This is a genomic window from Cupriavidus sp. GW821-FHT02F09 (genome assembly GCF_059421605.1).
On the sequence record NZ_JBWKVH010000011.1, the window covers coordinates 133,628 to 189,440 of the forward strand.

The following is a 55,813-nucleotide window of genomic DNA, read 5'->3' on the forward strand; positions in this document are numbered from 1 at the left end:
TGGATGTGCGGACCACGTTCGATACCGGTTTTCCGCTGCCGGTGCAGGTCAACCCGGCGAGCTGACCGGGCCGCAGGTGGCGCCGAGCGCGCCGCGGCATGTTGTGGCTTGGCGTCTTGCGTGAACCTGACCGGCGCGGCGCCTCAATGCAACGGCACCACCAGCTCGCTCTCCAGCAAACTGACAACCCGGTTACGCCCGCTCCGCTTGGCCTGATACAACGCCTCATCGGCGCGCGCATAGGCCTGCTCGAAACTCGTCCCAGGGGGACTCCAGCTCACGCCGAAGCTAGCCGTCACCTGCAGCCCAGCCTTGACCGGAAACACATGCTGCTCGATCTGCAGCCGCATGCGCTCCGCCAGTTCGACAGCCGTGTCCAGCGAGCGCGCTGGCAGCAGCGCAGCGAACTCCTCGCCGCCCACCCGGCCGATGACGCCCGCGCCTTGCACCGACCGCTCCAGGCAGTCGACGACGCCGCAGATCACGGTATCGCCGACAGGGTGGCCCATCGAGTCGTTGACCCGCTTGAAGTGATCGATGTCGAGCACGATCAATGACAGGCTGTCCCTCGCCAGCACCGCACCGGCCCGCTCGATGATGGCGCCACGGTTCAGCGCGCCGGTGAGCGTGTCGCGCGTGGCGCGGAATTCCAGCTCGCGGGCCAGGTCCTGCAGGCGATGGTTGAGCCGGTTCATTTCCAGCTCTTCGCGGTCGCTGCGCCGTATCAGGCGCCGGGTTTCGCGCATCAGCCGTTCGTAGTAGCCGATCAGCTCGCCCAGCGTGTCGCGGTATGCCTGGGCACCGGCATCGGGATTGCCGAATACCGCCCTGGCGCCCGCCAGGACGCCGTTTTCCGACTCGAAGAGATCTGGCTCGGACATGCGCTGCTCAGCTCGCCGTGGTGGCGTGGTCGAGGAAATCGATGGCGGGGAAGTCGGCGTGCAGGTCCTGGCCGAATTCCAGGATCGTGTCGTCGTCCACGTCGTGATACCAGTGCACGATGACCCGGTTGCCCTTGTCGGCTGCGTCGTTCATGGCGTCGAACATGCTGAACAGCACCTTGGTGCTGGAGCTGTTGAAGTACGTCAGCGCCACATGCACGGTGACTTCGGTGTCCTCGCAGGCCGCCAGGTATTTGCGCAGGCGCAGGATCACGTCGCCGTAGAATACCGCGGCGTTTTCCGGATAGGACTCGCCTTTGAGGGAGAGCGTGTGCTGCTTGAAATCAAAGCTCACCTCGGGCGAGGTCGGTGTGGCGGCAATGAACAGGTTTTCCATCAGTTTCCCTTTCGATCCCGTTCAGTCATTCAGATGGTTGCGGTAAGGAAGAACATCGTCGATACCGGGTCCGCGTCGATGGGCTGGAAGCTGTACTCCAGCGGCGCGCTGGCGTCGCGGGCTACTGTCAGGAATCCCAGGCCGGCGCCCTTGCTGCCTTCCGGCGCTTCGGCGCGCATGGTTTCCTTGTAGGCCTGCTTGATCTGGTCCAGCGTCATGGTGCGCAACGGCTCCAGCGCGGCGCGCAGTTGCCCCACGCGGGTGAGCGCCACCGGGTTGGAGCACATCAGCCGGTAGCGGTCTTCCACCATGCAGATGCACACCGAACCGTGGCGCAGCTGGTTGGTGTCCTGGGTGGGCGGCGTGAGCGCGTCGGACGAATAGTGGACGATGTTCTGCGCCATCTCCACGAACGAGGAGAACAGCTTGCGCCGGGTCGAGCCATCGACGCCACTCACCGTCAGTTGCAGCCGGACTGCATCGGACATTGCCGCGATGATGTTCTGGGAAAAGTAGCCGACGTAGTAGAAGATCACGTTGCGTTCCCGGGCCATTTCAAAGAATGGCCCATATTCATGGTCAATCGAATTACCGTTCATCTCAGTGCTATAGCAGGCCATTGCAGGACTATTGAACGCGAAAGCAGAAAAACGTGAGGTCGTCGCGGCGGCGGTGATGGCCTTGCCACGCGCGATACTGGTTCAGCACGGCCTCGTTGATCTGCGCCGCCGAGGCATGCCGGCTGCCGCGGATCGCTTCGCGGATGCGGCGCTTGCCAAAGGCGATTTCCTTGGGGCCGCCGATCTGGTCGATCAGGCCATCGGTGGTCACAAACACCACGCTGTCCGGCTGGGTCTGGATAAAGCGGTTCTGCCAGGCAAAGTCCAGGTCGGTGTCCACATAGCCGACGCCCATGCGCTCGCCGTCCACGATCTCGCCTTCCTCCTCGCCGGGCTGGAGCACGAACAGGGCGCTCTTGGCGCCGGCGAACACGAGCCGGCGGCTGGCGTTGTCAAACCAGAAGAACGCCGCATCCATGCCGTCATTCGAGCCAGGCGTTTCATCATCGCCGTCGAGCTGCCCGAGCATCTGCTTGATGCCGCGGTTCACCGCCATCAGGAGCGCGCCAGGGTCGCGCGGGCCGCGCTGCTCGATGGCCTGGATCAGGATGGACGAGGAGATCAGGGTCAGGAACGCGCCCGGTACGCCGTGGCCCGTGCAATCGGCCAGCGCGGCAAACCAGCCGTCCTCGAACGCGGCAAAGTGATAGAAATCTCCGCCAACCACATCGCGCGGCTCCCACACCAGGCCAGCGTCGCCGAGCGTCCTGGCCAGCGCCTCGCGCGAGGGGCGCAGCATCGAGCGCTGGATGGTGCTGGCGTAGTCGATGCTGTGCATGATCTGGCGGTTCTTCTCGGCCTGCATGTCCGCGACCACGCGCATCAGCTGCAAGCCATGCCCGATGCCAAGGAAGCGGCCGTCACGCGCGATGATGAAGCCGTCGGCAAGTGCCTTCTCGCCGTACTCCACCGCCTTGAAGGTCAGGGCCTCGATGCTCATCGCCGCATCGACCACCAGCGGCTCCTTGTCCATGAAGGCGATACAGCTCTTGCGGTTGTACAGCTCGCGGTGATAGGGCTTGCTCATCTGCGACATGAAGATCGCGCGATTGATCAAGCCGATCGGCGTGTCGTTCTCGGTCACCGGCAAGCTGGCAAGGTCCCGGTGCTTGCCGAACACATCGAGGACTTCCTGATTGTTCTGTTCCGTGGTCACCGATGGCGTGGCGACGCAGAGATCCTCGGCACAGGGCTGCCGGAAGCGGGAACGAGCCAAGTGTGAGTCAACCGGAACGTCAGGCATCGCCAGGGCATTCGGACTATTGGGAAGCTGCCGATTGTATGGCGCGCGCATGACAGTCATGTGACATATGGCGCATGCGGCGCGTCCGGGGGCTTCCAGGCGCTGGCGACGGCGCCAGCGCCTGGAAGCCCCCGGAAATCCCTCGGGGACACGCCGTAGGCCCGGCGGAATGCGCGGGTAAAGTCAGAGGCACTGTTGAAGCCGGCCCCATAGGCGATCTCGCCGATGCTGATGTGTGCAAGGCGCAGGAGATCGTCGGCCGCCGCCCGCAACCTGCAGTTGCGGATATACGCGCCAAGGCCGCCTTCGTGCTCGAACATCCGGTACAGGGTTGGGCGCGGCAGCCCGAACGCTTGCAGGATGCTTTCGGGCGAGAGGTTCTCCAGTTGTAGATTGGCCTGCACGTAGCGCTGCACGCGCTCCAGCATGGCGGCGCGGGCGGCCGCGCGCGCGTTGCCGGCAAGGCGCGCCTGCTTGCCGAATGCGGCAACGATCAGGTGCGCGCAGTCGCGGATGGTTGTTTCCGCATCGGCCTCGGACAGTGCCGGGAGGTTGCGGCAGAGCGCCGTCACGTGATCGAAGATCAGGCGCGTCAGCGGCGAGGTATAGGTCACCACGCGGCCATGGATGGACTCGGCATCGGGAATGGCCGCCTCCACCGTGGCGCGCGGCACGAAGAAAGCCAGCACCCGGGCGCGCGTGGGGCGGTGCATGTGCATCGGCTGGTTCATGTCGAGCGCCAGGATGCCAGGCACGAACTGGGCGGATTTGCGCTGCCGGGAGAAGTCCGTCACCGTTTCGGCGATCCCGTCCACGGCCACATGGAAGACGTAGTCGCGCACGCTGTCGGTGGAGATGCGCGCGGTGGTGCGAATCTGGCCCACCGGATCGGTGCGGCTGTCCAGGTAGGTCAGGTCCTTGAGCACATAGGTATCGATCTCGCCCCGGAAGCCGCCGGCAACCTGCGCGCGCGAAACCGGGACATCGAGTATGCGGCCGACATAGTCGCGCCAGGCCGGCAACTGCAGCGTCACCGCCTCGTTCGCGACGGTGAAATGCTGGTGCACGATCGGCGGCGGGGCGGTGGCAGGGCTGGCGGACGCAGCCGGCTGGGCATGCCTTTGCAGATGGGAAGCCAGGATCCGGCTGACGGTGTCTGAATAAGCCTGGGTCATGATGGCGTCGGGGTCAGGAAATAGCTCGCGTCCCTAGTCCGAGCCATTGTACCGATGACGCTCAGAGGCTAGTCGGTTGCCGGTGCGCTCGCTTCCTTCAGTGCGGCCGCGTCGTACTCGCGCGCGGCATCGGCGGCGCGGCCGTTTTCCAGCACGCGGAAGCTGGCCGGGTCGGCGCCGTCGATTGCTACCAGGTTCACATAGCCGATGATATAGGCGTGCTTGCGGTCGCGCGCAAAGTCCGCGTCGAGGAACTCCAGTGTGGGCAGGTGCACGCGCTTGGCCGAGACCGGCCGGCGCCCGAAGAACAACTGGTCGCCCGCCAGCAGGAAGCCAGGGTGCGGTACCTGCAGCGTATCGTGCGGCACGGCTACCTTGAGCGGCTTGTCGTCGCAGAACAATTGCGCGTCGTCCCACGCGTAGCAGCCTGCGATGCGCAAGGCATCCGGGTTCACGCCTTTCTTGGCCTTGCCGCGATAGAAGGCACGGCTGGCATCGCGGGCCCACGAGCCCTGCAGTACGGTAAACCCGGCGGGATCGACCTTGCGCAGGGCTTGCGGCGTTTGGTAATGGTTCGGCGCGTAGAACACGGTGACGCCGTCACTGAGATAGCCATCCCCCAGCGCTTGCAGGCTGGTGATCGGCCGCGAGGAAAGCAAGGTTAGCTCGCACGGACCGTTGGCGTACCAGTGCAGCCAGTGGATGCCATGCGCATCGCCACAGAACACGCCCATCAGGCCGTGGCCAACGGGCATTTCCCTCGCGGCAAAGGTGGCCGGATCGAGCCCGGTGAGGCGATGGCCCTCGTATTCCACTTCTTGCACTGGCGTGGCTTGCGCGGCTGGCGCCTGCAGGCGGTGCCACCAGTAGTCCTGCAGCGCGGGCAGGGCAGTGAAGAAGTCCCGCCAGTGCTCGACCTGGCGGTGGTCGAGCGCGGTCATGCGCTGGCCGTCGTCGATGGGGCCGATCTTGTCGGTCATGCGCAGCGGGCCGTCACCACTGGGCGCTACCACCAGGCTGGCGCGGTCGGCTTCGATGCGCTGGCCGAAGTAGTACACATGTCCAGCATCGGCAATGTAGTTGCCCGGCAAGCCCACCACGGTGGCGCCATCCGCGCCGATCACGCGCTTGCCGTTGAAGTAGGCCGACTCGGCGTCCACGGCGTAGTAGTCATGCATGTAGGTCACCGGCTCCAGCGGGCCATTCTCCGGCCAGCGCCAGTCCTGATAGACCAGCGGCCGGAAAGCCTGCGGGCTGCGGGTGCGGATGGTTTTGCCGGTAATGAAGTAAGCCTGGCGGGCGTCGCGGGCGTAGCGCTCGTTGAGGACTTCGAAGGTGGCGATGTCGGCGTTCTCGATCCGGTAGAAGTAGTACCAGGCCGCACCGCTGCCTTGCTGAGCCTGCACGATGACGTGCTCGCCGTCGGTGAACCAGCGCCCGGCGATGCAGCGGAACGCCTGTGGATGGGCAATGGGCAGCGGGCTGCCGTCCTTGGCCCAGAGCGGCCGGTCGCCGTGCGACCAGATCACGGTGTCGCCCTCGATGAAGTACGAAGGATGGTTGGTTGGCTGGCGCGATGCGGTCATGGGAAGGCGTTGGGTGCCGAGTGGAGCAAGGTCGACATATTAAACTGTCCGCCCAGATCGGCAATGGTTGGCGAATCCTCGGCCATTGCAATTAACGGCCAAGCATTTCTGCCATCCATCAGTGGCGCGCCGGCCGCTTGCGGCCGGCGGCCGCGGCGTGCAGGATGTGGGCGGTAAGCCATACCCGAAAATGCGCAAATCAAAGTGGAGACCCTATGTCGTACATGCTGTTGATTGTCGAACCCGTTGGCCAGCGCGCCGAGCGTTCGCCGGAAGAAGGGCGCCAGGCTTACGCCAGCATGCAGCGTTTTGCCGAAGGCCTGAATGAGCGCGGGCTGCTGCTGGGTGTCAACTCGCTCACGTCGCAGGCCAATGGCGTGCGCGTGCAGGTGCGCGAAGGCCGCCGCGACCTGCTCGACGGCCCCTTTGCCGAGGCCAAGGAGATGATCGGCGGCTACTTCCTGCTTGACTGCGCCACGCAGGACGAGGCCATTGCCATCGCCGCCGAGTGCCCCGCCGCGGCATGGTGCGCCGTGGAGGTCCGCGAGGTCGGGCCTTGCTTCCTGTAAGGCAGCCGGCGAGGGGCTTTCCTAGGTAATTACCCTTGGTCTTGAGGTTTTTTTGCCTCGGATGTCGATCCGGCGGCGCGCGGTTCGTCGTACCGGTAAGAGCCAGCTAGATGGCAGCGCCCTGCCACCGCCATGGCTTACCACCGACAAACTCAAGCTAAGGAGAACCGCGATGCGATTCATGATCCTGGTGAAGGCCACGCAAGACAGCGAGGCCGGCGCGATGCCGGACGAAAGCCTCTTCGCGGCGATGGCCGCGTATCACGAGCAACTGGCCAAGGCGGGCGTGCTGCTGGACGCCGCTGGCCTCAAGCCCACCGCCAATGGATGGCGCATCCGTTATGCCGCCGGCCAGCGCACCGTCATCGACGGGCCATTTGCGCAAAGCAAGGAGATAGTGGCGGGCTACACGCTGATCCAGGTGCGCAGCCGCGAGGAAGCCATGGAATGGGCGCGGCGCTTCCCGTCGCCGCATGGCGATATGGCCGACGGCGAGATCGAGGTACGGCAGCTGTTCGAGCTGGAGGACTTCGCGCCGAGCCCTGCGGTGGAGCGCATTCGCGACCTGGATGTCGGCCAGCACTGAGCCAACGATCCCACGATCTCACTCTAGCCCAACCCACCCTTTGCCGGATCCGACACCATGCTCAAGCCCATCCTGCTCGCCGCTTTCGGCGCCATTGCCCTGCTGCTGATCTACGCCGCCACGCGGCCCGATACCTTCCGGGTCGAGCGCAGCGCCAGCGTCAAGGCGCCGCCGGAGCGCGTGTTCGCGCTCATCAACGACCTCCACAACTTCAACCAGTGGAACCCCTATGAAAAGAAGGACCCGTCCCTGAAGGGCACCTACGGCGCCACGCGCAGCGGGCAGGGCGCCGCCTACGCCTGGGAGAGCGACAAGGTGGGCGTGGGCAGCATGGAAATCCTCCATGCGGTGCCGGCCTCCAAGGTCACGATGCGGCTGGATTTCATCAAGCCGTTCGAGGCGCACAACACCGTCGAATTCACGCTCAGGCCGCAGGCCGATGCCACCAACGTGACCTGGTCGATGGAAGGTGGCGTGCCGTACTTTGCAAAGCTGATGCACCTGGTCTTCAATATGGACAAGATGGTCGGCAACGATTTCGAGCAAGGGCTGGTCAACCTGAAGACACTGGCCGAGGCGCCGGCGGCCCGGTAAGCGGGGCAACCCGCCGAGCTTCCACCCAATCACGCGAAACCGAATCCTAGGACGAATCATGCATAAGCAAATCTACCTGAACCTCGCCGTGGCCGACCTGCAGCGCTCGCAGGATTTCTTCAAGGGCCTGGGGTTCACCTTTAACCCGCAGTTCACCAACGACAGCGCTGCCTGCATGGTCATCGGCGAGAACATCCACGCGATGCTGCTCAAGCATGCATTCTTCCAGACCTTCACCACCCGCAAGCTGTGCGATACCTCCGAGAGCACCGAAGTGCTGATCTGCATCTCCTGCGAGAGCCGCGCCGAGGTGGACGCCCTGGTCGCCAAAGCCGTGGCCGCCGGCGCAACGGCGCCGCGCGCGCCGCAGGACCACGGCTTCATGTACGGGCACGGGTTCGATGATCTCGACGGGCATATCTGGGAGTTGGTGTATATGGAGCCCTCGGCACCCGGCGCGACCAGCGCGGCCTGAAACACATGGTGACGACGACACCGACGCAGCGGGCGATCGAAGCCGTCTGGCGCATCGAATCCGCCAAGGTGATCGCCCACGTTGCACGCGTGGTGCGCGACGTGGGCCTGGCCGAAGAACTGGCGCAGGATGCGCTCGTTGCCGCGCTGGAGCGCTGGAGCGAGACCGGCGTGCCGGACAACCCGGGCGCCTGGCTGATGACCACGGCAAAGAACCGCGCGCTCGACCATCTGCGCCAGCAGGCACTGCACGCCCGCAAGCACGAGCAGATCGGCCAGGATCTCGAAGCGATGGAGGCCCACGTGGTGCCGGATTTTGTCGATGCGCTGGATGCCGCGCGCGCGGATGACATCGGCGATGATCTGCTGCGGCTGGTCTTCACCGCCTGCCACCCGGTGCTCTCCACGGATGCGCGGGTCGCCATGACGCTGCGCCTGCTGGGCGGGCTGACCACCGAGGAAATCGCGCGCGCCTTTCTCACGCCGGAGGCCACCATTGCCCAGCGCATCGTGCGTGCCAAGCGCACCCTCGGTGCGGCCCGCGTGCCTTTCGAAGTGCCCGGCCCACAGGCACGGGCGCCGCGCCTGGCGTCGGTGCTGGAGGTGATCTACCTGATTTTCAACGAAGGTTATTCCGCTACGGCTGGCGACGACTGGATGCGCCCCGCGCTGTGCGAGGAAGCACTGCGCCTGGGCCGCACGCTGGCCGGCCTGGCGCCGCAGGAAAGCGAGGTGCACGGCCTGGTAGCGCTGATGGAGATCCAGGCCTCGCGCACGCATGCACGGGTCGATGCGCAAGGCCGCCCGGTGCTGCTGCTGGAACAGGACCGAAGCCGCTGGGACCGCCTGCTGATCCGGCGCGGGCTGGCGGCGCTGGCGCGCGCGCAAGAGCTGGGCGGGGCGCTCGGCCCCTACGCCTTGCAGGCGGCGCTGGCCGCCTGCCACGCCCGCGCCAGCGCCGCGGCTGATACCGACTGGGCGCAGATCGCCGCCATCTACGACGCGCTGTCAGAGGTGGCGCCGTCACCCGTGGTGGAGCTGAACCGCGCGGTGGCGATCGGCATGGCTTTCGGCCCCGAGGCCGGCCTGGAACTGGTGAACGCGCTTCTCACCGAATCCTCGCTGGCGAAGTACCACTTGCTGCCCAGCGTGCGCGGCGACTTGTTGTACAAGCTCGGCCGCTTCGCCGAGGCCCGCGCCGAGTTCGAGCGCGCGGCCGGCATGACCCGCAACACCCGCGAGCGCGAATTCTTGCTGGGGCGGGCGCGGGATGCGGGGGCTCCCCGGCCCTGACCCGCCAGCGCGCATTGCCGCGCGTCACCACCGCCTGACTGGCAAAACGCTAATATCAGATACCGAAATAACTAAATTCCGCAATGCCGGAAAGCCGACGATGATCTTAGCCACGGGCCCGGGGGATCGATTGCTCCCGATCTCTGCACAAGCCATCCGGTCGCCCACGCTCGCGGGACCGGCGGGCAATACCATCGAAGTGTTCCAGGAGACTCTAATGATTCCACGGCTACTGTCGACCGCCAGCCTGGCGCTGGTCGCATTCCTTGCATCCGGCACTGTCGGCGCGCAACAACCCGCGCCACAACCCGCACCCCAGGCGGCGCCGCAAGCGCCCATGAATCCAAAGGAAGCCAAGGCGAAATTCGCAGAGAAGTTCGCTGCCGCCGATACCAACCACGACGGCAAGCTGAGCCGCGAGGAAGCAGAGGCCGGCATGCCGGAGGTCTACAAGAACTTCGACAAGATCGATACGAGGAAGAAGGGCGCGATTACGCAGAAGCAGATTGGTGCGTACTTTGCGGCCAAGGCCAAGCAGAAAGCCGCGGCGCAGAATCCGGGAAGCCTGAACTGACCTGGCGGTGCCGGCAGGGAGCTTGCGAGCTGAAATGCGCCCAGGTTCCGCCGGCAGCGGACGGTGGGACAGTATCGCAAATGCGGGTCCCTGACGACAGAGATCCCCGGAAAACTGGCCGGATCAAAGCCAGTGCCGGGGAGCTTTAATGATTCCTTGATTCCTTGATGCCTAGATTCCTTGCTTCCTGGATTCTCTTTATACCTTTGATACCTGACAACGACGGCGGATCTCTGTTGTTCTTTCAGTCAGGTCAGGAGATTGAAGGCGAACCCTAGCGCAATCGCGCCGCCGAGCGCCTCCACTGCTGCCAGCGCGAGAAGGTTCTTCAAGATGAAGCTTTCGTCCTGCTTGGTCACCATGGTGTTGTCTCCTGGAGTCGGAATCCCACGGCTGGTATGTAGTGGCAAGCTAAGCAGTGCCATTCCACGCTCCAGCCACGTCTTGATTCGCTTCCAGTAGACCGCAACCCGGAGCCGGAGAGAAGCTGGCATAAACCCCTATTCAGGCAGCCGGAGGAGCGCTGGCCTGGAAGCCGAGAAAGCTGCGGTTCGGGTTCCAGTTTCCAGTTTCCAGTTTCTATTCCGAGCGCAAGGCCTCCTGCGGAGCAAGCCGTGCCGCCCGGCGTGCCGGCAGCACCCCGGCAGCCAGACCGATCACCACCGCCACCAGCTCAGCCAGCACGGCGTAGGACCACGGTGTGTGGACTGGCAGCGCCGGCAACGCCGCCGCGAGCACCAGCGCGATGCCCCATCCCAGCAGCAGTCCGGTTATGCCGCCGATGGCGGCGAGCAGCGCGGCTTCACCAAGAAAGAGGAGCATGACCTGTGCCTCGGTCGCCCCGATGGCGCGCAAGAGCCCGATCTCGGATGTGCGTTCGGCCACAGCGATGGTGAGAATCGTGAGGATTCCCACGCCGCCCACGATCAGCGAGATGGCGCCGATCGCTGCTACCGCGAAGGTGATGGCATCGAGCACGGTGCCGAACACCTCTAGCATCTTTTGCTGGGGCGTGACGGTGAAGTCCTCGGCACCATGGCGCGCGCTCAACAGGCGCTTGATGCCGTCCTCCACGTCGGGGAGCGGGGCGGTGGGATCGTAGGTGACCTCGATCTCGACCAGGCTTTCCCGGTTGAACAGGTCCAGGGCACGGCCAGCCGGTATATAGACCGTATCGTCCAGGTCGAAGCCCAGCATCTGGCCCTTCGCTTCCATCACGCCCACCACGCGATACCGTTCACCGCCTATGCGGATGCGTGCGCCCAGCGGGTTGTCGCCGCCGAACAGTTCGCGCGCCACTCTTGCGCCGAGTACCGCCAGCGTCCGCGCGGCGCGCGGATCGTCATCCGGCAGGAATTGCCCGGTGGCCACGCGCATGCTCAGCGCCTCGGTGAAGCGGGGCCCGACACCATACAGCGTCACCCGCCTGCTCTTGCCGAGGTAGTCGACTTCAGCATTGCCCTGCACCAGTGGGTTGGTCACGCGCACGTGGGGGGCATGGCGCAGGGCGATGGCGTCTTCGATCGTGAGCGGGCGCACGGTGTTGATCGACCCGAGCGAAGCGCCGTGGGTCTGGGTGCGGCCTGGCGTCACGCCGATCAGGTTGGTGCCGAACTGGGTGAACTCTTCGATCACGAAGCGATGCAGCCCTTCGCCGATCGAGGTCAGCAAAATGACCGCGGCGATGCCAACGGCAATGCCCAGCGCGGTGAGCGAGGTGCGTAGCCGGTGAGCAGCCAGCGAGGCGACGGTGAAATGGATGAAGTCTGCGTAGCGCATGGGTCACCGTCCTGACAGGGCCAGCACCGGATCCAGCTTTGCCGCGCGTTGGGCCGGTGCCACGGTGAAGGCGATGGCGGTCACGACGGCGATGACCGGCGCCCCCAGCAAGGCCCACCAAGGCGGCGTGAAGGGAATCGCCGGATAGAGCTGTACGGCAAGCCTGCACGCGGCTTCGCCCACAGCCAGGCCCGCGGCCACGCCACCGAGCGCCAGCAGTACGGCTTCAGTGAGAAAGAGCAGCCGGATGTGGCCGGCGGTGGCGCCGAGCGCCTTGAGCAACCCGATTTCGCGCTGCCGCTGGGTCACGGCAATCAGCATGACGTTCATGATGAGGATGCCGGCCACGGCAAGACTGATGGCCGCGATGCCGCCCACCGCCAGCGTGAGCGCGCGCAGGATGCGGTCGAACGTGGCGAGTACCGCGTCCTGTGTGATGACGGTCACGTCGCGCTTGCCTTCGTGGCGCTGGCGAATGATCTCCTCGGCGTCGGCCTTGGCGCCCTGGATCTGCTCGCGGGTCTTGGCCTCGATCAGGATGCGGAACAGCGAGTCGGTGTTGAACAGCGCCTGGGCCGCGGAAAGGGGAACGATGACCAGCTCGTCCGTGTTGAAGCCCAGCGATTCACCCTGGCCGGCCAGCAGCCCGATCACGCGAAAGCGCCGATCTCCGATGCGCAGCCACTCACCCAGCGCCTGGCGCGTGCCGAACAGCTCCATCGCCACCCTGGTGCCGATCACGCATACGGGCTGGCCATGGTGCGGATCGCCCTCGGGCAGGAAGCTGCCCTGGGCCAGCGCCATATGGCGCACCGCCAGCAATTCGGCGGTGGACCCCAGCACCGGCGCCTCGCGTCGCCGTGCGCCGACATGCAGATCCGCATTCCCGACAATGAGCGGCGCGATGCGCGCGACGGCGGGACTGCGCCTGAGTGCGAGCGCATCGTCCAGCGTCAGGTCGCGCGTGGTTGCGCCCAGCACGATCCCTGGCGCTGCGCCGGCTGTTTCGCTGCGCCCGGGCAGCACGATAACGAGGTTGGTGCCAAGTGCGCCGAACTGGTTCACCACATATAGCCTTGCCCCCTCGCCGAGCGCGCTCACCGCCACCACGGCGGCAACGCCGATGCCCATCGCGAGCAGGATCAGCAGGCTGCGTGAGCGGTAGCCGCGCAGTACCTGCCAGGTGAAGTCGAGAACGTCAGTGAGCCGCATGGCTATCCTGCCGCGCCTCGTCACCGGCAATGCCGCCATCCACCATGCGCAGCCTGCGCCGGGAGCGGGCGCCAATTTCCGGGTCGTGCGTGACCACGATCAGCGTTGCCCCCTGTGCATGCAGGCCTTCCAGCACGGCCATGACTTCCTGGCCGGTATGCCGGTCCAGGTTGCCGGTGGGCTCATCGGCGAGAATCATCGCCGGGCGCATGGCCATGGCACGGGCGATGGCAACCCGCTGGCACTGCCCGCCCGAGAGCTCGTCGGGCCGGTGCCGGGCGCGGTCTTGCAGGCCGTACTCACCTAGCAGCGCGTCCACGCGGCGCCGGCGTTCGGCCGGGTCCATCCCTGCGAGCACCATCGGCAGCTCGATGTTCGCGGCGGCGGTGAGGCGCGGCACCAGGTGAAAGAACTGGAATACAAAGCCGATCTTCTCACGCCGCAGGCGCGCCAGTTCGTCGTCCGGGAGAGCGGTGACGTCGCGGCCGCCCAACTGGTAAGCCCCGGTGTCGGCGCGGTCCAGCAGGCCCAGGATATTGAGCAAGGTGGACTTGCCGGAGCCCGATGGGCCCATGATGGAAAGGTACTCTCCCTGAGCAACCGCCAGGTCGATGCCATGAAGCGCGTGCACAGCCTCGCCGCCCAGCACGAACGTCCGCCCGATGCCGTCGAGCCGGATCATTTTGCTTGCATCTCCGCTGTAGCCGGTTCTTCCTCGACAGCGGCGATGCCCGCCTGGAGACCAATCCGTTCCGGTGAGGTGACGACGCGCTCGCCGCGCCTGAGCCCCGCGGTCACCTCGGTGAACTCCGCGTTGGCAATCCCGGTGCCGATCGTGCGCGCTTCCAGCCTGCCGGCGGGGGTCAGCACCAGCACGCGGTTGCCGGATGCCAGCGCCGTGGTAGGGATGCGCAGCGCCTGGTCGCGGGCATCGGTCACGATTTCCACATCGGCGCTATAGCCCACCAGGAGATGGCGGACTAGGTCGGGACTGTCGAACTGGACCTCGACCTCAACGGTGCGGGCCTGCTTCTCCAGCGCCAGGACGTAGGGTGCGACGCGCCGCAACCTGCCCTCGAAATGCCTGCCGCGATAGGCGTCCAGGGTGACCCGCGCCGGCATGCCTACCTGCAGGCGAGCCGCGTCGATCTCGTCGATCGGCGCGGATACATAGAGGCACGAGTCATCGATCAGGTCCACGGCAGGCAGCGTCGGGATGCCGGGCGGCGAGGGCGTCAGGTACTCGCCAATCTCGCCGTTGACTTCGGCCACCACGCCGTCGAAGGGCGCTTTCAGCACCGTGCGCGCAGTATCCGCGCGCGAGGCGGCGATACGCGCCCCGGCCTCCTTCACCTGCGCCTTCGCGGATTCGCACGCGGCACGCCTGGAGTCGGCGTCGGCATCGGTCCGCTCCACCGCCTGGGGTGAGACGAAGCCTTTCGCCACCAGTTCCCGCGAGCGCCTGGCGTCGCTTGCCGCCACCTTGGCTAGTTCGCACACTTCGCGCACGTGCGCGGTGGCTGTCAGCAACTGGTGTTGCGAGAGTTGTTCGCGCGCGACCAGGTCTTCGTTCCACAGGACGAGAAGTACCTGGCCAGCCTTCACGCGATCGCCCTTGTGGATATTCAGCACCTCGATGCGTCCGGCCGCCGGAGGCGCCAGCTTCGCCCGCCGGCAGGCTGAGACCGAGCCCGCCCGTGTGTTGGCGACAGTGGCCTCGACGCGCCCCTGCTCGACCTTGGCCGTCAGTACCGCTACCGGCTTGGCTCGGGTTGCGTACCAGCTTGTGCCAACGAGGCCTGCGAGTATCGCCACGACAATCGCGATGCGCCTGACGAGGCGGTTGCGCGTCAGCGTTCCTGGCGGAGACAGGGGCTTGTCTGGCATAGGGTAAGAGATGCGAAGACGTCGGCGGCGAATGCTGCGATGCATCAGCCTCACCGTCCCGCAGTCTCTGTATCCTAGCCCGTCGCGCCATCAAGCGCCACATGAGGCATCTGCCCCGCCGCCTCCCCAGGAATTGGACGTTCGCCCAAGTTGGCTAGCATGACTGGCCTCGATGTCGCACGATGCGCATCACGATGAGAAGCCCGGTCCGGCACCCTAACGCACCAGCGCCTGCAAGCCCTCCAGCAACTTCCCGATCTCCGCCTCGGTGGTCAGGTAGCTGACCGAGGCGCGGGCGATCTGGCTGAGTCCGCGGGCGTGCATATCCAGGGGGGTATAGGCGACGCCGTTGCTGCCGATCATCACGCCCTGCGCCGCCAGGCTACGCTGCACCGACACTGGGTCCTGGCCGGCCAGGTTGAACGCCACCAGTCCGGAGCGCTCGTGGCCCTGGTCCAGCACCGTCACGCCGGGTATGCCGGCCAGTTGCGCACGCAGCGCCTGCGCGGTGGCATCGATCCGCGCACGGATGTTCTCAAGGCCGATCTCCAGCGCTTCCTGCAAGGCGTTGGCCAGGCCGCAGCGCAGCGCCATCGATGCTTCCGCCGATTCGAAGCGGGCCGCGCCGGCCCGCAGTACCGGCTCGCCGTCCGCGTCCAGCGGCGCGGAGTACGTGTCGCCGAATGCCGGCGTGAGCCGAGGCAGGAAGTCCTGCCGCACATACAGCAGGCCGGTGCCTCTTGGGCCGCGCAGTGCCTTGCGTCCGGCGCCGCTGAGCACGTCGCAGCCCAACTGGGCCACATCGATCGGCAATTGCCCCACCGCCTGCGCCGCGTCGATGAAGTAGGGGACGCCGTTGCGCCGCGCCACTTGCCCGATGGCCGCTGCCGGGTTGATCAGCCCGCCGTTGGCCGGCAGCCAGGTCAGCGCAATCAGGCGCACGCGGTCGTCCAGCATGGCCTCCAGCGCCTCGGGATCCACCGCGCCGCTGCTATCGGACGGAATGGCTTCGATCGACGCGCCCGCGCGCTGCGCAGTCAGGCGCATGGTGGCCAGGTTGCCGCCCCATTCGTGGCGCCCGACCAGGATCCGGTCGCCGGGTTGCCAGGCTCCCAGGGCGGCGAACGCGGCGCCCCAGCCGGGCGAATTGCCCGTGGTCAGCGCGATCTCCGCCGGCTGGGCGTTGAGCAGTTGCGCGGCGAGGGTACGCGCGCGTTCCGTTTGTTCGCGCGCCGCGACGCCGGCTTCCATCGGTCCCAGCGTGGCCTCGCGCTGCAGGTGGCTGTAGATCGCCTCGAGCGTGGCCGCTGACGGCAGGGAGGCGCCGCCGTGGTTGAAGTGCGTGGTGCCTTGCGCACCCGGGGTAAGGGCGCGCAGGGCGTCGACGGCGGCAGCGGAAAGGGGAGCAGCGGTGAGGGGGGCTGGCATGGGGGTTCCTGGGATGCGTGTCCGGTTCAGGGCGAGGTCAGCGCGATGACCGCTTCGACTTCCACGGCAACGCCGGCAGGCAGCGAGGCCACGCCCACGGCGCTGCGCGCATGGCGGCCTGCATCGCCGAAGACCTGCACCATCAGGTCCGACGCACCGTTGGCGATGGCGCTCTGGCGATTGAAGTCCGGCGTACAAGCCACGAAAACGCCCAGCCGCACCACACGGGCCACCCGGTCGAGCCGGTCGCCCGTGGCGGCGGCGATCTGCGACAGGATGCCGAGCGCCGACAGCCGCGCCGCCCGCACGCCGTCTTCGTCCGAAATAGTGTCGCCCAGGCGGCCCAGGTACGCGGCCTGGCCATTTTCGCGGGAGATCTGGCCGGAGATATAGAGCTGGTTGCCGTCCTGCACGAACGATACGTAGTTGGCAGCGGGCGCGGCCGCGGCTTCGAGGGTCAGCCCGAGTTCGGCCACGCGGGCGGAGAGGGAGAGGGTCATGTGGGTTGCGCGGGAAAGGGATTGGGAAGGCCCATCCTATCGGCTTGGTGGCCGGGAAACCAATCAATTCTTGCTTCGCCACACATGAGCAAAACTAATCCGTGGGTGATCACGCGGCGTCAGGCGCGGTCCAGCGCATCCTCGGTGGCCACCGCCATCAGCCAGCCACGGAATGCCGACGCGGCCTCGCCCAGCGCGCCGCGCGGCGCGACCAGCCACCAGCCGATGCCGGGATCATCCAGTACCGCGTCGGGCAGGGCCTGCACCAGCGCGCCGCTGGCCAGTTGCTGGGCGATCAGGCGGTGGCGGCCCATGGCGATGCCCTGGCCGGCGAGCGCCGCTTCCACCACGATGTTGTAGTCGTGCAGATGCACGGTCTGCGCCTGGCTCAGGTCCAGGCCAAAGCGGCGCGACCAGGCGGCCCACTCGAACGGCTGCCGGGCATGCGACGATAAAAACGCAAAGCGCAGCAGGTCCTGTGGCTTGGCGGGCCGATCCGGCCCGGCGATCAGGCCGGGCACACAGACCACCGACAGGCGCTCCGGCATGAGTTGCTGCGCCTGCACGCCCGGCCAGGCGCCGCGCCCGTAGCGGATCGCCACGTCGACCTCGCCGCCGGCCACATCCGCCAGGCCGATATCGGGCCGCAATTGCAGGTCGATGCCGGGATGCGCCAGCGAGAACGCCTGCAAGCGTGGCGCCAGCCAGCGTGTGCCAAACGACGCCAGCAGCCCCACGGTCAGCGTCGTGCGCGCCGTGCTGGGCGCCCGTACCTGCTCGGTGCCGTCGCGCAGCAGTTCGAACGCCGCGTGCACCTTGGCGTAATACGCCTGCCCCGCGGGCGTCAGCGCAACCGCGCGCGCGCGCCGCTCGAACAGCGTCACGCCCAGGTCGTTCTCCAGGCGCTGGATATGGTGGCTGACGGCGCTTTGTGACACAAAAAGCTCTTGGCCCGCCAGGCTGAAGCTCAGGCGCCTGGCGGCAGCTTCGAACGCGCGCAGGGTGACGAGAGGCGGCAGGGCTCGCATGGAACGCATGAGGCTGGGTCAAAAGCTGGAGGCGAGCGCGACATGCTACGCCTGGTTGCGCAGGCCTGCTGGTTCCCTCATGCCTCAAAACGAGGCTGGTCATGCACCATTTGTATCGCCTTATTTGGTGCGTGATGCGTCTGTTACTTCATTTTTCCCGTAAAAAATACATATGTTTCATGGTTATCCATGATGGAACAGTTGTTGCTCAGTGAATAGTATTCAAACGCGATGGCCCGTCGCATGTCTGCTAAACAAGGAGCGATAAATGAAAGCTGTGAAAGCCACCTGCCTCGGATTGGCAATGCTGGGAGCGATGCTTGGCGTGGGGGCGGTCCAGGCCTCGGATGTGGCTGCCAGCCCCACGCTGGCCCGGATCAAGGAGTCGGGGACGATCACGATCGGGCATCGCACCACCTCGATCCCGTTTTCCTACTACGACAGCAACCAGAAGGTGATCGGCTACTCGCAGGACATCTGCGACAAGGTGGTGGCCGAGGTCAAGAAGCAGGCGGGGTTGGCCAAGCTTGACGTGCGCATGGTGCCGGTCACGTCGCAGAACCGCATATCCCTGGTCCAGAACGGCACAGTCGACCTGGAGTGCGGGGTCACCACCAACCTGAAAGCGCGCCAGCAGCAGGTGGCGTTCTCCACCACCTTCTTTGTTGCCGGCACGCGCCTGCTGGTCAAGAAGGGCGGCCCGGTCCACGACTTCCCGGACCTTAGCGGCAAGGCCGTGGTCACCAACGCGGGCACCACGTCCGAGCGGATCCTGCGCAAGCTCAACGACGACAAGAAGGCCAACATCACGATCCAGAGCGCCAAGGACTACGGCGAGTCGTTCCTGATCCTGCAATCGGGCCGCGTCTGGGCCTTCATGATGGACGACGTGCTGCTGTCGGGCGCAAAAACGCTGGCGCCGAACCCGGCGGAATGGGAAGTGGTTGGCACGCCCCAATCGTTCGAGGCCTACGGCTTCATGATGCGCAAGGACGATCCCGGGTTCAAGAAGCTGGTCGACGGCGTGATCACCGGCCTGATGAAGAGCGGCGAGATCAAGGGCCTGTACGAAAAATGGTTCAGCAAGCCGGTGCCGCCTAAGAACATCAATTTCGAGTTCCCGATGAGCGCCGCGGTCAAGAGAGCTTACGACCAGCCCAACGACGAAGCGTTTGAGTAATCCCGTACCAGCAGGAGACCAGCATGACCGTTGTCAAGAACCCCGCCACCCTGGGTGACGCGGGGCAAGCGCCCCGCGTTGAGAGCGGGCTGGACGCCGCCGCCTTCGCCAAGGTGACCAGGCGCATCGTGCCGTTCATCGTCCTTTGCTATTTCTTCAGCTACCTGGACCGGGTGAATGTTGGCTTTGCCAAGCTGCAGATGCAGCAGGCGCTGGGGCTGAGCGACGTGGTGTACGGCATCGGGGCCGGTATCTTCTTCTGGGGCTACATGCTCTGCCAGGTGCCCAGCAGCCTGCTGATCTACCGGCTGGGCATGCGCAAGAGCATGGCCGCCATCATGATCGTGTGGGGGCTGGTTTCCGCCGCGACCATGCTGGTGAGCACGCCAGCGGAGTTCTACTTCGCACGTTTCATGCTGGGCGTGACGGAAGCCGGCTTCTTCCCTGCCGCGGTCATGTACCTGAACAAATGGTATCCGGCGGCCCGGCAGTCGAAGATCATGTCGATCCTGTTCCTGGCGATGCCGCTGGGGATGGTGCTGGGCGGGCCGATTTCTGGCGCGCTGATGTCCGGCACGCATGATCTGCATGGCTTGCAGGGCTGGCAGTGGATGTTCCTGATCGAAGCGTTGCCGGCGATCGTGCTGGGCCTGCTCGTGCTCAAGATGCTGCCGGAGTCGCCTCAGGCCGCGCCCTGGCTGACCAAGGCGGAAGCGGCGGCGATCACCACCACGCTATCCACGGAGAACGCCCGCAAGAACACGAGCTTCGTGGCCGCGCTCAAGTCTCCGGTGCTGTGGATGCTGATGGGCATTTGCCTGCTGTTCAATATCGGCAACTATGGCCTGGTGTTCTGGCTCCCGACCATCATCCAGTCCACGGGCATGCAGTCTCCCCTCGAGATTGCCTTGCTGACGGCAATCCCGTATGGCGTTGCCTGCGTGGTGATGAACCGCAACGCGGCGCATGCGCAGCGCGTGGGTGAGCGGCGCCTGCATGCCGCCGTCCCGCTCTTTGTCGCGGCCGCCGCCATGTGGGCCAGCACGCTGTTTGCGCACAATACCGTCATGGCCATGGTGTTCCTGACCATCGGCATCTCCGGCCTGATGGCGACGCTGGCAATGTTCTGGGGCCTGCCGGGCCGCGTGCTGGCCGGTACGGCCGCCGCAGGCGGCATCGCCATGATCAACAGTGCCGCCAGCCTCGCTGGCTTGATCGGCCCCGTGCTCATGGGTGGCATCAAGCAGTCCACCGGCAGCATCTCGCTGGGGGTGCTGGCACTGGCCGCCATGATGCTGATTGCCGCGGTGCTGATCCTCGCCATTCCGCGCGAACTCATGTCCGACCGGCAGGTGTGAGATGGCGACGCAACGCATGACGCAGGCGGAACTGCTGGCTGCCGTCGATACGGCCATCGGCAAAGTCCGGCCGCCGGTTTCGGCGGAGGATATCGAGGCTGTTGTGGCGCTGGTGCAGGGCATGGAGGGCATGGCGCAGGGGCTTGCCAATGCCTTGGCAAGCGGGCAGGCGCGGAGCAGGGTGGGGGGCGGCGATGGCGCTTGATTTGCAGTCCGTCACTGGCATCGCGGCGCAGCTCCGCGGCGGGAGTCATACCGCGCAAGACGTGGTTCGGGCCAGCCTTGCCAGGGCGGCGCAGGTGGCGTCGCTGAACTGTGTCTCCCGGCTGCTGGCGCGGGAGGCCATTGTCGGCGCAGGCGCCTGTGACACGGCCCGCCTCGCCGGCGAGGCCCCGCTTCCCCTGGCTGGCGTGCCTTTTGTCGTCAAGAACCTGCTGGACGTGGCAGGCCACGCGACGCTTGCCGGCGCCCATGCGCGGGCGAACGAGCCGCCCGCCACCCGCAGCGCCGCCGTGGTGCAGGCGTTGATGGCGGCCGGCGCGATCCCGGTGGCGCTGACTCAGATGGACGAGTATGCCTGCGGCGCTACTGGCGAGAACGTGATCGGCGGACCGGTGCGCAATCCGCTGGATCCGTCCAGGATCGCCGGCGGATCGTCGGCGGGCACCGCCGCGGCGATTGCAGCCGGGATCGCACCGATTGGCATCGGGTCCGATACCAACGGATCCATTCGCGCGCCGGCGTCGTTCTGCGGCATCTGGGGCCTGCGGCCGACCACGGGCCGCATTTCGGCGCAAGGGTGCTTTCCGTATGCCGAGAGCCTGGACGCGGTGGGTCCGATGGCCTCGGATGCAACCGGGCTGGCAATGGCGTACCGCGCGATGCTGGGGTCCGGAGCCGGAGCCGGACCCGGACCCGGCGAGCCGATGCGGCCTGCCGGCGTGTCGATGGCTGGCCTGCGCGTGGGGATTTTGCAAGCCGGCTTTGGCGATTTCGCGCAGGACGAGGCCCAGGATGCCGTGCTGCGCGTTGCCTCGGCGTTTGATGCTGTACGGAAGATCGATTTACCCGAAGCCGATCTTGCACGCGACGCCGCGTCGATCATTTCCGCGTTTGAAGTCGGGCGCAACCATGTTCAGCGCGGATTCGCCGAGCGCCATCCTGGCTATAGCGCCTTTGTGCGCCGGCGCATGCTGGCCGGCCTGTCCATCCCCGAGGGCTGGTACCAGTTGGCCAAGGCCTACCAGGCCGTGTGGCGCCAAAAGCTGGAAGCACTGTTCGACGAGGTTGACCTGCTGCTGGCGTGCACCACGCCGTACGCCGCACCCCTGATCGGGGCGGAGCAGATCGCTGGCAGCAAGCGGGGCTACGTGCCGCGCGCAGATGCCGGCCACCTGACTCGCCCTGTCTCGCTGGCGGGGCTGCCCGTGGTCGCCGCGCCTTGCGCCGTGGCCGGCCTGCCCCTCGGCGTACAGCTAATCGCGCCGCCGTGGCAGGAAACTAGGTGCCTGGACGTGGCGTTGTTCCTGGAAGCGCAAGGGCTTTGCCGCAATGCGCGGGCCGGCTGCAGCCAGCTCGCCTAGCGCATGTCCGGCCAGCTAGCCCCGCCTGGCCGGGACATAGGCGCCGGTCTGGTGCAACTGGCCTTCGGCGAGTTCGAGCGCCTTGATCGCGCCCTTGCCCTTCTTGGCCAGCAACTGCTCGACCAGGGCTTCCGCCACCGCCACGCCGGCCGTGATGGAGGGAAAGAACGACGGGCTGTCGATGGAAAACAGCAGGGTGCAATCGGCATGCAAGGCAATCGGCGCCACGGTGCTGTCGGTCAGGGCCACCACGCGGCAGCCGGCCTCGCGCGCGGCATCGGCCACGCGGATGCTCTCCTGCGAGTAGGGCGCAAAGCTCACGACCACCACGGCATCCTTGGCCGTCAGGGCGCGCAGCTCCATCTCGAGCGTGCCCGCATCGCCACGGATCAGGTGCACCGTTGGGCGAAACAGCCGATACACGTAGTGCAGGGTGAACGCGATGGGGTAGCACGAGCGAAAGCCCGCTACATACACATTGGGCGCGGCGCTGAGCAGGTCAGCAGCCTGCGGCATCGACTCGGCATTGTTGGCCCCGGTCAGGTCCAGGTTGCGGTGCTGGGCGTCGAGCATTTCCGTGAGCATCCGGCTTGACCCGCTCTCGCGTACCAGCTTCTTGGCACGCTTGGCGTAGGGCTGCGGGCCGCCGCGGATCGACTCGACAAAGAGCTCGCGCAGGCCCTGCCAGCCCTCGAAGCCAAGGAACTGCGCCAGGCGCACCAGGGTGGCCGGCTGGACACCTGCATTCGCGGCAATCTTGCGCATGGACAGGATGGGAATCTCCTGCGGATGATCGAGCAGGTAGCGCGCCCCGCCCTGGAACTGCGTACTAAGCGTAGCGAAGTTCTCCCGGAGATGAACAAGTAGTTCATCCAGGCTCTGCGGCGGCATGGAGACTTCGGTAGGCATGGGTGGTGTCCTGATTGACGGATGTAACGATTGTTGCACAACTAGTCACCCGACGCACGGGGCGTGCCTCCGGCGTGGCTTGGTGCGGAATGAATCGAGTGAATCTCATTGATTTGCAAAGAAACATATGTTGCATAAGCGGGCGCGCTTTCTTATACTTCACCGACGCCGGCAGCGCTTCTTTGGCCGGTCCCGCCTTGAAGGCGAAGTTCGCGGCCCCAATGCGCACAGGCGCACAGGCGCGGACCAGCTTTGCGGCCCTGGAGGGCGTGAGGTGGGCGGAGGTTGTCAAGCAAGCGGGAATCGAACCACGGTAAGCAGGGGAGAGAAGTCATGTCGGCATTACCCATGGAGGCCGCCAGCATTGCAGATTTGCTGTTTCGGCGCGCGACGCTGGTCGATGGCACGGGCGCGCCGCGGCGGATCGCGGATGTCGCCGTCGCCGGCGGCCGGGTCGTTGCCGTCGGCGACCTGGCCGGCATGCAGGCCAGGGCAGTGATCGACGCGGCGGGCCGCGTGCTGGCGCCGGGCTTCATCGATTCCCACACGCACGACGACGGGTACCTGCTGGTGCATCCGGAGATGGAACCCAAGGTTTCGCAGGGCATCACCACGGTGGTGACAGGCAACTGCGGCATCAGCGTGGCGCCGCTGGTCATCGGCGATCCGCCACAGCCACTGGACCTGTTGGGGCCGGCGGAACTGTTCCGGTTCGCCGAGTTCGCCGACTGGCTGAATGCCATGCGCGCCAAGCCGGCCAACGTGAACGTGGTGCCGTTGCTCGGCCACTCGACGCTGCGCGTCAAGGCCATGCCGGACGTGAGCCGCGAGGCCAATGCGCAGGAAGTGGCCGCCATGCGCGTGGAGGTGGAAAAAGCCATGCAGGCAGGCGCCTTCGGCGTATCCACTGGCACCTTCTATCCGCCGGCCGCTGCCGCCACGGAGCAGGAGATCATCCAGGTCTGCGAGCCGCTGCGGGCATTCGGGGGCATCTACTCCACCCACCTGCGTGACGAGACCGACGATATCGTGCCCTCGATCGAAGAGGCGCTCAGGATCGGTGGGGCGCTGGATTGCCGCATCGTCTTCTCGCATCACAAGGTAGCGGGCAAACGCAATCATGGCCGCTCCGTGGAGACCCTGGCCATCCTGGAGAAAGCCTCCAGGCTGCAGCCGCTATGCCTGGACTGCCATCCCTATCCCGCAACCTCGACCATGCTCCGGCTGGATCGCGTACGGCAATCCACGCGCACCATGATCACCTGGTCCAAAGGCTACCCGGAAGCGGGCGGCCGGGATTTCCAGGAACTCATGCAGACGCTGGGGCTGGACGAACATGGCCTGCTGGAACGGCTGAAGCCCGCCGCCGCCATCTACTTCATCATGGATGAAGCGGACGTCGAGCGCATCGCCAGCTTTCCCCTGACCATCTTTGGCTCGGACGGGCTCCCGTTCGACCCACGGCCCCACCCGCGCCAGTGGGGTACGTTCCCGCGCATCCTCGCGCGGATGGTGCGTGAGTCCGGGCTGATGACGCTTGAGCAAGCCGTTCACAAGATGTCCGGGCTTGCCGCCGAGCAATACGGACTCACGGACCGCGGGCTAGTCCGGGCCGGCCAGTTCGCCGACCTGGTCCTGTTCGACGCGCAACGTGTGCAGGACCACGCCACCTTCGAGGATCCGATCCGCCTCAGCGAGGGCATCCACGGCGTCTGGGTCAATGGCCAGCGCGTGTGGGAAAACACACACGTTATCCCGGCATTTTCCGGCCAGGTTCTGACGCACCGCCCGCGTCCCTAATTCGACATTTCGTTTCCACACCAGACACCATGACCCACGTATTCCACCGCAATCCCCGCCAGACGCTTGCCGTGGCAGTTTCCGGCAAGGGCATCGAGCTCATCGACAGCAATGGCAAGCACTATATCGACGCTTCGGGCGGGGCCGCGGTGTCCTGCCTGGGCCACGGGCATCCCAGGGTGATCGAGGCGATCAAGCAGCAGGTCGACTCGCTCGCCTACGCGCATACGTCGTTCTTCACCACCGAAGTGTCGGAAGAACTGGCCCGCACCTTGGCGCAAGCGGCGCCCGGCGATCTGAACCACGTCTACTTTGTCTCGGGCGGCTCGGAGGCGGTCGAGGCCGCGTTGAAGCTGGCGCGGCAGTATTTCGTGGAGATCGGGCAAACGCAGCGCCGCCACTTCATCGCGCGCCGCCAGAGCTACCATGGCAACACGCTGGGGGCGCTGGCCATCGGCGGCAATGCATGGCGTCGCGAGCCGTTCCTGCCCCTGCTGGTGCCGGCGCACCATGTGGCGCCGTGCTACGCCTACCGCGACCAGGAAGCGGGCGAGACCGACCAGCAGTACGCGCAGCGCCTGGCCGACGAGCTCGAAGCCAAGATCCTCGAACTTGGCCCGCAGAGCGTCGCCGCGTTCGTGGCGGAGACGGTGGTGGGCGCGACCGCCGGCGCGGTGCCGCCGGTGGCGGACTATCTCAGGCGTATTCGCGCTGTCTGCGACAAGTACGGCGTGCTGCTGATCCTCGACGAAATCATGTCCGGCATGGGCCGCACCGGCTACCTGTTCGCGTGCGAGGAGGATGGCGTGGTGCCCGATATCGTGACCATCGCCAAGGGCCTGGCCGCGGGCTATCAACCGATCGGTGCAATGATATCGAGCAGCCGCATCTATGACGCGGTGGTGGGCGGCAGCGGCTTCTTCCAGCATGGGCACACGTATATCGGCCATGCCACGGCTTGCGCGGCGGCACTGGCCGTGCAGCGCACCATCTCCGGGGACCATCTGCTGGAGAACGTGCTGGCGCGCGGCGAGCAGCTCCGCGCGCGGCTGCGCGAAACGCTGGGCGACCACCCCAACGTTGGCGACATCCGCGGCCGCGGCCTCTTTGTCGGCGTGGAGTTCGTGGCCGACCGCGAGACCAAGGCGACGCTGGACCCCGCCCTGAAGATGCATGCCCGGCTCAAGTCCACCGCCATGCACAACGGGCTGCTGATCTATCCGATGGGCGGCACCGTGGATGGCGTGCGGGGCGACCACGTGCTCTTTGCGCCGCCGTTCATCTGCACGGCGCAGGATATCGACCGCATCGTCGAGCGCTTTGCCGCGTCGGTGCAGACCGTGATGCCGGCGACCCGCGGCGCGCTCGCCTGAGCCGGGACGCCAGGCGCAGGACGGGGGGGCGGCACGGCGCAACAGGCGGTCGTATTTCGTATTGCCCGTATTATTTGCCGCCGACCGAATACGGCGGCATCTGGTAGCTCCACGTTTCGCTCAGCGTCTTGTCGCCGGACACCAGCGCCGCGCGCATTTCCACCACCTGCTTCGGATCCTTGACCTTGATCCGCAGGTTCAGCCGCCAGCCCTTGATGACGGGATTGGGTTCCACCACCCTGTCGATGATCTCGGCGTTGCTGCTCACGCTGACCTGCGCGCCCACCTGCGTGCCCGGGGGAAGGCTCGCCAGCACGGGGCCTTCGAAGTCAACCACGATGCCTGTGCTGCCATCCAGGTGGCGGATCAGGTTGGCCTGCGTGATTTCTCCTGCGGAGCGCAGCGTCTGCCTGACCGAGGCCAGGTTCTTGTCCATCAGGGCGCGCTCGTCAAGGGTCCAGTGCATCGTGTAGTCCGCCTTCAGGGGCTGGCCCTTGGGCGGCAACTGGTCCGGCGTCCAGAAGGCGACGATGTTGTCGTTGGTCTCGTCAGGCGTGGGGATTTCCACCAGCTCGACCTTGCCCTTGCCCCAGTCGCCCTGGGGCTCGATCCAGGCGCTTGGCCGCAGGTCATAACGGTCCTTCAGGTCTTCATACGAGGAAAACTCGCGGCCCCGCTGGAGCAGGCCGAAGCCCCTGGGGTTGGTGACCTGGAAGGTGCTGATGGCGAGGTTGCGCGGATTGTTCAGCGGGCGCCACAGCCATTCGCCGCTGCCGGTATGGATGGCAAGGCCGTTGGAGTCGTGCAGGGCCGGGCGGAAGTTGTACTGGTCGCGCTGCTGGTTCGGCCCGAACAGGAACATGCTGGTCAGTGGCGCCACGCCGAGCTTGGCGACGGGGCCGCGCAGGAAAATGCGCGCCTGCACCTTGAGGACCGCGTCCTCGCCGGGGTAGAGATCGAAGCGGTAGGCGCCGGTGGCACGCTGGGAATCAAGCAGCGCATAGAACACCAGGTGCTTGTCCTGTGGATCCGGCCGCTCGATCCAGAACTCGCGGAAGGCCGGAAACTCCTCTGCGACGGGCAGCCCGGTATCGATGGCCAGGCCGCGGCTGGACAGGCCATAGACCTGGTTCTTGCCGATGACCCTGAAGTAGCTGGCGCCCAGCACGCTCATGATCTCGTCGAGCTTGTCGGCCCGGTTGATCGGGTAGAGCACCCGGAAGCCGGCATAGCCGAGCTTGCCGGTCGCGGACTTGTCCAGCTTCAGGTCGCCGAAGTCGAAGCGCGCGGGATCGTACCTGATCTCATGGACCGCGCCGCCCACGATCTCGTTGATGCGTACCGGGCTGCCGAACTGCATGCCCTGGTGGTAGAAGCCCAGGCGGAACGGCGTGCCTTGGTCCTTCCACTCCAGGTTGTCGCGCTGGGGCTGGATCTTGATGTAGTCGGCAAACTGCATCTGGCTGAACACCGGGGGCAGGTTGCTGACCGGTGCGGCATAGGGCTTGTCGGCCAGGGTCTTGGCGCGGGGCACCACGTCGTCCAGGGAGAACGCGCTGGCCTGGCTGCCCGCCAGCAACGCCCCGGCGGCCAGCAGCGTTGGCAAGGCGATTTGCATCTTGTTACGAAACGACGCGGCGATGACGGCAAGAACCACGAATCTCTCCAGAAAAACAGGTTAAGCAAGGCTGCCGCGTCACATGCGGCGGCAGCAGATAGTGTAGTGGCGGTAAACTGCGCTCGCAGTGCAGAAAGATAAACGATAGCGTATTTCGCTTCACGTGCCTGTCAGGCAGGAAACGCGCACCACCTGCGGGGCAGCTACCTTGTCGCGCCACCTGGATAACACTCAGATGAGAATGCTCTCTTTGCTGGCCCTGTCGGCCAGCCTGGTTTGTTCGCCGGTTCTTGCCGGTACCGCGCCGGCTGCCGCTGGCGACAAGAATGCCTTCGTCGCCGATCTCATAGGACGGATGACGCTGGAGGAGAAGATCGGGCAATTGCGCCTGATCAGCATCGGCGAGGACATGCCCCAGCCCCAATTGCTCAAGGAGATCGCGGCGGGCCGGGTAGGCGGCACGTTCAACTCGGTGACGCGCAAGGACAACCGGCCGATGCAGCAGGCGGCGGTGGAGCGCAGCCGCCTGAAGATCCCCATCTTCTTCGCCTACGACGTGGTGCACGGGCAACGCACCATCTTCCCGATCAGCCTGGGCCTGGCATCGAGCTGGGACATGGAAACCGTGGCGCAGAGCGCGCGCGTCTCGGCCATCGAAGCCAGCGCGGATGGCCTCGACATGACCTTCGCGCCGATGGTCGACATCTCGCGCGATCCGCGCTGGGGGCGCACGTCGGAAGGGTTTGGCGAGGATCCGTACCTGGTCTCGCTGTGCGCGCAGGCCAGCGTCAGGGGCTTTCAGGGAACCTCCCTGGCCAACGCAGATAGCGTGATGGCGGTGGTCAAGCACTTCGCGCTGTACGGCGCGGTGGAAGGCGGGCGCGACTACAACACGGTCGACATGAGCCCGCTGCGCATGTACCAGGACTACCTGCCGCCGTACCGCGCCGGCATCGATGCCGGCGCCGGCGGCGTCATGATTGCGCTGAACTCGATCAACGGCGTGCCGGCCACATCCAACACATGGCTGTTGCGGGACCTGCTGCGCAAGAGCTGGGGCTTCAAGGGCATCACGGTGAGCGACCACGGGGCCATCGACGAGCTGACCAAGCATGGCGTGGCCAAGGATGCGCGCGAGTCCGCCAAGCTCGCCATCCTGGCCGGCGTCGACATGAGCATGCACGACTCCGCCTACCGGGACCACCTGCCCGAACTGGTGAAATCCGGCGAAGTGCCCATGCGCGTCATTGACGACGCGGTGCGCGAGATACTGGGCGCCAAGTACGACCTGGGACTGTTCCAGGAACCCTTCAAGCGCATCGGCGCCGCGGAGCAGGACCCGGCCGACGTCGACGCGCCGAGCCGCCTGCATCGGGAGGCCGCACGCGCCGCCGCGCGCAAGTCGCTGGTGCTGCTCGAGAACCGCGAGCGCACGCTGCCGCTGAAGAAGGCCGGCACGGTCGCGCTCGTCGGGCCGCTGGCCGATGCGCCCATCGACACCATGGGGAGCTGGTCGGCTGCCGGCAAATCCGCGCAGACGGTGACGCTGCTCCAAGGCGTGCGCGACGCGCTCGGCGGCAATGGCCGCGTGGTCTATGCCCGCGGCGCGAACGTGACCGACGACGCTGGCGTGGTCGGGTACCTGAACTTCATGAACTGGGACAAGCCCGAGATTGTCCAGGATAAGCGTGCCCCGGGGGACATGATTGCCGAAGCCGTGGCGGCAGCGCGCGGCGCCGACGTGATCGTGGTGGCCGTGGGCGAGTCGCGCGGCATGTCGCATGAAGCCTCGAGTCGTACCACCTTGTCGCTGCCGGGCAGCCAGGAGACGCTGCTCAAGGCGCTCAAGACCACCGGCAAGCCGATGGTGGTGGTGTTGATGAACGGCCGCCCGCTCACCATCAACTGGGTGAAGGACAACGCCGACGCCGTGCTCGAGACCTGGTACGCCGGCACCGAAGGCGGCCATGCCATTGCCGACGTGCTGTTCGGGGACTACAACCCTTCGGGCAAGCTGCCCGTTTCCTTCCCGCGCTCGCTCGGGCAGATCCCCACCTACTACAACCAGCTGCGTATCGGGCGCCCGTTCGTGCCGGGCCAGCCGCCAAACTACACCTCGCAATACTTCGAGGAAACGTCCGGTCCGCTGTACCCGTTCGGCTACGGACTGAGCTATACGGACTTCAGCGTATCCGGCATCACGCTGTCGAGCCCCACCATGCCGCGCGGTGGCCGCATCGAGGCGAGCGTGACGGTGAAGAACACCGGGCAGCGCGATGGCGAAACCGTGGTCCAGCTCTATATCCAGGACGTTGCCGCTTCCGTGGTGCGGCCGGTGAAGGAACTGAAGGACTTCCACAAGCTCATGCTCAAGGCAGGCGAGGAGCGCGTGGTGCGTTTTGCCCTCGATGAGGACAAGCTGAAGTTCTTCAATGCCAAACTTGACTATGCCGCCGAGCCGGGGGAGTTCAAGGTCCAGATCGGGCTGGATTCGCAAGCTGTGCGGGAGCAGGGCTTTGTGCTGCAGTAGGGGAGAGGTGAGGGCTTGGGAAAGTGCGTTGATTGCGCGCGCGGTCTCAGCCCGCTGGCCTGAATAGGGGTTTATGCCAGCTTTTCGCCAGCGCCGCGTTGCGGTCTACTGAAAGCGAGTTGAGACGTGGCTGGCGTGTGGAACAGATACTGCCGTGCTTTCCACAAATGATCAGCCGTGGATTCCTACTTCAGGAGACAACACCATGGTGACCAAGCAGGACGATGCATTCGTTTTGAAAAACCTTCTCGCGCTGGCGGCAGTGGAAGCGCTAGGCGGCGCGATTGCGCTAGGGTTCGCCTTCAACCTCCTGACCTGACTGGAATATCGCCAGGGACCGTCCATCATTAAATAAGCACTAAATAAGCACTAAATAAGCACTAAAGCTCCCCGGCACTGGCCTGGTTCTGGCCAGCACGCCGGGGAACTCGCCTTGACCCTACCTTGAGGGCCAGCGCCGTCAGCTCAGTTCAGGCTTCCCGGATTTTGCGCCGCAGTGCGCTGTTTGGACTTGGCCGCCCAGTACGCGCCAATCTGCTTCTGCGTGATCTCGCCCTTCTTCTTGGCGTCGATCGCGTCGAAATTCTTGTAGACCTCGGGCATGCCGGCCTCCGCTTCCTCTTTCGTCAGCTTGCCGTCGTGATTAGTGTCGGCAGCAGCGAACTTTTCCGCGAATTTTGCCTTGGCTTCCTTTGCATTCATCGGCTGCTGTTGCGCGCCGACGCTGCCGGCGGCGAAAAAGGCGAGCAGCGCCAAGCTGGCTGTTGATACTAGCCGTGGAATCATTAGCGTCTCCTTGAACACGTCGATGGTGGGGCCTGCCGGTCTGGCGGATGTCTGCGATCGGCGGGCTTTTGCAGGAATCGGGGAGCAATCGATCCCCCCAGATCCTTGGCTATGATCATCGTTGGCATTCCGGTGTTCGGGTATTTAGATATTTCCGGATCTGATATTAGAATTTTCCCAATCCAGGGGGGCGAGCCGGGTAATCCCTAGCGCCACTTAAAACACGCCGGGAATGACGCGATATCGCACATTGGCCTGATACGCGCGATAGGCGGGATCCTGGCCCAGGAGTTGTTCTTCCCTGAACATCCGGCCCGTTTGCAAGGCATAAAGGCCGCCGTAGAGCAGTGCATTGCGCCAGCCAAAGTTGGCCAGCAGGAAGCCAAGGTCCGTCACCAGATAGCTGAGATAAATGGGGTGGCGCACGAGCCGGTACGCGCCGCGCGACACCACGCCGCGATTGGCGGGCAGGATGCCGAAGGAGCCGCGCAGCGATAGCTTGGCGAATAGCTGGAACAGGATGCCGGTGATTTCCAGCGTTGCGCCGACTGTCTCGGGGACAAGGCGAACGCCGGGGTCGAGTTCGATCCCGAGATAGTAGAAGCTGCCGCCAATCGACATCACAAAGCTCAAGGGGCGCATGTCGCGCCTTTCGGGGATCCGCGAGAACAGCGACAAACCTACGGTCAGCACCGTGGCAACCACGAGCAGCAGCAAGGTGATGCGCTCGGGCGCCAGGCGCCACTGCGCGTAAGCGCTATAGGCGAACAGGCTCAGCAACAGGACGACGCCCAGGCGCGCGGACACCTCCATCACCATCTCACGCACTTGTGGCCGGATGAATCTGATAGAGAATCCACCGCCGTTGCGCGCATTGACCCGATTGGCGCTACGCGACTTTGCGTCGCTATCGTTATGCATTCCCTGAGACCTCTCTGTTTTTATAAGGCAAGCCTGCATGACCCGCGCGGGACATCGTCATGCCGCGTCGGATGGATTCAGCGTGCCAATCATGAGCAGAGATTACGCCGGGATGCGGGTGCAACCCATATCCCCCTAACGAGGGGACAACCTTGCGCCTCGCGTGTCAGGCAGCCGCGGGGCGCGCGGGAGGGGGGGCGACATCGTGCAAGCCGGTGGCGGCCGGGATGTGCGCCTGCCTACACCTTGCTGCCCGACGCCGCCTCGCTGATGTACTCGGCGAGCCGGCTTGCCACCGGCTGACGGCTATGGCGTGGCCGCTCCACCAGGCCGATCTCGCGGTGAAAGGTATCGTCGCCAAGCGGCAGGGCAGTCACGCCGTGGGGCCAAGGGCCTTGCGCCGCCGTTTGCGGAATCAGCGCCACGCCAAGGCCGCGCGCCACCAGTTGCACGATGCCCTGCAGCTCGTCCAGCTCGATGGCGTCCTGTACCGCCAGCCGCGACTGTCGCAAGAACTGGTCGACCAGCCGGCCACCGAACGAGCTGCGGTCATAGCGGATAAAGGGCGCGGATTCCAGCGCGTCGCTCCAGGCCTGGCCTGCCATGGCGGCCGGCGCCAGCAGCACGAACGGCTCCATCACCAGCGTGCGCCACTCCAGCTCCGACGGCAGCGCAAAGGGAGGCCGGATCATCACCGCGATATCGATCTCGCCCGCATCCACCTGGCCAAGCAGGTTCAGGGACACGCCCGGCACAACGCGGATCCTGCAGCCGGGCAGCTCGGCGCGGAAGGCGGCCATCGCGTCGATCAGGAACGACACCTGGGCCGAGGCGATCGAGCCCACCCGCACCATGCCGCTGCGCTCCGTGGCGCCGCCGTGCTCGCCGATGCGCGCGTAGAGCGCCATCAGTTCCTCCGCCAGCGCCAGGGTTTCCCGGCCGGCGGCGTTCAGCCGCGCCGAGCGGCCCGTGCGGTCGAACAGGGAGAAGCCAAGCTCTTGCTCGAGGCGGTGGATCTGCGCGCTGACAGCCGACTGGGTCAGCCCGATGCGCGCGCCCGCGCTGGCAAAGGTGCCGTGCCGGGCTACGGCGATAAAGGTCTTGAATTCGCGCAGCATGATCGTTTCATCAATTTTCGTGTAGCTAAGGTCAAAAATATATCGCTTTTTTTAATTGGTTGCCATGCCTAGACTTTCCCTCATTGGTTCACCGGCCGGCGTTGCCGGCGGCGGGCCAAGACCCGACCCACACAACACTTCGAACACTTCGATCCCCAAGCGCCATGAGCGAAATCACTCCCGTCCTCGCCCCGTTCCACCTTGCCTTCCCCGTCCACAGCATCGCCGCCGCGCGCGAATTCTACGGCGACCTGCTGGGCTGCCCCGAAGGGCGCAGCGCGCCGGACTGGGTGGATTTCAACTTCTACGGCCACCAGATCGTGGCCCACCTGGCGCCGGAAGAAGCAGGCCACCGCCACACCAGCGCCGTGGATGGCGATGCCGTGCCGGTGCGCCACTTTGGCGTGGTGCTGCCGATGGATCAGTGGCATGTCGCTGCCGACAAGCTCAAGGCCGCCAACCTGTCGTTCATCATCGAGCCGCATATCCGCTTCAAGGGCGAGGTAGGCGAGCAGGCCACGATGTTCTTCCTCGATCCGTCGGGCAATGCGCTGGAGCTCAAGGCCTTTGCCAATATCGCTTCGCTGTTCGCCAAGTAACACGAACGTCGGATCCACATCGGATCCACGTCAGACCAGAGTGAGACCGGCCACAAGGCCGGCCGCCGCACGCGGGGGCAGGGCTTACCCGCCCCGCGTGCATCGCCCCCACGCAGTAGCTGCAAGAGTTAGTCGATATGCGAAGAATCCTGGTTGCCAACCGTGGCGAGATTGCCTGCCGCATCATCCGCGCCGCGCAGGCGCTCGGCATGGAAACCATCGCCGTGCATTCCGCCGCCGATGCCGGCGCGTTGCACTGCGAGATGGCCGATATTGCCGTCGCGGTAGGGCCCGCGCCGGCGGCGCAGAGCTACCTGAATGTGGAGGCGGTGCTCGCCGCGGGCACGGCGCATGGCGCCGATGGCGTGCACCCAGGCTATGGCTTCCTCTCCGAGAACACCGCGTTTGCCCGTGCGGCGCAAGCGCAAGGCATGCAGTGGATCGGCCCGTGCGTCGAGTCGATCGAGAACATGGGCGACAAGAACCGCGCCCGCGATATTGCCGCCGCGTGCGGCGTGCCGGTGCTGCCCGGCAGTATCCGCTTCCTGCCCGAAGACCTGTCGCGCCTGCACGCCGAGGCCCGGCGCGTTGGCTATCCCGTGCTGGTCAAAGCCGCCGGCGGCGGTGGCGGCATCGGCATGAAACGCGTCGACGGGCCAGACACGCTGGCGGCCACGGTGGCGTCCACCCAGGCGCTGGCCCTGAAGGCCTTTGGCGACGCCAGCATCTACCTGGAGCGCTACGTGCCGCGCGCCCGGCATATCGAGGTGCAGGTGTTTGGCTTCGGTGACGGCACGGCGGTGCACCTGTTCGAGCGCGAATGCTCGGTGCAGCGCCGCTTCCAGAAGATCATTGAAGAAAGCCCGGCGCCCAATGTGCCGGCCGCCGTGCTGGCCAGCATGAGCGCGGCTGCGGTGGCGCTGGCCGCGCACCAGCGCTACAGCGGCGCGGGCACGGTCGAGTTCATTCTCGACGCGGACAGCGGCGAGTACTTCTTCCTGGAGATGAACACGCGCATCCAGGTGGAGCATGGCGTGACCGAGGCCATCACCGGCTGGGACCTGGTGCAGGCGCAGATCCGGCTCGCCGCCGGCACGCTCGCACCCAGCGCGCAGCATGATATCCGGCGGGCAGGCGCGGCCATCGAGTGCCGGCTTTATGCCGAGAACCCGGCGCGCCATTTCATGCCATCGCCGGGCAAGCTGGCGCGCTTTTGCCTTCCGGCGGGCATGGCCGGGCTGCGCGTGGACACCGGCGTGCGCCAGGGCGATGCGATCACGCCGTTCTACGATCCGATGATCGCCAAGCTGATTGCCTATGGCACCGACCGCGAAGCCGCCATCGCCACCATGCAGGCGGCGCTCGGTGCAACCGTGATCGAAGGCATCCGGCACAACGCCGTGTTCCTTGGCCGCGTGCTGGACCATGCGGACTTCCGGGCCGGCCGCGTCGATACCGGTTTTGTGGAGCGCGAGCTGGCGGTGCTGGTGGGCGAGTCGGCCGCGCCGGTGGCAGTGCCCGCGCCATCCGCCGTGGCGGTGCGGGCATGATCGCGCAGGACACGCAACACGCCGCGCCGGACGCGCAAGCGTCCTGGCGGATCGCGCCGTCCGGCGATCGCTGCCTGATTGTCGAGTTCGGCACGGTGGCGGAAATCGCCATCAATCGCCAAGCCTGCGCGGCAGCGGTGCGGATCGCCGCCGCGGCCTTGCCCGGCGTGACCGACATCGTGCCCGCCCTGACCACCGTGGGCGTGCACTACCAGCCGATTGCCGTGGCCCGCGCGATGGGTACCAGCGCCCCGTTCGAGGCGCTTTCGGCCATGATCGGCGAACTCCTGTGCGAAGGGCTTTCGTCAAACGCGGGCGCGCCGCTGGTGATCGATATTCCCGTCTGCTATGGGGGCGAGCACGGTCCCGACCTGGACGATGTGGCAGCCACCTGTGGCCTGTCGCCCGAGCAGGTCATCGCGCTGCATAGTGCCGAGCCGGTCGATGTGCTGATGCTGGGCTTCGCACCGGGGCATCCCTATGTGGGCCGCTTCGACGCGCGCCTTTCGCCGCCGCGCCGCAGCACGCCACGTACCGCGGTGGCGGCGGGCTCGATTGGCCTGGCCAATCGGCAGACCGTGATCTATCCCATGACCTTGCCGGGTGGCTGGAACCTGATCGGGCGCACGCCCGTGGCGCTGTTTGACCCGCATCGCGCGTTGCCGTGCCTGCTGGCCGCCGGCGATCGTGTGCGCTTCGTGCCGATCTCTTCCGACGTATTCGAATCCATGCTGGCGGGCGGAGGCGTGCAACCATGAGCATCGAAGTCATCAAGCCCGGTGCGTTGAGCACCTTCCAGGATCTCGGCCGCAACGGCTACCAGCAACTCGGCGTGCCGGCCAATGGCGCCATGGACGAGCGCGCCCACCGGCTGGCGAACGCGCTGGCCGGCAACGCCGCGGCGCAAGCCACGCTGGAGATCACGCTGATGGGCCCCACGCTGCGGTTCCATGTGCCGGCCGTGATTGCCGTGTGCGGCGCGGATCTGGATGCCATGCTCGACGGCGCGCCCGTGCCGATGAACCGTGCGGTGCCCGTCGCCGCAGGCGCGGTGCTTGCCTTCGGCAAGCGCCGCAGCGGCCTGCGCGCTTACCTTGCGGCGCAGGGCGGCTTTGCGCTGACGCCGGTGATGGGCAGTTGCAGCACCTTTGTGCGCGGCGGCTATGGCGGCGCGGCCGGCAAGCCGTTGCGCAAGGGCGACCGCATTGCCTTGCGTGGCGGCGTGCCCGCACCGGTCCGCGATGCCGGTTTCCCGGCGTTTCCGGCGCTTCCGGCGTTTCCGGCCGATGTCCTCACCGCGCCCGATCAGCCTGTACGCATCGTCGCCGGGCGCGAATGGGCGCGCTTCTCCGACGCCGCCAGGCATGCGCTTGTCAGCGAGCCGTTTCGCATTGGCGCGCAATCGGATCGCATGGGTTATCGCCTGGAAGGCTTGCCGCTCGCGCTGGCTGCGCCTGCCGAGATGCTGTCCGAGGCCGTGGCCTTCGGCACGATCCAGGTGCCGCCCGACGGCCAGCCCATCGTGCTGATGGCGGACCGCCAGACCACTGGCGGCTATCCCAAGATTGCCCATGTGTGCGCGGTGGACCTGCCGCGCCTGGCGCAAAAGATACCGGGCGAGACGTTGCGCTTTGCCTTGATCGATCTGCCGGAAGCCCAACGCCTTGCCATGCTGCAAGACGCAGTATTCGACGCCATGGATACGCAAACGGCAGGGGAGCACGCGCATGGATGAGATCGATTTCAACAGCGATATGGGCGAGAGCTTCGGCATCTACCGCCTTGGCGACGATGCGGCCGTGCTGTCGCATGTCACCTCCGCCAACATCGCCTGCGGTTTTCACGCAGGCGATGCGCAGACCATGGCAGCTACCGTGTGCGCCGCCAGTGCGCTCGGCGTCTCGCTCGGCGCGCATCCGGGCTTTCCGGATCTGCAGGGTTTTGGACGGCGCGCCATGCAGCTCGGCCGCGAGGAGGTCTACAACATCACGGTCTACCAGGTTGGCGCCCTGCAGGCGTTTGCCGCCGCGGCCGGCAGCCGGCTCGTGCATGTGAAGCCGCACGGTGCGCTGTACAACCAGGCCGCGCGCGATGGCGTCATGGCGCGCGCGCTGTGCGAGGCGGTGCGCGATGTGGATCCGTCGCTGGTGTTCTACGGCCTGGCCGGCTCCGCGCTGGTCACGGCCGCGCGCGAGGCCGGACTCGCGGTGGCGCAGGAAGTCTTTGCCGACCGCACGTATCAGGACGATGGCTCGCTGACCCCGCGCAGCCATCCCGCCGCCATGATCACCGACGTGGAGGCGTCCATCGCGCAGGTATTGCGCATGGTGCGCGACGGTGTGGTGCGCTCGCTGGGTGGCGTGGACGTGGCGGTCCGGGCGGACACGCTCTGCATCCACGGCGACCAGCCGGGTGCGGCCGGGTTTGCCCGCCGCATCCGCGCCGCGCTGGAGGCGGAAGGTATCACGGTGCGTGCACCGCAATCACGATAGCAACGGACAAACAGAATATGCCCCACACAAAATCCCCCATATCCATCGTGGCAGACACCGCCGGCACCCTCTGGAAACTCGTGGCGCAGCCCGGCGAGATGCAGGTAAAGGATGCCACGCTGCTGATTATCGAATCCATGAAAATGGAAATACCGCTTGAGGCCGGATCGGCTGGTTATATTGAATCGTATTGCGTGGCCGAGGGTGAGATGGTGGAAGAAGGGCAGGTATTGGGCAGTTTTATTCCCGCTGCTTGAAATCGCGCTATTGATAAAGCTGTAAATTCGCCGCCGACATTGATTTTGTGGCGTCGGCCCGGCCGCACGGCCTGGCTGTTTTCTCAATGATCCCGTGGGTTGGGAGATTAATCACCAGCTGGCTGTGAACGATACCGGTTTCGGTGCGTTCCATGCCCCAGGCGGGACGAAAGGTTCATTGTTGTGGTGCGGCGGGGCGCATTGAATCCCCGAGTCAGATGGCTTTTTTTAGTCAGGAATCGTAACGCCCGGAATTCCGTGTTTTTAACGAAATAGCCGCTGGCATGCTTGTTGCAAAGTATCCGGTGTAATCGATGAAGCATGAATCCCGGCGGCATTTAAAGGCCCGCGATTCCCGGCAGGTGGTTAGCTCTCCGGAAATAAAAACAAGACGCGAGCCCGCCCTGTGCGCCAGGAAGTTTCAGGCACAGGACGGCCATCGCGGCAGGTATTCGTGCTTCAGCGCTGGTTCATCCAGGCGTTTCACCACGCCTGGACTGGATTTTCTACCCCGTTGCATCCTGGAAACTGACAATATGTCCAACGCCCCCACCTCATCCCTGCCGATGCCCGACGTGGCGCCGGCATCCACCCCTGCCACGGCGCCGGCAACCGGCAATGCCGTCGCCCGCAAAGCCGCCATGGCCGCCGCCGCCGGTACCGCCATCGAGTATTACGAGTTCGGCGTGTACGGCTATATGGCCTCTACCATCGGCCCGCTGTTCTTCCCTAGCGACAGCGCCACGGCTTCGCTGCTGGCCATCCTGGCCGTGTTCGGCAGCGCCTTCCTGATGCGCCCGATCGGCGGCATCGTGCTTGGGCGCCTGGGCGACCGCGTTGGCCGCCGTGCCGTGCTACTGGTCACCGTGATCGGCATGGGCATCGCCACCGGCATCATCGGCCTGCTGCCGGTGGCTGCCAGCGCGGGCATCGTCGCGCCGTTGCTGCTGCTGGCGATTCGCCTGGCGCAGGGCTTCTTCGCCGGCGGCGAAGTCACCGGCGCGGCTGCCTATGTGGCCGAGTCCGCGCCCAAGGGCAAGCGCGGCTTCTACGGCGCCTTCACGCCGGTGGGCGTGGCCGTGGGCGGCGCGCTGGCTGCGACCGTGTGCGGCATCACCACCGGCTTGCTGGAGCCTGCGCAGATGCAGGCGTGGGGCTGGCGCATTCCGTTCCTGATGGCGATCCCGATGGTGGTGATCTCGTCGATGGTGCGCAAGCGCGTGGAAGAGTCCGTGGCCTTCAAGCAGTTCCAGGAACACAGCGAGCCGCCCAAGGCGCCGCTCAAGGAAGTCTTCACCGCGCACATGCCCGCCGTGGTCAAGGTGGTGCTGCTGTCCTTCGGCCAGAACGTGGGCTACTGGGTGGGGCTGGTGTTCATGAACATCTACATGACCACCTATCTCAAGTACGACAAGGCAACGGTGTACTGGATCATGGCGTTCGTCAGCCTGACCATGGCCATGCTGATGCCGCTGTGGGGCGGGCTGTCCGACCGGCTCGGCCGGCGCAAGGTGCTTGCCATCGGCTTTTGCGCCTACATGGTGCTGGTATTGCCGATGATGATGCTGATGGACAACCACAGCATCGGCCTGGCCTTTCTCGCGATGATGGTGGTGGCGCTGCCCATGCCCATCGTGCAGTCCGTCGGCTACCCGACCTATGCCGAGCAGTTCCCGACCCGCGTGCGCTACACCGGCATGGCGTTCAGCTTCAACATCGGCGCCATCCTTGGCGGCGGGCTCACGCCGTATGTGGCCACCGCGCTGATCGGCAGCACCGGCAACCTGCTCAGCCCGGCCTACCTGCTCATGGGGGGCGCGGCAGTCAGCCTGCTGGCCCTGCTGGGCGTGAAGGAAACCGCCCGCCAGGCCCTCGACTGATGACGGAGCGCAACCGGAGCATGGAGATGGAAAGAAGCATCCACGCCGCGGCCGGGCTTGCCCCCGGCTGGGCCGCCACGCCGGCTGGCGCCCGTGCCGGCATCCGTAGCGGCCGGTACAACGGCAATACCAGCGGCATGGCGCCCGGCCATGGGCAGGGCAACCTGATGATCCTGCCCAAGGCCTGGGCCGGGGATTTCCTCGGGTACTGCCGGGCCAACCCGGTGCCATGCCCGCTGATCGGCATGACCGAAGCGGGCAGCCCGGCGGTGCCGATGCTCGGCGGCGATATCGACCTGCGCACCGACGTGCCGCGCTACCGCGTGTGGCGCCATGGCGAACTGGTGGAGGAGCGCGACGATATCAGCACGCTCTGGCAGGACGATTTCGTGGGCTTTGTGCTGGGCTGCTCGCTGTCGTTCGAGGACGCGCTGGAACGCGCCGGCTTGCGCGTGCGGCACGTGGACGAAGGCAAGATCGTGCCGATGTACCGCACCAGCATCCAGACCACGCGCGTCGGCGCCTTCCATGGGCCGATGGTGGTGTCGATGCGGCCTTACACGCCGGAAGAGGCGGCCATCGCCTCGGCCGTGTGCGCCCGCTTGCCGGGGGCGCACGGGGCGCCGGTTCATATGGGCGACCCCGCCGCGATCGGCATCGCGGACATCGGCCGCCCGGACGAAGGCGAGCCGACCGCGATCCTGGCCGGGGAGATTCCGGTGTTCTGGGGGTGTGGGGTGACGCCGCAGGCGGCGGCCATGATGGCGCGTCCGCCGCTGTGCATCACCCATGCGCCGGGGCACATGCTGGTGTGCGACGTGCCTGCCGATGGGTTGAGGTTACTCTGAGCGCAGGGAGATGAGGTGTCACGAAGGATGGCACTGGAGCTCGCGGGAACCGCACGCAAATGCGTGCGCTAAGCTCGGGCGGTATCGTTGCGGCGGATCACCGCCCCGGCGCGGGCGCCGGTGCTCTCGCCGCTGCTCCACGCGATGGCGCCATTGACGATCACCGTCTCGATGCCCCTCGCGGGCGCGACAGGGCGCGCGAAAGTCGCCATATCGGCCACGCTGGCGGCATCGAAGATGGTGATGTCCGCGAAATTCCCGGGTGACAGTATCCCGCGCCCCGGTAGCCTGAAGTAGCGGGCCGTCAAGCCCGTCATCTTGTGCACGGCCTGCTCGAGCGGGAAAAGGCCGAGGTCCCGGCAGTAGTGCCCCAGCACGCGCGCAAACGTGCCCCAGAGACGCGGATGCGGCGCGGCGTCGTGGGGCAACCCGTCGGAGCCGATCATGGTTTCGGGATAGGCGAGGATGCGCTGCACGTCCTGCTCGTCCATCAGGAAGTAGATCGCGCCTGCCGGCTGCAACGCGTCGACGGCGTCCTCGGGCGAGAGGCCCATCGTCGCCGCAATGACGTCGAGGTCCTGTCCGGCGAACTCGGGATGCGGTACCGAGCGCGTTACGATGACGCGGCTCGACACCGCGAGCCGGTCCTTTCGCAAAATTGTGGAACCAGCGTTATATGGATAGCAGTCGAGTCCGATCGGCTGACGCTGCGCCGCGTTAGCAATGTGCCTCAGCGTGTCGACCGAGCGTCCGTGGTTCTTTGGGCCGATCAGCTTGTGATGCGAGACCACGACTGGCGCGCCGCCCGCCGCGCCGACCTCGAACGCTTCGTCAAGCGCCTCGTGGATCCGATCGCCCTCATCGCGGATATGGCTGGCGTAGACACCGCCGTAGCCGCGCATGACCGCCGCCACGGCGGCCATTTCGCCAGTCGTGGCGGACATCGCGGCAGGATAGGCGGCCCCGGTCGAGAGCCCGATGGCGCCGCTCTCCATGGCGCCGCGCAGCAATGCCTGCATCGCCGCGATCTCTGCGTCCGTCGCCGCCCGGTCCAGCCGGTCCATCACCGCGGCCCGCAGCGTCGTATGGCCGACCAGGCAGGCAGCGTTGACGGCAGCGGGATGCTGCGCCAGCTCGGCGAGATAGTCGCCGAACGCGGGGTAACGAAAGAGGGCCGGGTCGTCGCCGAGCAGGTCAAGCGGCGGCGGAACGGTCTGTCCCGGAGGCGCACGCCAGGGCGCCAGGCTGATCCCGCAATTGCCGGTCACGACTGTGGTAACGCCCTGGCTGAGCTTGGCCGGCATCAGTGGATCGAGCGTCAGATAGCGGTCGTCGTGCGTATGCGAGTCGATGAAGCCGGGGGCGACGATGCGGTCCCGCGCATCGATCACCACCGCCGCGGAGTCGGACGCCAGCGCGCCCAGTGCCGTGATACGCGATCCGTCGACCCCGATGTCGGCGAGCCTGCGCGGTGCGCCGGTGCCGTCAATCACCGTGCCGCCGCGAATCAGTATGTCGAATTGCGCCATGTTCCTTGCGCCTCAGTCGATTGCCGCGCCGGAACTCTTGATCACTGCGGCCCAGACCGGCCGCTCCTTGCGGGCAAGATCGAAGAACGCGCCGCGCGGCCCCGTGGTGACCTCGTACGCCATGTCGGCCAGCCGCGCTTTCATGGCGTCCGAGTTGGCCGCCTTGTTGAAGGCCTTGTTGAGAAAGTCGAGGATCTGCGGGTCGGTCGCGGCGGGCGCGACGTAGCCGGTCCATGCCACCGCCTGGTAATCCTTCAACCCCGTCTCCGCCATGGTCGGCAGCTTCGGCAGGCGGCTGTCGCGGCGTGCACCGGTGACGGCGAGCGGCACGACGCTGCCGTTCTTCAGATATGGCGAGATCGACGTAATGTTCTCGAAGACCAGATCCACTTCGCCGCGCATCAGCGCCAGATCCGCTTCGGGACCGCCCTTGTATGGAATATGTGTAATGGACACACCCGCCATCGCCTTGAACATCTCGGCGCTCAGATGGCCCGTGGTGCCGTTGCCGCCCGAGCCGACGGAGAGCTTGCCCGGCGCGCTCCTGGCCAGCGTGATCAGTTCGGAGACCGATTTCACGCCGAGGTCCTTGCGCACGGCCAGCACGTTCTGCACGAATCCGGTCAGGGCTACGGGCGCCAGTTGCTTGTCGGCGTCGTAGGGCAGCTTCTTGTACAGGGACTGGTTGATGGCCAATGTGCCGGCGTTCGCGAAGCCGATGGTGTAGCCGTCGGCCGGCGCGTTGATCACAGCCTGCGTGCCGATGATGCCGGACGCGCCCACGCGGTTGAGGACCACGATCTGCTGCCCGATATCATGGCCGACCGCATCGGCCAGCAAGCGCGAGACGATGTCGGGCGTCGTACCTGCATTGAATGGGACAATCAGCGTGATGGGGCGCTCGGGATAGGCTGCGAAGGCGTTCGCCGTGAGCAGCATGGCGGCGGCCGTCAGCGACATTCGCCTGAGTAGCCGGTCGAAATGGCGGAGGAGAGACATGGTGGTATTCCTTTCGTGGTAGGCAAGTTGGCATCAAGGCCGGCTCGCGCCAATGCGCGCAGGGCCGGTGACACGGCTGTCTCAGGTACCGTGCACGGCGGCTGCAGTGGGCTGCAGCATCGTTTGAAGCAAGGGCAGATCGATGTTGCCGCCGGACAGGACGATGACGCCGTCGCGGCCTTCGAGATCGATCACGCCGGCGAGCAAGGCCGCCAGCGCGACGGCTCCGCCGGGCTCGACCAGCAACCGAAGCTCCTCGAGCGCGAAGCGAATGGCGGCGCGGACCTGCGCATCCGTGACCGCCACCGCGCCGTCGAGAAAGCGCTTGTTGATCTCGAAGGGTAGTTCGGCTGGCGTGGTGGCCTGCAACGCGTCGCAGAGCGTTGTGGCGCCCGCCGCATTGATTTCCCTGAGGCCGCTGCGCAGCGAGCGCACCGTGTCGTCGAAACCGGCGGGCTCGGCCGCGATCAGCCGCGTGCCTGGATTCAATGCGTCGACAACCAGGCCGCAACCGGCCATCAACCCGCCGCCGCCGCAGGGCGCGGCGAACAGGCCGAGGTTGTCGAGCGCGGCCTCGGGCAGGTCCTGCAACGCCTCGAGGGCCACCGTGCCCTGGGCGGCAAGCACCGCAGGATGGTCGCCCGGCGGAATCAGCGTGCCGCCGGTTTCGCCGAGCAGCCGCATCCCGATCGCCTCGCGGCTCTCATGGAGGCGGTCGTAGTGAACGACGCGCGCACCCTGGGCCAGCGCGCGCTCGACCTTGTTGCGTGGCGCATCGATCGGCATCACGATGGTCGCCGCCACACCGAGCTGGCGCGCGGCCCAGGCGATCGCCTGCCCGTGATTGCCGGTGGAATAGGCGATCACGCCTTTCGCGCGCTGGTCGCCGCGCAGCGACAGCAGGGCATTGAAGGCGCCGCGTGCCTTGAACGAGCCCGTGACCTGCAGGTTCTCGGCCTTGAGCCAGACCGGCGCGCCGGCAATGGCGTCGAGTGCCGCCGAACGCAGCAACGGCGTGCGAACGACATGGGGCGCGATGTCCAGGGCCGCCAGCTCGACGTCGGTGAAATCGGGGACGCGCATGTCACCCAGCATCTCGTGCCGGATCGCGTGCGCGGGTCGTGGTCGTGCCGGATGGACATCCAGGGTTTCGGTTGGCTGCATGGAGAAGGCCCGTGGGTGGTCGAAGAAAGACAGGAAACGGGATCAGCGCGCCGGCCAGGTCGGCGGAGCCACGCTGCCGACCTGGTCCGTGATGCGTGAATACGCCTCGACGCGGCGATGCAAACCGAAGTTGAAGACGGTAGACCGGCCCAGTTTGCACAGGTCCAGGTTGCAGTCGGCCACGATGAGCTCGTCGTCCCAGCTGGTGGCCTGCGCCATGATTTCGCCTTGGGGATTGACGATGATCGAATGGCCGAACATTTCGTGGCCGTCCTCGGTCCCGGCCTTCGCGACGGCAACCGCGAAACACGCGTTCTGATAGCAGCCCGCCTGAATCGACAGCTGGGAGTGGAACACGCGCAGGTGATGAGCCTCGAAGCCGCGATTCTCCATATTCATGCTTGGCGTGTTGTAGCCCAGCATGACGAGCTCGACCTGCTGCAGCCCGAGCACGCGCCAGGCCTCTGGCCAGCGGCGGTCGTTGCAGATCATCATGCCCATGTTCACGCCCTCGGCCTCGCCGACCGGCGCCCGGACCACCGGGAAGCCGAGATTGCCGACTTCGAAATAGCGCTTCTCGAGGTGCTGTACCTTGCGCGCCGGCGCGTACTCTGCGTGGCCGGGCAGATGGACTTTCCGGTACTTGAGGATCACTTCGCCCGACGGTGCGATGATCACCGAGGTGTTGAACCGGCGCTTACGCATGACACCGGCTTCATCGGGTTCATAAGAGATCTCGGCGTAGCCCAGATAAACCGTCAGGCCAAAGCGCCGGATTGCCTCGAACAGTGGCGCAGTCTCCGGCGAGGGCAGCGCCGCCTCGAACCAACGGTCGGCCTCGTCGAGGTCCTCGTGGTACCAGCGTGGAAAGAACGTGGTCAGCGCGAGTTCGGGGAACACGACGACCTGTGCGCCGCGCCGATAGGCACGTTCGAGCAGTTGGACCATCCGCGCGACCGCGATCTCGCGTCCTTCGGACTTCTGGATGGGCCCGAGCTGGGCGGCGGCGACGGTGATGATGCTGGACATGTACTGGAGCCTCTGGTGCGATGGGGTGGTGTCGAGTATAGGGACGCGATACCGCCCTTGAAATGTGGCGCCCCGCGCGCCGGCAGTGCGCGCATTGGCGCCGTCTCGCAAGCCCAACGCATTGATTTGAAAGGAACAAATGCCTCGGGAGCAGCCCCGGTTCGCAGCCGCCTCATAGCCCCTCGTTATGGGTCCTGGGCAATATGTGATGGGGCGCGGTGGTGGTCTGTGGCAATCGCGCCACCGCGCCGCCAACCGCCGCTCAGGCGAACATCGGCGGGCGCTGCGCATCCCCACGCGGTGCGGCGTCCAGCAGGTGCACGAGCGTGGCAAGAAAGCCTTTGGCAAGGGTCGACATCGGGCTCTGCCGCGAATGGATCAGGTAGATCTTGTGACTGAGCGCCGGGCTGATCGGCTTGAGCACGACGTCGTCCGATGCGGATGCTGTGTATCCGAACGACTCCACCAAGGCCACCCCGACACCCTGGCGCACCAGCGCCATGGCTTCGGGTGTCGAGCGAATCTCGATGTCCGGCGTGAGTGGCCCCTGGCCCGACGACAGGAAATGCGAGGAGAGCTGGCCGAAAGGGGTGTCTGCGCCATAGCCGATGAAGGTCTGGCCGCGCAAGTTGCTGGTTGTCACAACGTCCAGCGCCGCGAGCGCGTGTCCCTTGGGCAGCGCGCACAGGATCCGCCCCTCGCCGATTTCCCGGGTCCGGAGATTCGCGCCGTCGGGCGGCGCCATCGATGCAATGCAGAGGTCTGCGTGCCCCTGCACCACGAACGGCAGCAAGGCGTCGAACGGCATGGGCCGGTAGTGGACACGGACGGCGGGATGCCGCAGCCGGAAGCGCTGGATGGCGCGCGGCATCAGCCATTCGCTGTAGCTCGGACTAGAGACAATCGACAACTTGCCTTGGTTCTGTTCGCCCAGGCTGCTGGCCACCGCATTGAACTGGGCGACGCCCTTGAGGATGACCTCGACTTCCTCGAACAGCCGGCGCGCCTCCGGCGTGGGCTGCAGCCGTCCCTTGACCCGTTCGAACAGCAGGAACCGCAGGCGGCTTTCCGCGGTTGCCAGCACCCGGCTGATTGCCGGCTGTGACACGCACAGCATGCGCCCGGCCTCGCTCAGCGAGCCGGTGACCATGATCGCGTGGAAGACTTCGATCTGGCGAAGGTTCAGGGGTATGGCGGGAGGCCTGCTAACGGCTGACATACAAGGTGGCGCCAAGGCACAAGCGCGGTAACGGCAAGAGGGGCCCGTGACGACGCAAGAAGCGCGCCATCGGGCGGCGGATCCACGCCGACCGTCGGGCGCGAGCGAGGTGTCAAGCCTGATTCAAGCCTGTGCGTCGGCCGCGACGGGCCGCAGCGTTGCCATTGCCGCGAGCGCTCCCCCTACCATGTCGCGCAGTGTTGGCCACAGCTTCGCGGCCAGGTCTTCACGGTAGCCGAACGGTGCCGCTTCATCCATGTAGATGGCCTGCGCCATTTCGAGTTGCACCGCGTGCACCCCCCGCTGCGGCTGGCCGTAGTGCCGCGTGATATGCCCGCCTCTGAAACGATCGTCGGCGACCCACGAGAAGGGACTGGCCGACGCGGCGGCGATGACGGCCTCGCGCAGCGCTGGCGCGCAACTGGCACCGCTGTTGGTGCCGATGTTCAGATCTGGCAAGCGGCCCGCGAACAGGTGGGGCAGCACGCTGGCGATCGAGTGCGCTTCCCACAACAGCACGTGCCCGTGCACTTGGCGCAGGCGCGCAATCTCGGCGGCCAGCGTGCTGTGATACGGATTCCAGTAATCGCGGATACGGTCGGCGATCTCGGCAGAGGACGGGGCCTCGGGATCGGGATACAGCGGCTCGCCCAGGAATGTGTCGCGTGGGCAAAGCGCCGTGGTGTTCTGGCCCGGATAGAGGCTTTCGCCGTTGGCGGGGCGGTTCACGTCGATCACGTAGCGCGAGTAGTTGGCTGCCACGACGGAGGCACCCAGCGTTGTCGCGAACGCGTAGAGACGCCCTAGATGCCAGTCGGTATCGGCACGCACGCGCGCCACGTCTTGCATTTGCGCGGCGAACGCGTCGGGCAACAGCTCGCCGCCGTGCGGAATCGAGACTACCAGGGGAATGGTGCCCTGCGTCAGCTTGCAAACGGGGGGATTCATGACTGGACTTCCTTGGATGGCGTGATAACGGGAACGCGCCTGCGCAACCACACGCGCGCGTCGAGAAGGTGTTTCGGTTGCCGCCCCGCGAACACGTCGATGATCTGTTCGGCGCATTGGAGTGCCGTGGCATGTAGCGCCTCCTCGGTGGAGCCGGCAAGGTGCGGGCTCAGCACGACGTTGTCGAGCCCGGCCAGCGGGGACGCCGCGCAGAGCGGCTCCTGTGCGAAGACGTCCAGTCCGGCGCCGAAGAGCCTGCCTTCCTTTAGCGCCGCGGCCAGCGCGGCTTCGTCGATCAGCCCGCCGCGCGATGTATTGATGACGATGGCGCGCGGCTTCATGCTGCGTAGCGCCTTCGCATCGAGCGTGTGGCGCGTGTCGGCACGCAGCGGACGGTGCAGGGAGACAACGTCGGAGGCCGCCAGCAGTTCGGGCAGCGCCGATACCCGCGTCGCGCCGTGCGCTTCGACCTCGCACGTCGGCGCGCTGGGCGACCACACCAGCACGCGCATGCCGAGTCCCGCGCGCGCCATGTCGCAGACCAGGCGCCCCGTGCGGCCGAAGCCGATCACGCCGAGGGTCTTGCCATGGAGAGAGAGCATCGGTGCCGCGTATCGGTAGCGCCAGTCTGACTGCCGCGTGGCTGCGTCGGCCAGCGGCACCCGGCGCGCGACCGCGAGCATCAGCATCAGCGTGTGTTCGGCCACGGCGCCGATATTGGCGTCGGGCGTGGACACCACCGGGATGCCCAGCTCATGCGCATGGGCGACCGCGATCTTGTCGGTGCCAGTGCCATGATTGCTGATGACCGCGAGCCGCGGTGCGGCATCGATCATCGCGGCGGTCAGACCTTCGCGCACGATCACAGCGTCGGCGCCCGCGACTTCACGGATGCGAGCGGCTTCGTCACCGGCCTGGCCCGGGCGCACATCGAAGCCCGCGGCGCGCAGGCGCTCCGCGCCGATGGGGTGGATGGGCTGCGTAATCAGGCAGACTGGCATGGGCGTTGCACGGGAATCAGGCATGGGGTGTGTTGTGAATGGCGATGTGGGTTGTGCTGCAGGTCGTGCTGCAGGCATCCTAGCCTGCACGCGCTGCTAACGTGCCGGCCAGCAGCCGCGTGGCGACGGTGAAGTCGGCGAGGTCCATCGACTCGTCGGGGTTGTGGCTGCCATGGGCATTGCGCACGAAGATCATCGCAGCGGGTATGCCCTGGGCGGCGAACAGTGCCGCGTCATGTCCCGCGCCGCTGGGCATGGCCCGCGCGCGTACGCCGCCCTGGCTCGCGGAGCAGAGCAGGGCGTGCTGGAGCGACGGATCCATCTGTGCCGCGGCACTGGACGACGCGGCACCGAGATCGACTTGCACGTGGTGCTGCGTGCCAATGCCTGCCGCGGCAGCGTGTACCCGCGCATCCATCAGGTCGAGCGTGGCGCGGCTGCGGGAACGCATGTCGATACTGAATTCGACCAGGCCGGCGACCTTGCTGAAGTCGGCCTGATACGGGTCCGTCATGCAGCGGCCGAACGTCAGCGTGAGTTCATGCCCTTGCGCCTCGAGTGCGATCCAGTCCTGTTGCAGCGCGTGGATCAGCGCCGCGGTCGCGACCACGGCGTCTTGCCGGTGGCTGCGCGGCGTCGCGCCGGAATGCGCATAGGCTCCCTGCACGCGGGCATGCCGGTAGCGCTGGCTGCCGCAGATGCCGGTGACGATGCCCACGACGTCGCCCGCCTCCAGCAGCACCGGTCCCTGCTCGATATGAAGTTCGACAAAACAATCGATGCGGTCGGCGCACAGATACGCCAGGCCCGCGCGGACGTCGTCCGGCCGTCCGCCGGCTTCACGCAGATGGTCGGCCAGGCTGCGCCCGGTGTCGGCACGCACGCTGTCAAGCGCCTGCGGCTCCAGTAGTCCGAAGGCGGCCTTGCTGCCGGCATAGGACACCGGAAACCAAGCGCTCTCCTCGGCGCGGATTGCGGCTACGGTGACGTCGCGACGCGGCACAAAGCCCGCCTTGCGCCAGCCAGCCAGCACGGCGAGACCGGCGACGACCCCGGCGGCGCCGTCGAAATTACCACCGCGCGGTACCGAGTCGAGATGCGAACCCGTCATGACCGCTGCAGCACCGCGATCCGTGCCCGGCAATGTCAGATAGAGATTGAGCGCCGCATCGGTCGCCACCTGCAGTTCGAGCGCGCGGGCGGCGTCGGCGACAAGCCGGTGCGCCCGCTGCTCGCCTGCGCCGTAGCTGTCTCGCGTGACGCCGACGCCGTCAAAACTTTGTTCGCGCAAGCGGTCGAACAGCGCGGTGGCGAGGGCGAAATCCGGTTCGGCGATGGTCATGGGATGGTTGCCGTCGTGTCTGCCTGCACCTCGGCTTGCGTGGCCGTCTGCCTGGCAAGTGACGGATCCCAGTCACGCCCCGGCATCGCGTCGATGAGCTGGCGCGTGTAGGCATGCTGGGGTGTCTCGAAGATCTGGGCAGGGCTGCCCTGTTCGACCACGCTGCCCCGGTGCATGACCAGCACCGCGTCGCAAATCTGCGCCGCCACACGCAGATCGTGGGTGATGAAGACCAGCGCGATGCCGAGGCGCTGTTGCACGGCGCGAAGCAGCCGCAGCACCTGCGCCTGCACGGAGACATCGAGCGCAGATACCGATTCGTCGGCCACGATCAGCCGCGGCTCCATCGCCAGCGCCCGCGCGATGCCGATGCGCTGGCGCTGGCCGCCGGAGAACTGGCTCGGATAGCGGTCGAATGCCGAGGCATCGAGCTCGACGAGCTGCAACAGCTCGCGCGCCCTCGCCAGTGCCTGTTCCCGGGACACGCCACACGCAAGCGGGCCATCGCAGAGGATGCGCCCGACCGTATGGCGCGGATTGAGCGAGGCGAACGGGTCTTGGAAGATCATCTGGATATGGCGGCGTAACGGCCGGAACTCCCGCTCGCTCAACGGGGCGATGTCGCGCCCATCAAAATACATCCCACCGCCGTCGGTTCCGGTCAGCTTGAGCAGGCATTTGCCGATCGTGGACTTGCCTGAACCCGACTCGCCGACGATACCCAGCGTCTTGCCGGCGCCGACCGAGAAGCTCACGTCCTTGACGGCTTCGACCACGCGCTTGCGTTTGAACAGCCCGCCCGAACTAACATAGGTCTTGCGCAACGCATCGACGCGCAGCACTGGATATCCGTTCGCTGCGTCAGCCGGGTCATCGTGCTCGCGATCGCCCGGCCGGTGTGACGGCACGCTGGCGATCAGCCGCTGCGTGTAGGGATGGCGGGGGCGGTTCAGCACCTGGTCGGCCGTACCCTCCTCGACCAGCAGGCCCTTCTCCATCACCACGACACGATCCGCGATTTCGGCCGCGACGCCAAAATCGTGCGTCACGAACATGACACCCATGCCTTTCTCGCGCTGGATGCGGGCGATCAGCGCGAGGATCTGCGCCTGCGTGGTGACGTCCAGCGCCGTGGTGGGCTCGTCGGCGATCAGCAGCGCCGGCTCCAGCGCCAGCGCCATCGCGATCATCACGCGCTGGCGCTGGCCACCCGAAAGGCTGGACGGCCAGGCATGAAACAACCCTGCCGGATCCGGCAAGCCGACGAAGTCGAGCAGTTCTAGTACACGGGCCTCGCGTGCCGGACCCGGATAGGCCGCATGGACGCGCATGACCTCGGCGATCTGCGCGCCCACCGGCTGCAGCGGGTTGAGCGCCGACAGCGGCTCCTGGAAGATCATCGCCATGTCCTTGCCGCGCATGCCGCGCAGCGCCGCCTCGTCCATGCCGAGCAGATCCTCGCCGTGCAGCAGGATCCGCCCCTGCTGCGGACGCAGATAGGTGGGCAGCAAGCCCATGATGGCGTTGGCACTCATCGATTTCCCCGATCCGGATTCGCCGACGATGCAGAGGATCTCGCCGGCGCGGATGTCGAACGACACATCGCGCACGGCATACTGGCGGTCGCCGCCAGCCGGAAGCGGGATGCTTAATCCGCGGATGGAGAGCAGGGCGGCGCCCTGGCCTGGATTGCCTGGATTGCCTGTAGCCACGGTATTAAGCTCCCCGCTTGCGCAGTTGAGGGTTGAGGGCGTCGTTGAGCCCCTCGCCGATCAGATTGATGGCCAGCACCGTCAGCATGATGGCAATGCCGGGCCAGAGGCTCATCCACGGCGCTTCGCGGAGCATCGTGCGCGCGGCGCCGATCATGAATCCCCAGCTCATCAGGTTGCGGTCGCCCAGCCCGAGGAAAGACAGCGCCGATTCGGTCAGGATGGCCGTCGCGGTCATCAGCGAGGCCGTCACGATGATCGGCGAGGCGGCATTGGGCAGGATCTGGGTGAAAATGATCCGGGCCGGCTTCTGGCCGATCACGATGGCGGCTTGCACGAACTCCCGCTGCTTGAGCGTCATGAACTCGGATCGCACCAGGCGCGCCACCGGCGGCCACGACACCATGGAGATGGCCCCGACGATCGAGTACAGCGACGGCTTGAAGATCGCCACCAGGACGAGTGCCATGGCCAGCTGTGGAATGGTCTGGAAGAACTCTGTCCCCCGCATCAGGGCGTCGTCCACGCGGCCGCCGTGGTAGCCCGCCAGGGCACCCACCACGATGCCGATCAGGACCGCCACCAGCGTAGAGATCACGCCGATCATCAGCGACACCCGCGCGCCGTAGGCGAGGCCCGCCGCGATGTCGCGGCCCAACATATCGGTGCCCAGCGGATACGCGGTGTCGGCGAACGGGCCGAGCAGCGGCTCCGCCACCATCATCCATGGGGGATCTTGATAGAGCGTCGGGGCAAGGATGCCCGTCAGGATCACCACCAGTAGCAGCGCGAGGCCGACGGCCGCGCCGCGGTTGGCGACGAATCGTTTCAGGAAAGACATGTGAGGCTCCTCAGGCTTGCTGGATGCGTGGATCGATCAGCCGGTAGGCGAGATCGGTGAGCAGGTTGAAGACCACCACCATCGTCGATGTCACCAGGAACACACCGAGCAGCAATTGATAGTCGCGCTGGAGCAGCGCATCGAACATCAGCCGTCCGATGCCGGGCCATCCGAATACGGTTTCGGTAAGCACCGCGCCGCCGGCCATCTGCCCCAGCTGGATCCCCGCGAAAGTCACCACCGGCAGCAAGGCATTGCGCAGCGCGTGATGGCGGATGGTCCCGCCCACTGAAACCCCCTTGGCGCGCGCCGTCTTGATGAAATCCATGTCCAGCACTTCGAGCATGGAAGCGCGCGTCAGCCGCGCGTAGACCGCCATGAAGAAGCAGCCGAGCGACGCGGTAGGCAGCACCAGGTGATGCGCAACGTCGCGCACGCGCGCCCAGCCGGTCAATGCGCCCCCGACTGTCTCCATGCCGTAGGGCGGCAGCCAGCCCAGGTGCAGGGAAAAGAAGAGAATGGCCAGCAGTGCCAGCCAGAACTGCGGCGTGGCGTAGATCAGAAGCGATCCCGTCATCAGCACGCTGTCGAGCCATGGGTGCGTGCCCTGATAGCGGCTGCGCGAGGCCACCACACCGAACAACACGCCGAACACCAGCGCGAAGACGAACGCGCACGACATCAGCAGCAGCGTGGCGGGCAGGCGGTCGAGAATGATATCGAGCACCGGCAAGCGTTCACGGTATGAGTAGCCCAGGTCGAGGTGCGCCACGCCGTTCAGGTAGCTCGCCAGTTGCACATAGACCGGCTTGTCGAGGCCGAACTCTTGCCGTAGCTGTGCCACGTAGGTGGGGTCCGAGGCCCCCGATTCGCCCGCCAGCACGGCGGCCGGATCGCCCGGCGCCAGGCGGATCAACAGGAAGTTGACGACGACGACGCCCAGCACGACCAGGGCTGCCTTGCCGAGCCGCGCGAACACTGACAGTGCCTTATCCACGGAATAGATTCCAAGAAGGTTGACGAGGAGGAGCGATGCGCCGTGCCACTCGCCCGGCGCATCGCCGCGCACCGGTGCTTACTTGTCGATGTAGGCATCGGCGAATGTGTCGTTAAGACCGATCGCCGTCTGGATCAGGTTGTGCACCTTCGCGTTGTAGAGCGTCGGAATCTCCATCTCGAACAGGTACCCGTTCGCCACCTCTTCCACGAGTGTCTTCTGGATGCTGGAGTACAGCTTCTGGCGCTCGTCGTTAGAGGTCGCGGCGGCTGCCTTGTCCCACATCGCGTCAACCGCGTCGTTCCGGTATCCCTGGTTGTTGACGAATGCAGAGCCCTTGACCATGTTGCGGGCCAGGTAAAGACGCGAGACGCCCAGTGCCGGATCGCCATATTGCGACGTGAAGCTGAAGGTGAGGTCGAAATCGAAATCCGAGACGCGCTTGGCCCACGTGCCCGCATCCGCCGACTCTATCTCGACCTTGAAGCCAAGCTGTTCGAGGCTCTGGCGCGTGTACTCGCCGAGCCGGTCCCAGGTCGCGCCGTAGGGATACGACAGGATCTTGATCGGCGTCTTCGCGGGGTCGACACCCGACTCCTTGATCAGCGCGCGTGCTTTCTTCAGTTCGAAGTTGTAGGCCGGCACGTTGGCATCGTAGAAGGGCGTGGTGGAAGAAATCGGACCTGTGGCAACCTTGCCGAGACCGAAGAAGATGCTGTTCACGACGAACTTGCGGTTGATGGCCTCCATCACGGCCTGGCGCACCTTGACGTTGTCGAAAGGCGGCTTGCGCTGGTTCATCTGGATATAGGCCAGCTTGGAGAACATCTCCCAGCCCTTCGTCGTGTATTGCACGCCCGGCAGCGCCTTGAGACGTTTCACCTCCACGTTGTCCACGTCACCTGCACTCACCACCTGAACGTCGCCGCGCTCGAAAGCAACCGCGCGCGAGGCTGCATCGGGAATCACGTTGAAGACGATCTCGTCCAGGTAAGGCTTGCCGGCTTGCCAGTAATCGGGGTTGCGCGTGAGGATGATGTACGCGCCTTTCTTCCACTCCTTGAACTTGAACGGGCCGGTCCCGATTGGCGTCTGGTTGGCCGGGTTCTTGGCGTAGTCGGTGCCGTCATAGATGTGCTTGGGCACGATCGGCATGTTGTCGCTGACGAAGGCTTTCAGAAACGGAGCAAATGGCGCCTTCAGCGTGATCTGCACCTTGTTTGGGCCGAGTGCCTTCACGGTGTCCACGAACTGCTCGATGATGACCCGCGCGCGCGGGTGCACCGTGCGCAGGAACTTGTCGACCGAGAACACAACGTCGTCTGCCGAGAACGGCTTGCCATCGTGCCACTTGACGTTCGGCTGCAACTCAAACGTGTAGACCTTGCCGTCGGGCGAGATGGTCCAGGACCTGGCCAGGCCCGGCTTCGGCTTCATGTCCGGCGTCCACGTCAGCAGGCTTTCATAGATCTTGCCCGCCACGTATTGGGTGGGCGTTTGCTGATTGAGGCCGAGCATGAGCGTGGGTGGCTCGGGCTGCGCGATCGCGCGCAACGTGCCGCCGCGCGTCTGCGCATGCGCGCCGGTGCCAGCGAGCGTGCCGAGTGCCAGCGCAACGGCGCACGCCGCGAGATTGAGCATGCGCTTGGGGCGCGGAGTCAGCTTGGAAGACATGAGGATCACCTTGGTGTGGGGAGGGTCGGTCGGAATGGGGCGCGGGGCGTGTGCGTTTCGTGAGCGTTTCTTGCATCGGTGGCGGAATACGTCAGACGGGCCGCACGCCGATGCCATCGGCATCGAGCGCGGCGCGGATACGCGCCGCGAATACCGCCGCGCCGGGCTGGTCGCCATGGATGCAGAGCGTGTCGGCTGCGATGGGAACGGTCTTGCCTGCGAGCGAGATCACGCTGCCATCGGTCACCATGCGCTTGACCTGGGCGATCGATTCCGCCACGTCTTCGATCATCGCGTGCGGCTCGGAGCGCGGGGTCAGCGTGCCGTCGTCCTGGTAGCTGCGGTCCGCATAGACCTCGAAGGCCACGCGCAGGCCCATCGCGCGGGCGGCGCTCGCCATGTTGGCGTTGGCGACGTAGACCATCAGCTTGGGATCGATGTCGTGCACGGCTTGCGCTACCGCCTGGGCAAGCGCCGGGTCGCGCGCGGTCATGTTGTAGAGCGCGCCGTGTGTCTTCACGTGGTGCAGGGGGACCCCCACCGCGCGGGTGACGCCCAGCATGGCTCCCACCTGATACACGATGAGGGCATAGACCTCGCCTGGCATCATGGCCATGGCGCGGCGGCCGAAGCCTTGCAAATCGGGGAGTCCCGGATGCGCACCAACCGCCACGCCGGCGGCCGCGGCCGCACGGACCGTCTCGAGCATCGTGTCCGGATCCCCGGCATG

General features: G+C 66.1%; 53 protein-coding genes (2 of these 53 cut by a window edge). 22 read left to right on the forward strand and 31 right to left on the reverse strand.

What is annotated here, in order from left to right:
• On the forward strand, positions 1-65 hold the end of the coding sequence (locus AC07XB_RS15260; protein ID WP_492826954.1) for an ABC transporter substrate-binding protein. 904 nt of this gene lie to the left of the window's left edge; the window shows 65 of its 969 coding nt (coding positions 905-969); the start codon falls outside the window, past its left edge; its stop codon occupies positions 63-65.
• 78 nt (positions 66-143) lie between these two features.
• Here the strand turns inward: AC07XB_RS15260 and AC07XB_RS15265 are convergent, their stop codons facing one another.
• The 6 genes from AC07XB_RS15265 to AC07XB_RS15290 form a co-directional block, all read right to left on the reverse strand.
• The gene (locus AC07XB_RS15265; protein ID WP_492826956.1) at positions 144-881 is read right to left on the reverse strand and encodes a GGDEF domain-containing protein; all 738 of its coding nucleotides are present in this window, start codon (positions 879-881) and stop codon (positions 144-146) included.
• 7 nt (positions 882-888) lie between these two features.
• Positions 889-1,278 carry a DUF1987 domain-containing protein gene (locus AC07XB_RS15270; protein WP_043354443.1) on the reverse strand — a complete coding sequence of 130 codons (390 nt, stop codon included), beginning with the start codon at positions 1,276-1,278 and terminating at the stop codon, positions 889-891.
• A gap of 29 nt (positions 1,279-1,307) precedes the next feature.
• Positions 1,308-1,877, reverse strand: coding sequence for a SiaB family protein kinase (locus AC07XB_RS15275; RefSeq protein WP_492372720.1), 570 nt, complete (start codon positions 1,875-1,877; stop codon positions 1,308-1,310).
• A gap of 28 nt (positions 1,878-1,905) precedes the next feature.
• Positions 1,906-3,141: a SpoIIE family protein phosphatase gene (locus tag AC07XB_RS15280; RefSeq protein WP_492811340.1), complete on the reverse strand. Its 1,236-nt coding sequence runs from the start codon at positions 3,139-3,141 to the stop codon at positions 1,906-1,908.
• Positions 3,142-3,197: 56 nt separating this feature from the next.
• On the reverse strand, positions 3,198-4,316 hold the full coding sequence (locus AC07XB_RS15285; RefSeq protein WP_492826958.1) for a helix-turn-helix domain-containing protein: 1,119 nt from the start codon (positions 4,314-4,316) through the stop codon (positions 3,198-3,200).
• Between the two features lie 68 nt (positions 4,317-4,384).
• Positions 4,385-5,902 carry a hypothetical protein gene (locus AC07XB_RS15290; protein WP_492372723.1) on the reverse strand — a complete coding sequence of 506 codons (1,518 nt, stop codon included), beginning with the start codon at positions 5,900-5,902 and terminating at the stop codon, positions 4,385-4,387.
• Positions 5,903-6,117: 215 nt separating this feature from the next.
• On the opposite strand from AC07XB_RS15290, the gene AC07XB_RS15295 reads away from it, so the two are divergent.
• The 6 genes from AC07XB_RS15295 to AC07XB_RS15320 all read left to right on the forward strand — a co-directional run bounded on the left by AC07XB_RS15295 (position 6,118) and on the right by AC07XB_RS15320 (position 9,992).
• The gene (locus tag AC07XB_RS15295; RefSeq protein WP_492372724.1) at positions 6,118-6,471 is read left to right on the forward strand and encodes a YciI family protein; all 354 of its coding nucleotides are present in this window, start codon (positions 6,118-6,120) and stop codon (positions 6,469-6,471) included.
• Between the two features lie 172 nt (positions 6,472-6,643).
• Positions 6,644-7,057 carry a YciI family protein gene (locus tag AC07XB_RS15300; RefSeq protein ID WP_492372725.1) on the forward strand — a complete coding sequence of 138 codons (414 nt, stop codon included), beginning with the start codon at positions 6,644-6,646 and terminating at the stop codon, positions 7,055-7,057.
• A gap of 57 nt (positions 7,058-7,114) precedes the next feature.
• Positions 7,115-7,651, forward strand: coding sequence for an SRPBCC family protein (locus AC07XB_RS15305; RefSeq protein WP_492372726.1), 537 nt, complete (start codon positions 7,115-7,117; stop codon positions 7,649-7,651).
• A 58-nt stretch (positions 7,652-7,709) separates the two neighbouring features.
• On the forward strand, positions 7,710-8,126 hold the full coding sequence (locus AC07XB_RS15310; protein ID WP_492372727.1) for a VOC family protein: 417 nt from the start codon (positions 7,710-7,712) through the stop codon (positions 8,124-8,126).
• Between the two features lie 5 nt (positions 8,127-8,131).
• Complete coding sequence (locus AC07XB_RS15315) at positions 8,132-9,418, forward strand: RNA polymerase sigma factor (RefSeq protein WP_492826961.1); 1,287 nt, start codon at positions 8,132-8,134, stop codon at positions 9,416-9,418.
• A gap of 217 nt (positions 9,419-9,635) precedes the next feature.
• On the forward strand, positions 9,636-9,992 hold the full coding sequence (locus tag AC07XB_RS15320; protein WP_492372729.1) for a calcium-binding protein: 357 nt from the start codon (positions 9,636-9,638) through the stop codon (positions 9,990-9,992).
• A 579-nt stretch (positions 9,993-10,571) separates the two neighbouring features.
• Here AC07XB_RS15320 and AC07XB_RS15325 read toward each other — a convergent pair.
• The 7 genes from AC07XB_RS15325 to AC07XB_RS15355 form a co-directional block, all read right to left on the reverse strand.
• Positions 10,572-11,771, reverse strand: coding sequence for an ABC transporter permease (locus AC07XB_RS15325; RefSeq protein ID WP_492826963.1), 1,200 nt, complete (start codon positions 11,769-11,771; stop codon positions 10,572-10,574).
• Between the two features lie 3 nt (positions 11,772-11,774).
• A complete protein-coding gene (locus tag AC07XB_RS15330) occupies positions 11,775-12,983 on the reverse strand; it encodes an ABC transporter permease (protein ID WP_416052122.1) in 1,209 nt (402 codons plus the stop codon).
• Positions 12,970-13,665, reverse strand: coding sequence for an ABC transporter ATP-binding protein (locus tag AC07XB_RS15335; protein ID WP_492372731.1), 696 nt, complete (start codon positions 13,663-13,665; stop codon positions 12,970-12,972). The genes AC07XB_RS15330 and AC07XB_RS15335 overlap by 14 nt, the downstream gene beginning before the upstream one ends.
• Entirely contained in the window at positions 13,662-14,870 is a 1,209-nt protein-coding gene (locus AC07XB_RS15340; protein WP_416052124.1) for an efflux RND transporter periplasmic adaptor subunit, read from the reverse strand. Before AC07XB_RS15340 ends, AC07XB_RS15335 begins: the two co-directional genes overlap by 4 nt.
• A gap of 216 nt (positions 14,871-15,086) precedes the next feature.
• Complete coding sequence (locus tag AC07XB_RS15345) at positions 15,087-16,298, reverse strand: aminotransferase class V-fold PLP-dependent enzyme (protein WP_492826965.1); 1,212 nt, start codon at positions 16,296-16,298, stop codon at positions 15,087-15,089.
• 26 nt (positions 16,299-16,324) lie between these two features.
• The gene (locus AC07XB_RS15350) at positions 16,325-16,798 is read right to left on the reverse strand and encodes a RidA family protein (RefSeq protein WP_492372734.1); all 474 of its coding nucleotides are present in this window, start codon (positions 16,796-16,798) and stop codon (positions 16,325-16,327) included.
• 119 nt (positions 16,799-16,917) lie between these two features.
• Positions 16,918-17,835 (reverse strand): LysR substrate-binding domain-containing protein, encoded by a 918-nt coding sequence (locus AC07XB_RS15355; protein WP_492826967.1) that lies wholly within the window; start codon positions 17,833-17,835, stop codon positions 16,918-16,920.
• Between the two features lie 259 nt (positions 17,836-18,094).
• Between AC07XB_RS15355 and AC07XB_RS15360 the strand changes: the two genes are divergently transcribed.
• From AC07XB_RS15360 to AC07XB_RS15375, 4 genes are read left to right on the forward strand one after another with little or no spacing between them, the layout of a single operon-like run.
• Entirely contained in the window at positions 18,095-19,006 is a 912-nt protein-coding gene (locus AC07XB_RS15360) for a glutamate/aspartate ABC transporter substrate-binding protein (protein WP_492826969.1), read from the forward strand.
• A gap of 23 nt (positions 19,007-19,029) precedes the next feature.
• Complete coding sequence (locus AC07XB_RS15365; RefSeq protein ID WP_492826971.1) at positions 19,030-20,364, forward strand: MFS transporter; 1,335 nt, start codon at positions 19,030-19,032, stop codon at positions 20,362-20,364.
• Between the two features lies 1 nt (position 20,365).
• Complete coding sequence (locus AC07XB_RS15370) at positions 20,366-20,569, forward strand: hypothetical protein (protein ID WP_492826973.1); 204 nt, start codon at positions 20,366-20,368, stop codon at positions 20,567-20,569.
• Positions 20,559-21,947: an AtzE family amidohydrolase gene (locus tag AC07XB_RS15375; protein ID WP_492826975.1), complete on the forward strand. Its 1,389-nt coding sequence runs from the start codon at positions 20,559-20,561 to the stop codon at positions 21,945-21,947. The genes AC07XB_RS15370 and AC07XB_RS15375 overlap by 11 nt, the downstream gene beginning before the upstream one ends.
• 15 nt (positions 21,948-21,962) lie before the next feature.
• On the opposite strand, the gene AC07XB_RS15380 is transcribed toward AC07XB_RS15375, so the two are convergent.
• A complete protein-coding gene (locus tag AC07XB_RS15380) occupies positions 21,963-22,856 on the reverse strand; it encodes a MurR/RpiR family transcriptional regulator (RefSeq protein WP_492372740.1) in 894 nt (297 codons plus the stop codon).
• Positions 22,857-23,189: 333 nt separating this feature from the next.
• Here AC07XB_RS15380 and AC07XB_RS15385 point away from each other — a divergent pair, with 333 nt between their 5' ends.
• On the forward strand, positions 23,190-24,656 hold the full coding sequence (locus AC07XB_RS15385; RefSeq protein WP_492372741.1) for an N-acyl-D-amino-acid deacylase family protein: 1,467 nt from the start codon (positions 23,190-23,192) through the stop codon (positions 24,654-24,656).
• Positions 24,657-24,685: 29 nt separating this feature from the next.
• Positions 24,686-26,029, forward strand: coding sequence for an aspartate aminotransferase family protein (locus AC07XB_RS15390; protein ID WP_492372742.1), 1,344 nt, complete (start codon positions 24,686-24,688; stop codon positions 26,027-26,029).
• 70 nt (positions 26,030-26,099) lie between these two features.
• Here the strand turns inward: AC07XB_RS15390 and AC07XB_RS15395 are convergent, their stop codons facing one another.
• Positions 26,100-27,647: a glucan biosynthesis protein G gene (locus AC07XB_RS15395; RefSeq protein WP_492811402.1), complete on the reverse strand. Its 1,548-nt coding sequence runs from the start codon at positions 27,645-27,647 to the stop codon at positions 26,100-26,102.
• 241 nt (positions 27,648-27,888) lie between these two features.
• Here AC07XB_RS15395 and bglX point away from each other — a divergent pair, with 241 nt between their 5' ends.
• A complete protein-coding gene (gene bglX, locus AC07XB_RS15400; RefSeq protein WP_492827033.1) occupies positions 27,889-30,177 on the forward strand; it encodes a beta-glucosidase BglX in 2,289 nt (762 codons plus the stop codon).
• A 465-nt stretch (positions 30,178-30,642) separates the two neighbouring features.
• Here bglX and AC07XB_RS15405 read toward each other — a convergent pair whose 3' ends face one another.
• From AC07XB_RS15405 to AC07XB_RS15415, 3 genes are all read right to left on the reverse strand, one after another.
• A complete protein-coding gene (locus tag AC07XB_RS15405) occupies positions 30,643-30,963 on the reverse strand; it encodes a calcium-binding protein (protein ID WP_492826976.1) in 321 nt (106 codons plus the stop codon).
• A gap of 216 nt (positions 30,964-31,179) precedes the next feature.
• Positions 31,180-31,884 carry a methyltransferase family protein gene (locus tag AC07XB_RS15410; RefSeq protein WP_492372743.1) on the reverse strand — a complete coding sequence of 235 codons (705 nt, stop codon included), beginning with the start codon at positions 31,882-31,884 and terminating at the stop codon, positions 31,180-31,182.
• Between the two features lie 239 nt (positions 31,885-32,123).
• Positions 32,124-33,002: a LysR family transcriptional regulator gene (locus AC07XB_RS15415; RefSeq protein WP_492372744.1), complete on the reverse strand. Its 879-nt coding sequence runs from the start codon at positions 33,000-33,002 to the stop codon at positions 32,124-32,126.
• Between the two features lie 164 nt (positions 33,003-33,166).
• On the opposite strand from AC07XB_RS15415, the gene AC07XB_RS15420 reads away from it, so the two are divergent.
• From AC07XB_RS15420 to AC07XB_RS15455, 8 genes are all read left to right on the forward strand, one after another.
• Complete coding sequence (locus AC07XB_RS15420; protein WP_253930999.1) at positions 33,167-33,601, forward strand: VOC family protein; 435 nt, start codon at positions 33,167-33,169, stop codon at positions 33,599-33,601.
• Between the two features lie 137 nt (positions 33,602-33,738).
• A complete protein-coding gene (locus tag AC07XB_RS15425; RefSeq protein WP_492826980.1) occupies positions 33,739-35,151 on the forward strand; it encodes an acetyl-CoA carboxylase biotin carboxylase subunit in 1,413 nt (470 codons plus the stop codon).
• The gene (gene pxpB / locus AC07XB_RS15430) at positions 35,148-35,909 is read left to right on the forward strand and encodes a 5-oxoprolinase subunit PxpB (RefSeq protein WP_492826981.1); all 762 of its coding nucleotides are present in this window, start codon (positions 35,148-35,150) and stop codon (positions 35,907-35,909) included. The genes AC07XB_RS15425 and pxpB overlap by 4 nt, the downstream gene beginning before the upstream one ends.
• The gene (locus AC07XB_RS15435; RefSeq protein ID WP_492826983.1) at positions 35,906-36,886 is read left to right on the forward strand and encodes a 5-oxoprolinase subunit C family protein; all 981 of its coding nucleotides are present in this window, start codon (positions 35,906-35,908) and stop codon (positions 36,884-36,886) included. Before pxpB ends, AC07XB_RS15435 begins: the two co-directional genes overlap by 4 nt.
• On the forward strand, positions 36,879-37,643 hold the full coding sequence (locus AC07XB_RS15440; protein ID WP_492826985.1) for a LamB/YcsF family protein: 765 nt from the start codon (positions 36,879-36,881) through the stop codon (positions 37,641-37,643). Before AC07XB_RS15435 ends, AC07XB_RS15440 begins: the two co-directional genes overlap by 8 nt.
• Before the next feature lie 17 nt (positions 37,644-37,660).
• Positions 37,661-37,900: an acyl-CoA carboxylase biotin carboxyl carrier protein subunit gene (locus tag AC07XB_RS15445; protein ID WP_492372749.1), complete on the forward strand. Its 240-nt coding sequence runs from the start codon at positions 37,661-37,663 to the stop codon at positions 37,898-37,900.
• A gap of 536 nt (positions 37,901-38,436) precedes the next feature.
• A complete protein-coding gene (locus AC07XB_RS15450; protein WP_492372750.1) occupies positions 38,437-39,780 on the forward strand; it encodes an MFS transporter in 1,344 nt (447 codons plus the stop codon).
• Between the two features lie 20 nt (positions 39,781-39,800).
• Positions 39,801-40,628: a putative hydro-lyase gene (locus tag AC07XB_RS15455; protein WP_492826987.1), complete on the forward strand. Its 828-nt coding sequence runs from the start codon at positions 39,801-39,803 to the stop codon at positions 40,626-40,628.
• A 68-nt stretch (positions 40,629-40,696) separates the two neighbouring features.
• Here AC07XB_RS15455 and AC07XB_RS15460 read toward each other — a convergent pair whose 3' ends face one another.
• From AC07XB_RS15460 to AC07XB_RS15520, 13 genes are all read right to left on the reverse strand, one after another.
• Entirely contained in the window at positions 40,697-42,157 is a 1,461-nt protein-coding gene (locus AC07XB_RS15460; protein WP_492826989.1) for an N-acyl-D-amino-acid deacylase family protein, read from the reverse strand.
• Positions 42,158-42,169: 12 nt separating this feature from the next.
• Positions 42,170-43,156, reverse strand: a complete 987-nt coding sequence (locus tag AC07XB_RS15465; protein WP_253927680.1) for a Bug family tripartite tricarboxylate transporter substrate binding protein — start codon at positions 43,154-43,156, stop codon at positions 42,170-42,172.
• Positions 43,157-43,237: 81 nt separating this feature from the next.
• Entirely contained in the window at positions 43,238-44,251 is a 1,014-nt protein-coding gene (locus AC07XB_RS15470; RefSeq protein WP_492827035.1) for a threonine ammonia-lyase, read from the reverse strand.
• A 111-nt stretch (positions 44,252-44,362) separates the two neighbouring features.
• A complete protein-coding gene (locus AC07XB_RS15475) occupies positions 44,363-45,349 on the reverse strand; it encodes an N-carbamoyl-D-amino-acid hydrolase (protein WP_492826991.1) in 987 nt (328 codons plus the stop codon).
• Between the two features lie 262 nt (positions 45,350-45,611).
• On the reverse strand, positions 45,612-46,568 hold the full coding sequence (locus AC07XB_RS15480) for a LysR substrate-binding domain-containing protein (RefSeq protein ID WP_492372755.1): 957 nt from the start codon (positions 46,566-46,568) through the stop codon (positions 45,612-45,614).
• 123 nt (positions 46,569-46,691) lie between these two features.
• The gene (hutG, locus tag AC07XB_RS15485) at positions 46,692-47,516 is read right to left on the reverse strand and encodes an N-formylglutamate deformylase (RefSeq protein ID WP_492826993.1); all 825 of its coding nucleotides are present in this window, start codon (positions 47,514-47,516) and stop codon (positions 46,692-46,694) included.
• Positions 47,513-48,541: a hydroxyacid dehydrogenase gene (locus AC07XB_RS15490; RefSeq protein WP_492826995.1), complete on the reverse strand. Its 1,029-nt coding sequence runs from the start codon at positions 48,539-48,541 to the stop codon at positions 47,513-47,515. Before AC07XB_RS15490 ends, hutG begins: the two co-directional genes overlap by 4 nt.
• A gap of 55 nt (positions 48,542-48,596) precedes the next feature.
• Complete coding sequence (locus tag AC07XB_RS15495) at positions 48,597-49,859, reverse strand: Zn-dependent hydrolase (protein WP_492826997.1); 1,263 nt, start codon at positions 49,857-49,859, stop codon at positions 48,597-48,599.
• Complete coding sequence (locus tag AC07XB_RS15500) at positions 49,856-51,571, reverse strand: ABC transporter ATP-binding protein (protein ID WP_492826999.1); 1,716 nt, start codon at positions 51,569-51,571, stop codon at positions 49,856-49,858. Before AC07XB_RS15500 ends, AC07XB_RS15495 begins: the two co-directional genes overlap by 4 nt.
• A 4-nt stretch (positions 51,572-51,575) precedes the next feature.
• Entirely contained in the window at positions 51,576-52,412 is an 837-nt protein-coding gene (locus AC07XB_RS15505; RefSeq protein ID WP_253927688.1) for an ABC transporter permease, read from the reverse strand.
• A gap of 10 nt (positions 52,413-52,422) precedes the next feature.
• The gene (locus AC07XB_RS15510; protein ID WP_492827001.1) at positions 52,423-53,409 is read right to left on the reverse strand and encodes an ABC transporter permease; all 987 of its coding nucleotides are present in this window, start codon (positions 53,407-53,409) and stop codon (positions 52,423-52,425) included.
• A 78-nt stretch (positions 53,410-53,487) separates the two neighbouring features.
• Positions 53,488-55,083 carry an ABC transporter substrate-binding protein gene (locus AC07XB_RS15515; protein ID WP_436628547.1) on the reverse strand — a complete coding sequence of 532 codons (1,596 nt, stop codon included), beginning with the start codon at positions 55,081-55,083 and terminating at the stop codon, positions 53,488-53,490.
• Between the two features lie 91 nt (positions 55,084-55,174).
• Positions 55,175-55,813 carry the 3' portion of a LamB/YcsF family protein gene (locus AC07XB_RS15520; RefSeq protein WP_492372762.1) on the reverse strand. Its footprint extends 114 nt past the window's final position, so only the last 639 of its 753 coding nucleotides appear in the window; its start codon lies off the right edge, out of view — the gene reads right to left on this strand; the stop codon is at positions 55,175-55,177.

Bases quoted from the DNA above. Each gene is read 5' to 3' on its own strand.
- AC07XB_RS15265 (WP_492826956.1), bottom strand. From the start codon at position 881: ATGTCCGAGCCAGATCTCTTCGAGTCGGAAAACGGCGTCCTGGCGGGC.
- AC07XB_RS15270 (WP_043354443.1), bottom strand. From the start codon at position 1,278: ATGGAAAACCTGTTCATTGCCGCCACACCGACCTCGCCCGAGGTGAGC.
- AC07XB_RS15275 (WP_492372720.1), bottom strand. From the start codon at position 1,877: ATGAACGGTAATTCGATTGACCATGAATATGGGCCATTCTTTGAAATG.
- AC07XB_RS15280 (WP_492811340.1), bottom strand. From the start codon at position 3,141: ATGCCTGACGTTCCGGTTGACTCACACTTGGCTCGTTCCCGCTTCCGG.
- AC07XB_RS15285 (WP_492826958.1), bottom strand. From the start codon at position 4,316: ATGACCCAGGCTTATTCAGACACCGTCAGCCGGATCCTGGCTTCCCAT.
- AC07XB_RS15290 (WP_492372723.1), bottom strand. From the start codon at position 5,902: ATGACCGCATCGCGCCAGCCAACCAACCATCCTTCGTACTTCATCGAG.
- AC07XB_RS15295 (WP_492372724.1), top strand. From the start codon at position 6,118: ATGTCGTACATGCTGTTGATTGTCGAACCCGTTGGCCAGCGCGCCGAG.
- AC07XB_RS15300 (WP_492372725.1), top strand. From the start codon at position 6,644: ATGCGATTCATGATCCTGGTGAAGGCCACGCAAGACAGCGAGGCCGGC.
- AC07XB_RS15305 (WP_492372726.1), top strand. From the start codon at position 7,115: ATGCTCAAGCCCATCCTGCTCGCCGCTTTCGGCGCCATTGCCCTGCTG.
- AC07XB_RS15310 (WP_492372727.1), top strand. From the start codon at position 7,710: ATGCATAAGCAAATCTACCTGAACCTCGCCGTGGCCGACCTGCAGCGC.
- AC07XB_RS15315 (WP_492826961.1), top strand. From the start codon at position 8,132: ATGGTGACGACGACACCGACGCAGCGGGCGATCGAAGCCGTCTGGCGC.
- AC07XB_RS15320 (WP_492372729.1), top strand. From the start codon at position 9,636: ATGATTCCACGGCTACTGTCGACCGCCAGCCTGGCGCTGGTCGCATTC.
- AC07XB_RS15325 (WP_492826963.1), bottom strand. From the start codon at position 11,771: ATGCGCTACGCAGACTTCATCCATTTCACCGTCGCCTCGCTGGCTGCT.
- AC07XB_RS15330 (WP_416052122.1), bottom strand. From the start codon at position 12,983: ATGCGGCTCACTGACGTTCTCGACTTCACCTGGCAGGTACTGCGCGGC.
- AC07XB_RS15335 (WP_492372731.1), bottom strand. From the start codon at position 13,665: ATGATCCGGCTCGACGGCATCGGGCGGACGTTCGTGCTGGGCGGCGAG.
- AC07XB_RS15340 (WP_416052124.1), bottom strand. From the start codon at position 14,870: ATGCCAGACAAGCCCCTGTCTCCGCCAGGAACGCTGACGCGCAACCGC.
- AC07XB_RS15345 (WP_492826965.1), bottom strand. From the start codon at position 16,298: ATGCCAGCCCCCCTCACCGCTGCTCCCCTTTCCGCTGCCGCCGTCGAC.
- AC07XB_RS15350 (WP_492372734.1), bottom strand. From the start codon at position 16,798: ATGACCCTCTCCCTCTCCGCCCGCGTGGCCGAACTCGGGCTGACCCTC.
- AC07XB_RS15355 (WP_492826967.1), bottom strand. From the start codon at position 17,835: ATGCGTTCCATGCGAGCCCTGCCGCCTCTCGTCACCCTGCGCGCGTTC.
- AC07XB_RS15360 (WP_492826969.1), top strand. From the start codon at position 18,095: ATGAAAGCTGTGAAAGCCACCTGCCTCGGATTGGCAATGCTGGGAGCG.
- AC07XB_RS15365 (WP_492826971.1), top strand. From the start codon at position 19,030: ATGACCGTTGTCAAGAACCCCGCCACCCTGGGTGACGCGGGGCAAGCG.
- AC07XB_RS15370 (WP_492826973.1), top strand. From the start codon at position 20,366: ATGGCGACGCAACGCATGACGCAGGCGGAACTGCTGGCTGCCGTCGAT.
- AC07XB_RS15375 (WP_492826975.1), top strand. From the start codon at position 20,559: ATGGCGCTTGATTTGCAGTCCGTCACTGGCATCGCGGCGCAGCTCCGC.
- AC07XB_RS15380 (WP_492372740.1), bottom strand. From the start codon at position 22,856: ATGCCTACCGAAGTCTCCATGCCGCCGCAGAGCCTGGATGAACTACTT.
- AC07XB_RS15385 (WP_492372741.1), top strand. From the start codon at position 23,190: ATGTCGGCATTACCCATGGAGGCCGCCAGCATTGCAGATTTGCTGTTT.
- AC07XB_RS15390 (WP_492372742.1), top strand. From the start codon at position 24,686: ATGACCCACGTATTCCACCGCAATCCCCGCCAGACGCTTGCCGTGGCA.
- AC07XB_RS15395 (WP_492811402.1), bottom strand. From the start codon at position 27,647: ATGCAAATCGCCTTGCCAACGCTGCTGGCCGCCGGGGCGTTGCTGGCG.
- bglX (WP_492827033.1), top strand. From the start codon at position 27,889: ATGCTCTCTTTGCTGGCCCTGTCGGCCAGCCTGGTTTGTTCGCCGGTT.
- AC07XB_RS15405 (WP_492826976.1), bottom strand. From the start codon at position 30,963: ATGATTCCACGGCTAGTATCAACAGCCAGCTTGGCGCTGCTCGCCTTT.
- AC07XB_RS15410 (WP_492372743.1), bottom strand. From the start codon at position 31,884: ATGCATAACGATAGCGACGCAAAGTCGCGTAGCGCCAATCGGGTCAAT.
- AC07XB_RS15415 (WP_492372744.1), bottom strand. From the start codon at position 33,002: ATGCTGCGCGAATTCAAGACCTTTATCGCCGTAGCCCGGCACGGCACC.
- AC07XB_RS15420 (WP_253930999.1), top strand. From the start codon at position 33,167: ATGAGCGAAATCACTCCCGTCCTCGCCCCGTTCCACCTTGCCTTCCCC.
- AC07XB_RS15425 (WP_492826980.1), top strand. From the start codon at position 33,739: ATGCGAAGAATCCTGGTTGCCAACCGTGGCGAGATTGCCTGCCGCATC.
- pxpB (WP_492826981.1), top strand. From the start codon at position 35,148: ATGATCGCGCAGGACACGCAACACGCCGCGCCGGACGCGCAAGCGTCC.
- AC07XB_RS15435 (WP_492826983.1), top strand. From the start codon at position 35,906: ATGAGCATCGAAGTCATCAAGCCCGGTGCGTTGAGCACCTTCCAGGAT.
- AC07XB_RS15440 (WP_492826985.1), top strand. From the start codon at position 36,879: ATGGATGAGATCGATTTCAACAGCGATATGGGCGAGAGCTTCGGCATC.
- AC07XB_RS15445 (WP_492372749.1), top strand. From the start codon at position 37,661: ATGCCCCACACAAAATCCCCCATATCCATCGTGGCAGACACCGCCGGC.
- AC07XB_RS15450 (WP_492372750.1), top strand. From the start codon at position 38,437: ATGTCCAACGCCCCCACCTCATCCCTGCCGATGCCCGACGTGGCGCCG.
- AC07XB_RS15455 (WP_492826987.1), top strand. From the start codon at position 39,801: ATGGAGATGGAAAGAAGCATCCACGCCGCGGCCGGGCTTGCCCCCGGC.
- AC07XB_RS15460 (WP_492826989.1), bottom strand. From the start codon at position 42,157: ATGGCGCAATTCGACATACTGATTCGCGGCGGCACGGTGATTGACGGC.
- AC07XB_RS15465 (WP_253927680.1), bottom strand. From the start codon at position 43,156: ATGTCTCTCCTCCGCCATTTCGACCGGCTACTCAGGCGAATGTCGCTG.
- AC07XB_RS15470 (WP_492827035.1), bottom strand. From the start codon at position 44,251: ATGCTGGGTGACATGCGCGTCCCCGATTTCACCGACGTCGAGCTGGCG.
- AC07XB_RS15475 (WP_492826991.1), bottom strand. From the start codon at position 45,349: ATGTCCAGCATCATCACCGTCGCCGCCGCCCAGCTCGGGCCCATCCAG.
- AC07XB_RS15480 (WP_492372755.1), bottom strand. From the start codon at position 46,568: ATGTCAGCCGTTAGCAGGCCTCCCGCCATACCCCTGAACCTTCGCCAG.
- hutG (WP_492826993.1), bottom strand. From the start codon at position 47,516: ATGAATCCCCCCGTTTGCAAGCTGACGCAGGGCACCATTCCCCTGGTA.
- AC07XB_RS15490 (WP_492826995.1), bottom strand. From the start codon at position 48,541: ATGCCTGATTCCCGTGCAACGCCCATGCCAGTCTGCCTGATTACGCAG.
- AC07XB_RS15495 (WP_492826997.1), bottom strand. From the start codon at position 49,859: ATGACCATCGCCGAACCGGATTTCGCCCTCGCCACCGCGCTGTTCGAC.
- AC07XB_RS15505 (WP_253927688.1), bottom strand. From the start codon at position 52,412: ATGTCTTTCCTGAAACGATTCGTCGCCAACCGCGGCGCGGCCGTCGGC.
- AC07XB_RS15515 (WP_436628547.1), bottom strand. From the start codon at position 55,083: ATGTCTTCCAAGCTGACTCCGCGCCCCAAGCGCATGCTCAATCTCGCG.